The organism is Stenotrophomonas sp. STEN014 (assembly GCF_056760315.1).
The window spans coordinates 115,344-167,755 of the sequence record NZ_JBRREN010000009.1; the positions used below are offsets into that span (position 1 = coordinate 115,344).

General features: G+C 65.7%; 52 protein-coding genes and 1 pseudogene (1 of these 53 only partly in view). 22 read left to right on the forward strand and 31 right to left on the reverse strand.

The genetic code is table 11. The features are described from left to right. Both ACVOMC_RS12940 and ACVOMC_RS12945 read left to right on the forward strand, forming a co-directional pair. Nucleotides 1-27: the final stretch of a cytochrome c gene (locus ACVOMC_RS12940; RefSeq protein ID WP_481524281.1), read on the forward strand. 405 nt of this gene lie to the left of the window's left edge; the window shows 27 of its 432 coding nt (coding positions 406-432); its start codon lies beyond the left edge, outside the window; it ends in the stop codon at nucleotides 25-27. A gap of 111 nt (nucleotides 28-138) precedes the next feature. After that, complete coding sequence (locus ACVOMC_RS12945; RefSeq protein ID WP_481524282.1) at nucleotides 139-624, forward strand: glycine zipper 2TM domain-containing protein; 486 nt, start codon at nucleotides 139-141, stop codon at nucleotides 622-624. Nucleotides 625-693: 69 nt separating this feature from the next. Here ACVOMC_RS12945 and ACVOMC_RS12950 read toward each other — a convergent pair whose 3' ends face one another. Further along, on the reverse strand, nucleotides 694-903 hold the full coding sequence (locus ACVOMC_RS12950; RefSeq protein WP_054658958.1) for a cold-shock protein: 210 nt from the start codon (nucleotides 901-903) through the stop codon (nucleotides 694-696). A 232-nt stretch (nucleotides 904-1,135) separates the two neighbouring features. Between ACVOMC_RS12950 and ACVOMC_RS12955 the strand changes: the two genes are divergently transcribed. The 3 genes from ACVOMC_RS12955 to arsC all read left to right on the forward strand — a co-directional run bounded on the left by ACVOMC_RS12955 (nucleotide 1,136) and on the right by arsC (nucleotide 3,257). Then, nucleotides 1,136-1,621: a DUF456 domain-containing protein gene (locus ACVOMC_RS12955; RefSeq protein ID WP_054659173.1), complete on the forward strand. Its 486-nt coding sequence runs from the start codon at nucleotides 1,136-1,138 to the stop codon at nucleotides 1,619-1,621. 144 nt (nucleotides 1,622-1,765) lie between these two features. Then, nucleotides 1,766-2,905 (forward strand): phospholipase A, encoded by a 1,140-nt coding sequence (locus ACVOMC_RS12960; protein ID WP_083468479.1) that lies wholly within the window; start codon nucleotides 1,766-1,768, stop codon nucleotides 2,903-2,905. Between the two features lie 4 nt (nucleotides 2,906-2,909). Beyond that, nucleotides 2,910-3,257 (forward strand): arsenate reductase (glutaredoxin), encoded by a 348-nt coding sequence (gene arsC, locus ACVOMC_RS12965; RefSeq protein WP_481524283.1) that lies wholly within the window; start codon nucleotides 2,910-2,912, stop codon nucleotides 3,255-3,257. 43 nt (nucleotides 3,258-3,300) lie between these two features. Here the strand turns inward: arsC and ACVOMC_RS12970 are convergent, their stop codons facing one another. After that, on the reverse strand, nucleotides 3,301-3,834 hold the full coding sequence (locus tag ACVOMC_RS12970; RefSeq protein ID WP_481524284.1) for a DsbA family protein: 534 nt from the start codon (nucleotides 3,832-3,834) through the stop codon (nucleotides 3,301-3,303). A gap of 203 nt (nucleotides 3,835-4,037) precedes the next feature. On the opposite strand from ACVOMC_RS12970, the gene ACVOMC_RS12975 reads away from it, so the two are divergent. Further along, nucleotides 4,038-5,147 carry a sterol desaturase family protein gene (locus tag ACVOMC_RS12975; RefSeq protein WP_481524285.1) on the forward strand — a complete coding sequence of 370 codons (1,110 nt, stop codon included), beginning with the start codon at nucleotides 4,038-4,040 and terminating at the stop codon, nucleotides 5,145-5,147. Nucleotides 5,148-5,170: 23 nt separating this feature from the next. Here the strand turns inward: ACVOMC_RS12975 and ACVOMC_RS12980 are convergent, their stop codons facing one another. Both ACVOMC_RS12980 and ACVOMC_RS12985 read right to left on the reverse strand, forming a co-directional pair. Continuing rightward, nucleotides 5,171-5,806, reverse strand: a complete 636-nt coding sequence (locus ACVOMC_RS12980; protein ID WP_481524286.1) for a glutathione S-transferase family protein — start codon at nucleotides 5,804-5,806, stop codon at nucleotides 5,171-5,173. Between the two features lie 139 nt (nucleotides 5,807-5,945). Further along, nucleotides 5,946-7,463, reverse strand: coding sequence for a fumarate hydratase (locus ACVOMC_RS12985; RefSeq protein ID WP_481524287.1), 1,518 nt, complete (start codon nucleotides 7,461-7,463; stop codon nucleotides 5,946-5,948). A 238-nt stretch (nucleotides 7,464-7,701) separates the two neighbouring features. On the opposite strand from ACVOMC_RS12985, the gene ACVOMC_RS12990 reads away from it, so the two are divergent. The 4 genes from ACVOMC_RS12990 (at nucleotide 7,702) to ACVOMC_RS13005 (ending at nucleotide 11,554) form a co-directional block, all read left to right on the forward strand. Further along, the gene (locus ACVOMC_RS12990) at nucleotides 7,702-8,346 is read left to right on the forward strand and encodes a trimeric intracellular cation channel family protein (protein WP_481524288.1); all 645 of its coding nucleotides are present in this window, start codon (nucleotides 7,702-7,704) and stop codon (nucleotides 8,344-8,346) included. Nucleotides 8,347-8,416: 70 nt separating this feature from the next. Continuing rightward, nucleotides 8,417-8,746, forward strand: a complete 330-nt coding sequence (locus ACVOMC_RS12995) for a BON domain-containing protein (RefSeq protein ID WP_481524289.1) — start codon at nucleotides 8,417-8,419, stop codon at nucleotides 8,744-8,746. 81 nt (nucleotides 8,747-8,827) lie between these two features. Then, on the forward strand, nucleotides 8,828-10,687 hold the full coding sequence (locus tag ACVOMC_RS13000; protein WP_481524290.1) for an ABC transporter ATP-binding protein: 1,860 nt from the start codon (nucleotides 8,828-8,830) through the stop codon (nucleotides 10,685-10,687). An 84-nt stretch (nucleotides 10,688-10,771) separates the two neighbouring features. After that, nucleotides 10,772-11,554, forward strand: a complete 783-nt coding sequence (locus ACVOMC_RS13005) for a ferredoxin--NADP reductase (protein WP_481524291.1) — start codon at nucleotides 10,772-10,774, stop codon at nucleotides 11,552-11,554. Nucleotides 11,555-12,087: 533 nt separating this feature from the next. Here ACVOMC_RS13005 and ACVOMC_RS13010 read toward each other — a convergent pair. Next, nucleotides 12,088-12,603 carry a glutathione peroxidase gene (locus ACVOMC_RS13010; protein ID WP_481524292.1) on the reverse strand — a complete coding sequence of 172 codons (516 nt, stop codon included), beginning with the start codon at nucleotides 12,601-12,603 and terminating at the stop codon, nucleotides 12,088-12,090. A 150-nt stretch (nucleotides 12,604-12,753) separates the two neighbouring features. Here ACVOMC_RS13010 and ACVOMC_RS13015 point away from each other — a divergent pair, with 150 nt between their 5' ends. After that, on the forward strand, nucleotides 12,754-14,925 hold the full coding sequence (locus ACVOMC_RS13015; RefSeq protein ID WP_481524293.1) for a M3 family metallopeptidase: 2,172 nt from the start codon (nucleotides 12,754-12,756) through the stop codon (nucleotides 14,923-14,925). 71 nt (nucleotides 14,926-14,996) lie between these two features. Here the strand turns inward: ACVOMC_RS13015 and cfa are convergent, their stop codons facing one another. From cfa to ACVOMC_RS13030, 3 genes are read right to left on the reverse strand one after another with little or no spacing between them, the layout of a single operon-like run. Next, nucleotides 14,997-16,112, reverse strand: a complete 1,116-nt coding sequence (gene cfa, locus ACVOMC_RS13020; RefSeq protein ID WP_481524294.1) for a cyclopropane fatty acyl phospholipid synthase — start codon at nucleotides 16,110-16,112, stop codon at nucleotides 14,997-14,999. Nucleotides 16,113-16,130: 18 nt separating this feature from the next. After that, nucleotides 16,131-16,964 carry a DUF3298 and DUF4163 domain-containing protein gene (locus tag ACVOMC_RS13025; RefSeq protein ID WP_054657918.1) on the reverse strand — a complete coding sequence of 278 codons (834 nt, stop codon included), beginning with the start codon at nucleotides 16,962-16,964 and terminating at the stop codon, nucleotides 16,131-16,133. Between the two features lie 56 nt (nucleotides 16,965-17,020). Continuing rightward, the gene (locus tag ACVOMC_RS13030; RefSeq protein WP_054657916.1) at nucleotides 17,021-17,314 is read right to left on the reverse strand and encodes a GNAT family N-acetyltransferase; all 294 of its coding nucleotides are present in this window, start codon (nucleotides 17,312-17,314) and stop codon (nucleotides 17,021-17,023) included. Between the two features lie 206 nt (nucleotides 17,315-17,520). Here ACVOMC_RS13030 and ACVOMC_RS13035 point away from each other — a divergent pair, with 206 nt between their 5' ends. After that, complete coding sequence (locus ACVOMC_RS13035) at nucleotides 17,521-17,679, forward strand: hypothetical protein (protein WP_172675043.1); 159 nt, start codon at nucleotides 17,521-17,523, stop codon at nucleotides 17,677-17,679. A gap of 143 nt (nucleotides 17,680-17,822) precedes the next feature. On the opposite strand, the gene ACVOMC_RS13040 is transcribed toward ACVOMC_RS13035, so the two are convergent. Together ACVOMC_RS13040 and ACVOMC_RS13045 are read right to left on the reverse strand one after the other, a co-directional pair. Further along, nucleotides 17,823-18,440 carry a rhomboid family intramembrane serine protease gene (locus ACVOMC_RS13040; protein ID WP_089153133.1) on the reverse strand — a complete coding sequence of 206 codons (618 nt, stop codon included), beginning with the start codon at nucleotides 18,438-18,440 and terminating at the stop codon, nucleotides 17,823-17,825. Nucleotides 18,441-18,442: 2 nt separating this feature from the next. Further along, a complete protein-coding gene (locus ACVOMC_RS13045) occupies nucleotides 18,443-20,011 on the reverse strand; it encodes a POT-type proton-dependent oligopeptide transporter (protein WP_054657912.1) in 1,569 nt (522 codons plus the stop codon). Nucleotides 20,012-20,170: 159 nt separating this feature from the next. On the opposite strand from ACVOMC_RS13045, the gene ACVOMC_RS13050 reads away from it, so the two are divergent. Then, entirely contained in the window at nucleotides 20,171-21,940 is a 1,770-nt protein-coding gene (locus ACVOMC_RS13050) for a M14 family metallopeptidase (protein ID WP_481524295.1), read from the forward strand. A 64-nt stretch (nucleotides 21,941-22,004) separates the two neighbouring features. Then, nucleotides 22,005-22,817 (forward strand): endonuclease/exonuclease/phosphatase family protein, encoded by an 813-nt coding sequence (locus ACVOMC_RS13055; RefSeq protein ID WP_481524296.1) that lies wholly within the window; start codon nucleotides 22,005-22,007, stop codon nucleotides 22,815-22,817. Between the two features lie 74 nt (nucleotides 22,818-22,891). Here the strand turns inward: ACVOMC_RS13055 and ACVOMC_RS13060 are convergent, their stop codons facing one another. Further along, the gene (locus ACVOMC_RS13060; protein ID WP_054659749.1) at nucleotides 22,892-23,503 is read right to left on the reverse strand and encodes a superoxide dismutase; all 612 of its coding nucleotides are present in this window, start codon (nucleotides 23,501-23,503) and stop codon (nucleotides 22,892-22,894) included. 269 nt (nucleotides 23,504-23,772) lie between these two features. Here ACVOMC_RS13060 and ACVOMC_RS13065 point away from each other — a divergent pair, with 269 nt between their 5' ends. Then, nucleotides 23,773-24,237, forward strand: a complete 465-nt coding sequence (locus ACVOMC_RS13065) for a guanyl-specific ribonuclease (RefSeq protein WP_481524297.1) — start codon at nucleotides 23,773-23,775, stop codon at nucleotides 24,235-24,237. Next, nucleotides 24,234-24,680 carry a barstar family protein gene (locus tag ACVOMC_RS13070; RefSeq protein WP_481524298.1) on the forward strand — a complete coding sequence of 149 codons (447 nt, stop codon included), beginning with the start codon at nucleotides 24,234-24,236 and terminating at the stop codon, nucleotides 24,678-24,680. The genes ACVOMC_RS13065 and ACVOMC_RS13070 overlap by 4 nt, the downstream gene beginning before the upstream one ends. A gap of 6 nt (nucleotides 24,681-24,686) precedes the next feature. Here the strand turns inward: ACVOMC_RS13070 and ACVOMC_RS13075 are convergent, their stop codons facing one another. The 3 genes from ACVOMC_RS13075 to ACVOMC_RS13085 form a co-directional block, all read right to left on the reverse strand. Beyond that, nucleotides 24,687-25,214: an SRPBCC family protein gene (locus ACVOMC_RS13075; protein ID WP_481524299.1), complete on the reverse strand. Its 528-nt coding sequence runs from the start codon at nucleotides 25,212-25,214 to the stop codon at nucleotides 24,687-24,689. A 64-nt stretch (nucleotides 25,215-25,278) separates the two neighbouring features. Then, nucleotides 25,279-27,174, reverse strand: coding sequence for an ATP-binding cassette domain-containing protein (locus tag ACVOMC_RS13080; RefSeq protein ID WP_481524300.1), 1,896 nt, complete (start codon nucleotides 27,172-27,174; stop codon nucleotides 25,279-25,281). Between the two features lie 37 nt (nucleotides 27,175-27,211). Next, nucleotides 27,212-28,117: a LysR family transcriptional regulator gene (locus tag ACVOMC_RS13085; protein WP_481524301.1), complete on the reverse strand. Its 906-nt coding sequence runs from the start codon at nucleotides 28,115-28,117 to the stop codon at nucleotides 27,212-27,214. Nucleotides 28,118-28,214: 97 nt separating this feature from the next. Here ACVOMC_RS13085 and ACVOMC_RS13090 point away from each other — a divergent pair, with 97 nt between their 5' ends. Then, nucleotides 28,215-29,249, forward strand: coding sequence for a YeiH family protein (locus tag ACVOMC_RS13090; protein WP_481524302.1), 1,035 nt, complete (start codon nucleotides 28,215-28,217; stop codon nucleotides 29,247-29,249). Between the two features lie 46 nt (nucleotides 29,250-29,295). Next, complete coding sequence (gene dbpA / locus ACVOMC_RS13095; protein WP_057506003.1) at nucleotides 29,296-30,672, forward strand: ATP-dependent RNA helicase DbpA; 1,377 nt, start codon at nucleotides 29,296-29,298, stop codon at nucleotides 30,670-30,672. 253 nt (nucleotides 30,673-30,925) lie between these two features. Here the strand turns inward: dbpA and ACVOMC_RS13100 are convergent, their stop codons facing one another. The 7 genes from ACVOMC_RS13100 to ACVOMC_RS13130 all read right to left on the reverse strand — a co-directional run bounded on the left by ACVOMC_RS13100 (nucleotide 30,926) and on the right by ACVOMC_RS13130 (nucleotide 36,561). Then, entirely contained in the window at nucleotides 30,926-31,258 is a 333-nt protein-coding gene (locus ACVOMC_RS13100; protein ID WP_054660457.1) for a hypothetical protein, read from the reverse strand. Then, nucleotides 31,258-32,046: a thioesterase family protein gene (locus ACVOMC_RS13105; RefSeq protein WP_481524303.1), complete on the reverse strand. Its 789-nt coding sequence runs from the start codon at nucleotides 32,044-32,046 to the stop codon at nucleotides 31,258-31,260. The genes ACVOMC_RS13100 and ACVOMC_RS13105 overlap by 1 nt, the downstream gene beginning before the upstream one ends. A gap of 29 nt (nucleotides 32,047-32,075) precedes the next feature. Beyond that, on the reverse strand, nucleotides 32,076-32,606 hold the full coding sequence (locus tag ACVOMC_RS13110; RefSeq protein ID WP_054660453.1) for an adenine phosphoribosyltransferase: 531 nt from the start codon (nucleotides 32,604-32,606) through the stop codon (nucleotides 32,076-32,078). A gap of 21 nt (nucleotides 32,607-32,627) precedes the next feature. Continuing rightward, nucleotides 32,628-34,190 carry a protein adenylyltransferase SelO gene (locus ACVOMC_RS13115; RefSeq protein ID WP_481524304.1) on the reverse strand — a complete coding sequence of 521 codons (1,563 nt, stop codon included), beginning with the start codon at nucleotides 34,188-34,190 and terminating at the stop codon, nucleotides 32,628-32,630. Between the two features lie 37 nt (nucleotides 34,191-34,227). Beyond that, nucleotides 34,228-34,920 carry a glutathione S-transferase gene (locus tag ACVOMC_RS13120; protein ID WP_054659639.1) on the reverse strand — a complete coding sequence of 231 codons (693 nt, stop codon included), beginning with the start codon at nucleotides 34,918-34,920 and terminating at the stop codon, nucleotides 34,228-34,230. 140 nt (nucleotides 34,921-35,060) lie between these two features. Then, on the reverse strand, nucleotides 35,061-35,270 hold the full coding sequence (locus ACVOMC_RS13125) for a cold-shock protein (RefSeq protein ID WP_054659637.1): 210 nt from the start codon (nucleotides 35,268-35,270) through the stop codon (nucleotides 35,061-35,063). Between the two features lie 421 nt (nucleotides 35,271-35,691). After that, nucleotides 35,692-36,561, reverse strand: coding sequence for a pseudouridine synthase (locus tag ACVOMC_RS13130; RefSeq protein WP_481524305.1), 870 nt, complete (start codon nucleotides 36,559-36,561; stop codon nucleotides 35,692-35,694). A 63-nt stretch (nucleotides 36,562-36,624) separates the two neighbouring features. Between ACVOMC_RS13130 and ACVOMC_RS13135 the strand changes: the two genes are divergently transcribed. The 3 genes from ACVOMC_RS13135 to ACVOMC_RS13145 all read left to right on the forward strand — a co-directional run bounded on the left by ACVOMC_RS13135 (nucleotide 36,625) and on the right by ACVOMC_RS13145 (nucleotide 40,540). Then, nucleotides 36,625-37,173 carry a YaeQ family protein gene (locus tag ACVOMC_RS13135; RefSeq protein ID WP_481524306.1) on the forward strand — a complete coding sequence of 183 codons (549 nt, stop codon included), beginning with the start codon at nucleotides 36,625-36,627 and terminating at the stop codon, nucleotides 37,171-37,173. A gap of 13 nt (nucleotides 37,174-37,186) precedes the next feature. Then, nucleotides 37,187-38,371, forward strand: coding sequence for a BaiN/RdsA family NAD(P)/FAD-dependent oxidoreductase (locus ACVOMC_RS13140; protein WP_481524307.1), 1,185 nt, complete (start codon nucleotides 37,187-37,189; stop codon nucleotides 38,369-38,371). Between the two features lie 96 nt (nucleotides 38,372-38,467). Continuing rightward, nucleotides 38,468-40,540, forward strand: coding sequence for an EAL domain-containing response regulator (locus ACVOMC_RS13145; RefSeq protein ID WP_481524308.1), 2,073 nt, complete (start codon nucleotides 38,468-38,470; stop codon nucleotides 40,538-40,540). Between the two features lie 69 nt (nucleotides 40,541-40,609). Here ACVOMC_RS13145 and fabV read toward each other — a convergent pair whose 3' ends face one another. The 7 genes from fabV to ACVOMC_RS13180 all read right to left on the reverse strand — a co-directional run bounded on the left by fabV (nucleotide 40,610) and on the right by ACVOMC_RS13180 (nucleotide 48,195). Then, nucleotides 40,610-41,869 carry an enoyl-ACP reductase FabV gene (gene fabV / locus ACVOMC_RS13150; RefSeq protein WP_054657846.1) on the reverse strand — a complete coding sequence of 420 codons (1,260 nt, stop codon included), beginning with the start codon at nucleotides 41,867-41,869 and terminating at the stop codon, nucleotides 40,610-40,612. A 236-nt stretch (nucleotides 41,870-42,105) separates the two neighbouring features. After that, nucleotides 42,106-43,074 (reverse strand): protein translocase subunit SecF, encoded by a 969-nt coding sequence (secF, locus tag ACVOMC_RS13155; protein WP_054657844.1) that lies wholly within the window; start codon nucleotides 43,072-43,074, stop codon nucleotides 42,106-42,108. Nucleotides 43,075-43,092: 18 nt separating this feature from the next. Next, nucleotides 43,093-44,937: a protein translocase subunit SecD gene (gene secD / locus ACVOMC_RS13160; RefSeq protein ID WP_054657842.1), complete on the reverse strand. Its 1,845-nt coding sequence runs from the start codon at nucleotides 44,935-44,937 to the stop codon at nucleotides 43,093-43,095. A 57-nt stretch (nucleotides 44,938-44,994) separates the two neighbouring features. Further along, a complete protein-coding gene (gene yajC / locus ACVOMC_RS13165; RefSeq protein WP_054657840.1) occupies nucleotides 44,995-45,324 on the reverse strand; it encodes a preprotein translocase subunit YajC in 330 nt (109 codons plus the stop codon). Nucleotides 45,325-45,449: 125 nt separating this feature from the next. After that, the gene (tgt, locus tag ACVOMC_RS13170; protein ID WP_481524309.1) at nucleotides 45,450-46,589 is read right to left on the reverse strand and encodes a tRNA guanosine(34) transglycosylase Tgt; all 1,140 of its coding nucleotides are present in this window, start codon (nucleotides 46,587-46,589) and stop codon (nucleotides 45,450-45,452) included. A 66-nt stretch (nucleotides 46,590-46,655) separates the two neighbouring features. Next, entirely contained in the window at nucleotides 46,656-47,696 is a 1,041-nt protein-coding gene (gene queA / locus ACVOMC_RS13175) for a tRNA preQ1(34) S-adenosylmethionine ribosyltransferase-isomerase QueA (RefSeq protein ID WP_481524310.1), read from the reverse strand. 67 nt (nucleotides 47,697-47,763) lie between these two features. Continuing rightward, nucleotides 47,764-48,195, reverse strand: coding sequence for an Lrp/AsnC family transcriptional regulator (locus ACVOMC_RS13180; RefSeq protein WP_054657834.1), 432 nt, complete (start codon nucleotides 48,193-48,195; stop codon nucleotides 47,764-47,766). Between the two features lie 117 nt (nucleotides 48,196-48,312). Here ACVOMC_RS13180 and ACVOMC_RS13185 point away from each other — a divergent pair, with 117 nt between their 5' ends. Then, nucleotides 48,313-49,809 carry an aminotransferase class III-fold pyridoxal phosphate-dependent enzyme gene (locus ACVOMC_RS13185; RefSeq protein ID WP_481524311.1) on the forward strand — a complete coding sequence of 499 codons (1,497 nt, stop codon included), beginning with the start codon at nucleotides 48,313-48,315 and terminating at the stop codon, nucleotides 49,807-49,809. Nucleotides 49,810-49,907: 98 nt separating this feature from the next. Here the strand turns inward: ACVOMC_RS13185 and ACVOMC_RS13190 are convergent. The 3 genes and pseudogenes from ACVOMC_RS13190 to ACVOMC_RS13200 form a co-directional block, all read right to left on the reverse strand. Continuing rightward, a pseudogene (locus ACVOMC_RS13190) lies at nucleotides 49,908-50,200 on the reverse strand (hypothetical protein). A gap of 47 nt (nucleotides 50,201-50,247) precedes the next feature. Beyond that, a complete protein-coding gene (locus tag ACVOMC_RS13195; RefSeq protein WP_481524312.1) occupies nucleotides 50,248-50,736 on the reverse strand; it encodes a hypothetical protein in 489 nt (162 codons plus the stop codon). Nucleotides 50,737-51,008: 272 nt separating this feature from the next. Further along, the gene (locus tag ACVOMC_RS13200; protein WP_481524316.1) at nucleotides 51,009-52,340 is read right to left on the reverse strand and encodes a purple acid phosphatase family protein; all 1,332 of its coding nucleotides are present in this window, start codon (nucleotides 52,338-52,340) and stop codon (nucleotides 51,009-51,011) included. Between the last annotated feature and the right edge of the window lie 72 nt (nucleotides 52,341-52,412).

Here is a 52,412-nt window from a genome sequence, read left to right on the forward strand (position 1 = left end):
AAGGCCTGCCATCAGGACTTCAAGTAAGCCGCACCCAATTCACCCGTGGTTGGCGCTCCATTCACGTGCGAAACGACACGATCCGGGTGCCGGGCAAAACCACATGCCCGTAATCCCCATCTGGCAAGGAGCAACACCATGAAAATTCAATTGATCGCTGCAGGCGCCATCGCCAGTCTGGCTCTGGCCGGTTGCGCCACGTCGCCCGGCTACGGCGGCGGCTACAACAATGGCGGCAGCTACGGCAACAGCAACAATGGCTACAACCAGAACCAGTGCCGTGATTGCGGGATCGTGACCCGCATCGACACCGTGGCATCGGGCCGCACCGCACCGGCGGCGACCGGCGCGGTGCTGGGTGGCATCGTCGGCGCGGTGGCTGGCCATGAGATCTCCGATCACACGGGCGGCAGCCGCGGCAACAAGAACATCGCCGCCGTAGCCGGCGCCGCGGCCGGCGCTCTGGCCGGCAACAAGATCCAGCAGAATGTCACCGGCAATTCGTATGACATCCAGGTCCGCATGGATGACGGGCGCGTGATCGTGGTCAACCAGAAGGATCTGGGCGGCATCCGCGAGAACACCTATGTGCGCGTGGTCAACGGGCGCGTCGTACTGCGTTGATTGGCAATGCTCCACGGACAAGCAAAAAGGCCCGCTCGCGCGGGCCTTTTTACTGCCGCCAGCGGCGTATCAGACCGGCTGTACGGCGTCGGCCTGCAGGCCCTTCTGGCCCTGGACCACGGTGAAGGTGACCTGCTGACCTTCCTTCAGGCTCTTGAAGCCCTGGGTCTGGATGGCGCGGAAGTGCACAAAAACGTCTTCACCATTCTCACGACTGATGAAGCCAAAGCCTTTGGCGTCGTTGAACCACTTGACGGTACCGGTTTCGCGATCAGACATCTCGACTAACTCCCTGTAGCTCTGAGTTTGATGGATACGCCCCGCAAGGCGGCTGACTGCAAGGAGGAAGCGAGGTGCAACGATGCAGCAAATCGTTCGATCTACCCATCAGGCCACGATTCACGGTGACCTTGCCAAGCTCAGCGGCTGCAACTTAACCCGGGACAAATGAAATTGCAATCGGGTAAAAGTCACTCTGTCAACCCCCTTTTGACCCATCAGCCGGACCCCTATGGACTATTCATTCATCTTGTACGTATTGGCCGGACTGCTGGTTGTGACCGGGATCGCAGGCGTCATTCTCCCGGCGCTGCCCGGGGTGCCCTTGGTGTTCGCCGGGCTGCTGGTCGCGGCGTGGACCGACGGGTTTGACCGGGTCGGCTGGCTCCCCTTGCTGTTGCTGGGCGTCCTGACCGCGATTTCGGTGGTGATCGACGTGCTGTCCACGGTGATCGGCGCACAGCGGGTCGGAGCCAGCAAGCTGGCCCTGGTCGGATCGGCGATAGGTACCGTGGCCGGCCTGTTTTTCATGCCGATCGGCCTGTTCGTTGGACCGTTCGCCGGTGCGCTGGCCGGCGAATACATCAACGGGCGCAAGCTCGGCCAGGCCACCAAGGTCGGACTCGGCACGTGGCTGGGCATCGTGCTCGGGGTCGCGCTGAAACTTGGCCTGGCGGTAGCCATGCTCGGCGTTTTCGCCGTGGCGTGGTTCTTCTGAGCGGGCCGCCGGTGTCTCATGACTCCCCCTGCACGAGACAATCACCGACAATCCCGCCTGACCTGACCACTTGCTCCGCAGCGGACATCCTTCCATGGCCCGCATCCGAAGCAGGCTTCAACTTTCCGCGACCGGATCATGCCCATGCGCAGCCTCCCGCTTCATCTCGCCATCCTGCTCGCTCTGAGCGGACCCAGCGCCTACGCGCTGGGACAGGAATCGATCACCGATCCGGCATCGCCACAGGCCTGTTTCGCGCTGGACTCCGATGCCAGCCGGCTGGCCTGCTACGACAAGGCACTGGGACGCTCGCCGGCCGATACCCGCGCCGCCGATGCCGCCGCCGTTGCCGCACAGCAGGCACGCAAGGAAGCCAAAGCCACCGCCAAGGCCCTGGACGAGCCGCTGCCGCGACGCAACGAGCTGTTCGCACATGACGACCTGGCCGCTGCCGCGGCCAACGCCGGGCGCGGTTCGCTGTGGGACAGCCGCTGGGAACTGGCCAGGGATTCGAAGTTGGGCCGTTTCCAGCTGCGTGCCTACAAGCCGGTGTACCTGTTGCCGGCATTCTGGACCAGCAAGCCCAACGTGATGCCGCGCTCGCCCAACCCGGCCAATTCGGTGACCCAGGCCGAGGAGCTGGAAAGCACCGAGCTGAAGTTCCAGCTCAGCTTCAAGACCAAGGTGGCCGAGAACCTGTTCGGCGACAACGGCGACCTCTGGGTCGGCTACACCCAGAGCTCGCGCTGGCAGGCCTACAACAGCGAAATCTCGCGCCCGTTCCGTGAAACCAACTACGAGCCGGAAGTGATGCTGGCCTTCCGCAACGGCTATTCGCTGTTCGGCTGGAACGGCCGCATGAGCGCAGTCAGCTTCAACCACCAGTCCAACGGCCGCAGCGACCCGCTCTCGCGCAGCTGGAACCGGGTGATCCTCAACGTCGGTCTGGACCGCGAGAACTGGGCAGTGATGCTGCGCCCGTGGTACCGCATTCCGGAAGGGCGCAAGGACGACAACAACCCGGATATCGACGATTACATGGGCCGTGGCGATGCCAGCGTCATCTACAACCGCAACGGCCATGAAGTGGCCCTGACCGGTCGCCACTCGCTGCGCAGCGGCGACCGCGCGCACGGCTCGCTGCAGCTGGACTACGGCTTTCCGATCAACAACCTGCTGCGTGGTCATGTGCAGGTGTTCGACGGTTACGGCGAAAGCATGATCGACTACAACCACCGCGCGACCTATGTCGGCGTCGGTGTCTCGCTACTGGAGTGGTTCTGAGGCAATGAAAGCGACAATCTGGCACAACAACCGCTGTTCCAATTCACGTGGTGCGCTCGCGCTGCTGCAGGAGGCCGGTGTGCAGGTGGAGGTCATCCACTACCTGGATACGCCACCGCCTGCGACCGAACTGCGGACCCTGCTGGCCGAAATGGGCATGCCCGCCCGCGACCTGCTGCGCAGCAAGGAGGCCGCCTACAGCGAGCTGGGGCTGGCCGCGCAGCTGGACGACGAGGCGGCGCTGATCAACGCCATGGTCGCGCACCCGGCGCTGATCAACCGCCCGATCGTGCGCACGGCCAAAGGCACCGCACTGTGCCGCCCACCGGAAACCGTGAACGCCCTGCTCTGAGCCCCACGGGGCGACGGACCTTGGCGCTCCCGCCCCCGGCCCTCTACAACGTCTTACCACCCACGGCGAGGATCGCCTCGTACAACTCCTCAAGATGCTGTCGTGGCAAGAACGCGCGATCGTTGATGAAGAATGACGGCGTGCCGGTGACACCACTGCGCATGCCGCTGTCTATATCGGCTTGGATACGCTGTCGGTAGGCCGGATCCTCCTGCGCCGCCACCAGCCCCTCTTCGGACATTCCCAGCTCCCGGGTCAGCTCCCGATAGAATTCCTCACCCAGCTGCGGCTGGGCGCTGTAGAGCGCGTCATGCGCCTGCCAGAAGCGCCCGTATGTGCTTGCATATTCGGCCGTTACCGCCGCTGCCCAGGCCTGCGGATGCGACAGCTGCAACGGGAAGTGCCTGAAAACCACGCACAGCGAGCTGCCGAAACGCTGTTGCAGACGTTTGACCAGCGAAAACGCTTCGCCGCACGCCGTGCATTGGTAATCGCCGTATTCCACCAGCACGACCGGAGCGGCAAGGTTCCCGGCCACATGATCCTGCGCACTCGCCGGAACACCCAGCACACTCATACATGTCCTCCCCAATGATCATTGCGGACCTGCCGGCCGCGGCCAACGCGCGGGCTGCAGGAGAACCTACCCCGGCGACCGAGCTATCGGCGTGAAGCGCGGCCAACGCTCCAACTGCCACGGCACACCGTCTGGCCACCGCTCCACTTTCCCTGCGCAGATCCTGCAGGCAAAATCCCGCCACACCGACAGGAAGTCAGCGCATGCCCCGCAAGTACCGTTCGTTCTTCGCCTACACCTCGGCCCTGCTGGGCCTGTTGAGTCTGCTGGCGGTGGCCTGCTTCCACTTTCCCGAACTGCTGACCAGCCGCGAGTTCCGCGCGGTCTACAACGAGCAGTTCGCGCGCCACCTGCTGCTGGTCGGGCTGGTGGCCGCGTTCATCCTAGGCACGATGGCGATCCTGCGCGACCGCAACAAGCGCATCGCCACACTCGGCGTGGGCAGTGCCACCTTGGCCGTGCTGCTGGGCGGCACCAATGTGCAGTTCGACGCCATCGGCCAGACGCCCTACTCGCTCGGCCTGGACTGGTTCGTGCTGTCGCTGTTCTTCTCGGCGCTGGTGTTCGTGCCGCTGGAACGTTATCTGGGCAAGCGCGCCCTGTCGCCGCTGCGGCCGGGCTGGCGCACCGACGTGGCCTACTTCTTCATGAGCCACGTGCTGGTGCAGTTCATCCTGATCCTGGTCACCGCCTCGACCTCCACGGTTGCCGCACTGGCCGCCTTCCCGGCGCTGAAGAACCTGATCCAGTCACTGCCGGTGTGGGCGCAGTTCCTGATCGCCGTGTTCGTGGCCGACATGGCGCAGGCGCTGCTGCATCGGGCCTATCACAACATTCCCTGGCTGTGGCGTTTCCACGCGGTGCACCATTCCAGCCGGCACATGGACTGGCTGGCCGGCTCGCGCATCCATTTCGTCGAGATCGTGTTGACCCGCAGCGCGGTGCTGCTGCCGCTGCTGATCCTGGGCTTCTCCACGCCGGCGGTGAACGCCTACGTGATCCTGGTCGGGCTGCAGGCAGTGCTGGCGCACGCCAACCTCGGCATCCGTTTCGGCTGGCTGGAATACCTGCTGGTACTGCCGCGCTACCACCACTGGCACCACGCCCGGCAGCAGGACTATGTGGATGTGAACTACGCCATCCATCTGCCGCTGGTGGACATGCTGATGGGCACTTTCAAACTGCCGCGCGACCAGGCGCAGTGGCCGGAGGAATACGGCGTGATGAAGCTGGAAACCGTGCCCAAGGGCATCGTCAGCCAGCACCTGATGCCGTTCCAGGGAGGGCGCAGGTACCAGGACCACGTGGACTGAAAGCTGCCGCCAAGCGCCCCGGCTCAGCGCCAGTCGCTGATGCCCTCGCGCCGGTAGACCTCGGCAAACGCCGGCCGGGCTTTCATGCGCGCGGCATGCGCGGCCAGCGCCGGCCAGCGGTCACTCGGACGCGGCAGGTTGCGGCTCCAGCGCATCAGCATGGTCAGCATGAAATCCACGGCGCTGAGCCGCTCACCGAGCAGGTACGGACCGGCGCGGGTGAGCTGGTCGGCGACCTGCTGCCACGCCGCCTCCAGCTGCACGCGCGCCCGTTCCCGGACCGCCTCGCTGTGGTTTTCGCCGGCCGGTTCGTGCGGGTAGAACCAGCTGCGATACGCCGGCATCAGGGTGTACACGCAGAAGCACATCCAGCGGTAGTAATCGCCGCGCGCCGGGGTTCCCGGTGCCGGTGCCAGCCCGGCCTGCGGATGCAGATCGGCCAGATGCATCACGATGGCCGCCGACTCGGTCAGCACCTGCCCGTCGAGCAGCAACGCCGGCACGCGCCCGGCCGGATTGATCGCCAGGTACGCCGGCGACTTCTGCTCGCCACGCTCGAAGTCCAGCTGGCGCAACGCGTGGTCGATGCCCAGCTCGATCAGCAGCCAGTGCACCACCAGCGAGGCACTGCTTTGCGATCCATACAGCACGACAGACATGGCGTTCTCTGTGGCAGGCGGAACCGCATTCTATCGATACCCCCGGCGCCGGTGCCCCTGCGCCTTGAGCCTTCGCCGGAAAACAAAACGGCCCGGGCAGAACCCGGGCCGTTTCGGTCTCGTCAGCAACGCCGGCGGTTTACTCGACCACCACCGGAATCTTGCCGATGCGGGCCTGCCATTCGCGCGGGCCGGTCTTGTGCACCGACTCGCCGGTGGAGTCCACCGCCACGGTCACCGGCATGTCCTGCACGGTGAACTCGTAGATCGCTTCCATGCCGAGGTCGGCAAAACCGACCACCTTGGAGGCCTTGATCGCCTTGGACACCAGGTAGGCCGAACCGCCGACCGCCATCAGATAGGCCGACTTGTTGTCACGAATGGCCTCGATCGCGGCCGGGCCACGCTCGGCCTTGCCGACCATGCCCAGCAGGCCGGTCTGCTCCAGGATCTGGCGGGTGAACTTGTCCATGCGGGTGGCGGTGGTCGGGCCGGCCGGGCCCACCACTTCGTCACGCACCGGATCAACCGGGCCGACGTAGTAGATGAAGCGGCCCTTCAGGTCCACCGGCAGCGGCTCGCCCTTGTTGAGCATGTCGACCATGCGCTTGTGCGCGGCGTCACGGCCGGTCAGCAGCTTGCCGTTGAGCAGCAGGGTCTGGCCCGGCTTCCAGCTGGCCACTTCTTCCGGCGTGATGCTGTCCAGGTCCACGCGGGTGCCCTTGGAGGCGTCGTAGGTGATCTGCGGCCAGTCTTCCAGCGACGGCGGGTCCAGCATCACCGGGCCGCTGCCGTCCAGGGTGAAGTGGGCGTGGCGGGTGGCGGCACAGTTGGGGATCATCGCCACCGGCAGGTTAGCCGCGTGGGTCGGGAAGTCCTTGACCTTGATGTCCAGCACCGTGGTCAGGCCGCCCAGGCCCTGCGCGCCAATGCCCAGCGCGTTAACCTTCTCGTACAGTTCCAGGCGCAGCTCTTCGGCACGGTTGGACGGCCCACGGGCCTGCAGATCGGTGATGTCGATCGGCTCCATCAGCGCCTCCTTGGCCAGCAGCATCGCCTTCTCGGCGGTACCACCGATACCGATACCGAGCATGCCCGGCGGGCACCAACCGGCGCCCATGGTCGGCACGGTCTTGAGCACCCAGTCCACGATCGAGTCGGACGGATTGAGCATGGCGAACTTGCTCTTGGCCTCCGAACCACCGCCCTTGGCGGCGACGATCACGTCGACCTTGTCACCGGGCACGACCTTGATGTTGACCACACCCGGGGTGTTGTCACGGGTGTTGGTGCGCTTGCCGGCCGGGTCGGCCAGCACCGAGGCGCGCAACTTGTTGTCCGGGTAGGCGTAGGCGCGGCGGATGCCCTCGTTGGCCATGTCCTCCACGCCCATGGTGGCGTCGTCCCAGCGCACGTTCATACCGATTTCCAGGAACACGGTGACGATGCCGGTGTCCTGGCAGATCGGGCGGTGGCCCTCGGCGCACATGCGCGAGTTGATCAGGATCTGCGCGATGGCCTCTTTGGCCGCCGGCGACTCCTCGCGCTCATAGGCGGCGGCGAGGTTCTTGATGTAGTCGACCGGGTGGTAGTACGAGATGTACTGCAGTGCGTCGGCTACGGACTGGATGAAATCTTCCTGCTTGATCGATGTCACGGCGTGCTCGCTTGCTTGGGGCTGGCGGGGGGTTCCAGCCGCACATTTTACGCCCTGCCGCCGGCCCGTGCCCTCCGGGCGTCCCGCCGGCAAGGAGGCATGTGGCGGGATCGCCCCCTCCGCAACGGCTTGGGGCCGGCCGGCGTCCGGCATTGCCGCACGCCGGCGGACGGACCCGTAGTTCCGCCGTCGGACCAGATTGATGGCCGCGGCGACGGGCAGCGCCCACAATAGCCGCATGAACACGCTCGTCCTGATCCTCGACCTCATCGGCACCTTCGTCTTCGCCCTGTCCGGGGCGACGATGGGCGTACGCCGCCGCCTGGATATCTTCGGCGTGCTGGTGCTGTCCTTTGCCGCCGCACTGGCCGGCGGCATCACCCGCGACCTGCTGATCGGCGCCACCCCGGTGGCGGCCATCAGCGACTGGCGCTACCCGGCCATCACCCTGGCCGCCGGCACCGTCACCTTCTTCTGGGCGCCGATGATCGAACGCCTGCAGTTCCCGGTGCGGATGTTCGATGCGATGGGACTGGCCCTGTTCGCCGTGGCGGGCACGCAAAAAGCGTTGTCGTATGGCATCGATCCCCCAATGGCCGCCGCGCTGGGCATGCTCACCGGCATCGGTGGCGGCATCGCCCGTGACGTGCTGCTGGCCCAGGTGCCGCTGGTGTTGCAGGCCGAGCTGTATGCGGTGGCCGCGCTCGCCGGCGCGGCGGTGGTCGCCCTCGGCTACTGGCTGGAACTGGCACCGGTGCCGTGCGCCCTGGCCGGTGCCGGCCTGTGCTTCGGCCTGCGGATGATGGCCATGCATTTTGGCTGGCACCTGCCGGTAGCCCTGCAATCCTCCGATCCGCCGCCCCCGGAAGGCCCACGCCGGTAACGCGGTCACGACACGGCACGCTCACGGATGCGGGGCCATGGTGGAGCCCCCTCGCAACAGGAAGCCGCTCATGTCCGCTCCCCGCTCCGACACCCTGATTGGTGATGATGTCGTCCGCAGCCTCGGCCAGCATGGCCGTGCCTCACAGGTGCTGGTCCAGGTCCAGGACGGATGCGTCGCCCTCCGCGGCGATGTCCCCGACCACCAGACCAGACACGAGGTGGAACAGCTGGTCGGCGCGATTGACGGCGTGCGCGAGGTCCGCAGCACCTTGCATGTGGACTCCGGCGAGCACTCCTTCGGCGCGCCCGGCCAGGCCGTGCGCGACAACCCGGACGGGCAGGAGATCGGCAGGCTCGCCGGGCTTGAGCAGGAACAGGATACGGATCCGGAGCGCTGAGCCGCGCGCCGGGCTCCGCGTACCCGATCGCGCCCGGCACAATGAGATACCCCGGAGTCATTTCGCCGCCCTACGCCGCCCATGCCGCCCCCGACACCTACCGCCGCCCCGTTGAAACTGCGCGAGCGGTTCCGCGCCATGCGCAACCTGCCGCCGTTCCTGCGGATGATCTGGCAGACCAGCCCGCGCCTGACCCTGGCCAGCCTGGGGCTGCGGCTGGTGCGCTCGCTAGTGCCGGTATCGATGCTCTATGTCGGCAAACTGATCATCGATGAGGCGGTAAGGCTGGCCGGTCTGCCGGGCACGTTCCCGCCGCTGGACCAGGCGCTGGCGAGCGGTTTGCTGGGCCACCTGCTGGTATTGCTGGGCATCGAACTGGCGCTGGCGATCGGCTCGGACCTGCTCGGCCGGCTGGTGGGCTATGCCGACGGCCTGCTCTCGGAACTGTTCACCAACGCCAGCAGCATCCGCCTGATGGAGCATGCCGCCGAACTCGACCTGGAGGATTTCGAAGACCCCGACGTGCAGGACAAGCTCGACCGTGCGCGGCGCCAGACCATGGGCCGGATGAACCTGATGAGCCAGCTGTTCGGCCAGCTGCAGGACGCCATCACCGTGACCAGCCTGGCGGTCGGCCTGGTGGTCTACGCGCCATGGCTGATCGCACTGCTGGCGGTGGCGCTGATACCGGCGTTCATCGGCGAATCGCACTTCAATGCGATGGGCTATTCGCTGAACTTCCAGTGGACGCCGGAACGCCGCCAGCTGGAGTACCTGCGCCAGACCGGTGCCAGCGTGGACACGGCCAAGGAGGTGAAGATCTTCAACCTGCACCGCTTCCTGATCGAGCGCTATCGCACGCTGGCCAACAAGTTCTATCTGGCCAACCGGCGGCTGGCACGCAGACGCGCGGTCTGGGGCACGCTGCTGGCGGCGCTGGGCACGCTGGGCTACTACGCCGCCTACGGCTACATCGCCTGGCGTACCGTGCGTGGTGATTTCTCCATTGGCGATCTCACCTTTCTGGCCGGCAGCTTCCAGCGTCTGCGGCAGTTGCTGGAAGGCTTGCTGATCGGTTTCTCGCAGGTGGCCAGCCAGGCCATGTATCTGGATGACCTGTTCTCGTTCTTCGCCATCGAGCCGGAGATCCGTTCCTGTCCGGATGCGATAGCGGTGCCGCGCCCGATCCGCGAGGGCTTCGTGTTCGAGAACGTGGGCTTCCGCTATCCCGACGCCGAGCGCTGGGCGGTGCGGCATCTGGATTTCCATCTGCGCGCCGGCGAAGTGATCGCGCTGGTGGGCGAGAACGGCGCCGGCAAAACCACCCTGGTCAAGCTGCTGGCGCGGCTGTACGACCCGGACGAGGGGCGCATCCTGCTCGACGGCCGCGACCTGCGCGATTACGACCTGGACGACCTGCGCGCCAACATGGGGGTGATCTTCCAAGACTTCGTGCGCTACCACCTCAGTGCCGGCGAGAACATCGGCGTCGGCCTGGTCGAGGCGATGGATGACCAGGCGCGGATCCGCGATGCCGCGCACCGGGCACTGGCCGACGAAGTCATCGAACGTCTGCCCGCAGGCTACGCGCAACTGATCGGACGCCGTTTCAAGACCGGCGTGGACCTGTCCGGCGGCCAGTGGCAGAAGATCGCCATCGCCCGCGCCTACATGCGCGATGCACAGGTGATGATCCTCGACGAGCCGACCGCGGCACTGGATGCGCGGGCCGAGTTCGAGGTGTTCCAGCGCTTCAAGGAGCTGTCCGACAACCGCACCGCGGTGCTGATCTCCCACCGCTTTTCCAGCGTGCGCATGGCCGACCGCATCCTAGTGCTGGCCGATGGCCGGATCGAGGCCAGCGGCACCCACGCGCAGCTGATGGCCGAAGACGGCCGCTACGCCGAACTGTTTGAACTGCAGGCCGCCGGCTACCGCTGAGGCCCGCGCAGCCATGGTTAATGAGAGGCGCTCTCATTTTGCTAGAATGGGCCGGCTAACTCCGATCCAAGATAAAGAAACGGTATGTCTTCCGCTTTTGGCACCGAAACGGTGCTTGAAGTCCGTCACTGGACGGACGCCTATTTCAGCTTCTCCACCACCCGCGATGCCGGTTTCCGCTTCGAGAACGGCCAGTTCGTGATGATCGGCCTGGAAAACGAAGGCGGCCGCCCGCTGATGCGCGCCTATTCCATCGCCAGTGCGAACTGGGAAGAACAGCTGCATTTCTTCAGCATCAAGGTCCAGGACGGCCCGCTGACCTCGCGCCTGCAGCACCTCAAGCCCGGCGACAAGGTGCTGGTCGGCAAGAAGCCCACCGGCACCCTGCTGATCAGCGATCTGCACCCGGGCAAGCACCTGTACCTGCTGGGCACCGGCACCGGTCTGGCGCCATGGCTGAGCATCATCAAGGACCCGGAAACCTACGAGCGCTTCGACAAGGTGATCCTCACCCACGGCGTGCGCTTCGAGCAGGATCTGGCCTACCGCGAGTACTTCGAGAAAGGCATCTTCGAAGACGAGATCCTGGGCGATATCGTCCGTGACAAGCTGCTGTACTACCCGGCCGTGACCCGCGAACCGTTCCGCAACCATGGCCGCCTGACCGCGCTGATGGAAAGCGGCCAAATGCAGAAGACGCTGGGCCTGCCGCCGATGGACCCGGCCAACGACCGCTTCATGATCTGCGGCAGCCCGCAGATGCTGGCCGACCTGCGCAGCGTGCTCGATGTCCGTGGCTTCCAGGTGTCGCCGCGCATCGGCCAGCTGGGCCACTACGTGTTCGAGCGCGCGTTCGTCGAGAAATAACGCGCCGTCATGGCGTAACGGACACGCCAGCACCTTTTATGGTGAATAGGCAGGATCATCACGATCCGGCCTTTTTTCAGGGGTGGGTGGTCATGGGATCGAGCAGTTCCCATATCCGCTTCATCGGACAGCAGTGGGTGGCGCTGCAAATCGAGAATGCCCGGCAGGAGCCCGTCCCGGGGAAGCATTCCGAAAAAGGTCGTGGCGGCGATGCGTGAGTCGCGGGATGCCGCCATCGCGGCACACCGCAAAGCGATCCTGGCAGATGCCCGCTGCGGAAACGCGGGCAAGGCATTCACACGCTCCCCGGCCAAGCAGCTTGTCGCTGCCGAGCGTCTGCCGACGCGGCCTGCTTGTGGGGCAAGGGGGTTTCCCAGCGCTCCGAAGGGGCGACACGGCTCGCGGTCGGGGGGCCTATCCCCTTTTCTGCGTTGCCCCGCGATCCCTGGCGCGTTGCCCGTCCTATGCTTTCCTGGTCCGGTGGGGAGCAAGCGCAAGACCGGCAAAGCCACGCAGAGGGGGACTGGACGAGCTCAAGAGCAGCCGCCGCTGTGGCGGCCCCCTCTGCCGGCCAATGCCGCCCGGATATCGGCTTCGATCGATTCCGGACGGACCGTGGGCGCATAGCGCGCCCGCACCTGTCCGTCCCGGCCGATCAGGAATTTGCTGAAGTTCCACTTGATCGCGGCAATCCCCAGCGCACCGCGTTTTTCCCGCTGCAGCCAGCGCCACAGCGGATGCGCCTGGGCACCATTGACCTTTACCTTGGCCGACAGGGGAAAGCTGACACCGTAATCGAGGCTGCAAAAGCGCTGGATCTGCGCCGCATCGCCCGGCTCCTGGTGACCGAACTGGTCGCAGGGAAACCCAAGCACGACCAATCCGTGCTCGCGGTACTGGCGCCAGAGCTGCTCCAGCCCGGCGTATTGCGGGGTGAAGCCGCATTGCGAGGCCACATTCACCACCAGCAGCACCTTGCCGCGGAAGCGGGACAGATCCAACGGCTCACCGGCCAGCGTGGTGGTCTGGAAATCAAAAGCACTGGGCATGACAACTCCTGCGTCTGGAGGACAAGCCTACGCCCGACAGCGGCGAACTGCGCCGAATCTGGCCTTTTCCAGCCCCATGCCCTTTGACACCTCCCCCCGATCTCCCCCTCGGGTTACCCTCGGGGTTTCGTATTTTCCCGGAGCATCACCTTGACCACCCGCCTTGCCCTCGCCCTTGCCGCGACCCTGGGACTGGCCCTGCCGGCCTACAGCGTCAGCGCTGCCGCCGCGACCAGCCAGTCGGCCGAACAGGCCAACCCGTTCTTCGCCGAGAGCCCGCTGCCGCTGCACTACCCGCAGTTCGACAAGATCAAGGACAGCGATTTCGCCCCCGCCTTCGACGCCGGCATGGCCGCGCAGCTCAAGGAAGTGGATGCGATCGCCAACAACAAGGCCGCTCCGACCTTTGAAAACACCCTGATCGCGCTGGAGAACAGCGGCGCCATCCTCGACCGCGCCACTACCGTCTTCTTCTCGCTGATCGGTGCCGACACCAACGACACCCGCAAGAAGCTGCAGGCCGACTATTCGGCCAGGTTCGCCGCGCACAGCGATGCCATCAACCTCAATGGCAAGCTGTTCTCGCGTATCGAGACCCTCTACAAAAACCGCGCCAAACTGGGCCTGGATGCCGAAGGCGTGCGTCTGGTCGAGAAATACCATGACAACTTCGTCCGCGCCGGCGCCAAGCTGTCCGAGGCCGACAAGGCCAAGCTCAAGGCCATGAACGCCGAGCTGGCCAACCTGGGCACCAAGTTCAGCCAGAACGTGCTGGCCGAGGTCAACGCCTCGTTCATCGTGGTTGACGACGTCAAGCAGCTCGACGGCCTGTCGGCCGAGCAGATCGCCGCCGCCGCCGAAGCCGCCAAGGCCCGCAAGCTGGAGGGCAAGTACGTCATCGCCCTGCTCAACACCACCGGCCAGCCGTCGCTGACCAACCTGACCAACCGCGAACTGCGCCAGAAGATCTATGAAACCTCGATCTCGCGCGGCAGCCGCGGCGGCGAGTACGACAACACCGCGCTGGTCTCGCGCATCATGACCCTGCGCGCCGAGAAGGCCGCGCTGATGGGCTTCCCGAACTTTGCCGCGTACTCGCTGGGCAACCAGACCGCCAAGACCCCGGAAGCGGTCAACGCGATGCTGGGCCAGCTGGCCCCGGCCGCCGTGGCCAACGCCAAGCGCGAAGCCGCCGACCTGCAGGCGATGATCGACGCCGAGCAGAAGGCCGCCGGCAAGCCGACCTTCGAACTGCAGCCGTGGGACTGGGCGTTCTACAGCGAGAAGGTGCGCCAGGCCAAGTACAACTTCGACGAATCGCAGCTCAAGCCGTACTTCGAAATGACCAAGGTGCTGGAGGACGGCGTGTTCTTCGCCGCCGGCAAGGAGTTCGGACTGAGCTTCAAGCAGCGCACCGACCTGCCGGTCTACCACCCGGATGTGACCGTGTATGACGTGTTCAACGAAGACGGCAGCCAGCTGGCGATCTTCATCTTCGACCCGTATGCGCGCCAGTCCAAGCGGGGCGGCGCCTGGATGAACGCCTACGTCTCGCAGTCGGGCCTGAGTGGTGATCTGCCGGTGGTGGCCAACCACCTCAACATCCCCAAGCCGCCGGCGGGCAAGCCGACCCTGCTGACCTGGGACGAAGTGACCACCACTTTCCACGAGTTCGGCCACGCCCTGCATGGCATGTTCTCCAATGTGAAGTACCCGTACTTCGCCGGCACCGCGGTGCCGCGTGACTTTGTCGAGTTCCCCTCGCAGGTCAACGAGATGTGGTCCGACGAGCCGACCATCCTGGCCAACTACGCCAAGCACCATGAAACCGGCGCAGCCATGCCGCAGGCGTTGCTGGACAAGGTGATCGCCGCGGCCAAGTTCAACCAGGGCTTCGCCACCACCGAATACCTGGGCGCGGCGATGCTGGACCAGAGCTGGCACCAGATCGGCGTGGGTGACGTGCCGGCACCGAAGGATGTGCTCGCTTTCGAACGCGCCGCACTGGAGAAGGACGGCATCTACTACGCACCGGTCTCGCCGCGCTACCGCACCACCTACTTCAGCCACATCATGGGCGGCTATTCGGCCGGCTACTACGCCTACATCTGGTCCGAAGTGCTGGATGCCAACACCCAGAAGTGGTTCCGCGAGAATGGCGGCCTGACCCGCGCCAACGGTGACCGTTTCCGCCAGACCCTGCTGTCCAAGGGCGGCAGCGTCGATGCGATGGAACTGTTCCGCAACTTCGCCGGCCATGAGCCGCAGATCGAACCCCTGCTGGAAAAGCGTGGCCTGAGCTCGGGCACCGCGACCAACTAAGCGGCAGCGATTGTTGCAATGAAAACGCCCGGCCATGCCGGGCGTTTTCATTTGCTGACCACCTGCGGCAGTCAGCGTGGCGCGACATAGCCGCCGGGCACACCGCGCGGCGACAGCACCAGCTGCCACAACTGTGAGTGGCGGGTGCGGAAGGTCGCCATCGAGGCGGCCAGATAGAAGCGCCACATGCGCCGGAACCGCTCGTCATAACGGGGATCGAGCTGCACCCATGCCGCTTCCACGTTGTCGCGCCACGCCTGCAGGGTGCGGTCGTAATCGATACCGAAATTGTGCCAGTCCTCCAGCACGAACAGCCCCTCCATGGCCGTGCTGATCTGTGCGGCCGAGGGCAGCATCGAATTGGGGAAGATGTATTTGTCGATCCAGCGGTCGGTGCGCTCGCGACTGACGTTGGTACCGATGCTGTGCAGCAGGAACAGCCCCTGATCGCCGAGGCAGCGCCGGACCGTTTCGAAATAGCCTCGGTAGTTCTTGACGCCGACGTGCTCGAACATGCCCACCGACAGGATCGCGTCGAAGCGCTCGTCCAGCGCGCGATAGTCCTGCAGGCGGATCTCCACCGGCAGCCCGGCGCAAAGCTCGCGCGCGAAGGTGGCCTGCTCCTGCGAGATGGTGATGCCCACCCCCTCCACGCCATAACGCTCGGCCGCGTACTTGAGCGCCTCGCCCCAGCCACACCCGATATCCAGCACGCGCATCCCCGGGCGCAGCCCGAGCTTGCGGCAGATCAGGTCCAGCTTGGCTTCCTGCGCCTGGTCCAGACTGGCGACATTGCGCCAGTAGCCGCAGCTGTAGACCAGGCGCTTGCCGAGCATGGCCCGGTACAGGTCATTGCCCAGGTCATAGTGGCGCTTGCCCACTTCGTAACTGCCCTGCCCGACCTGCAGGTTGAACAGCTTGGCTTTGAGTGCGTCCCAGACCTCCCCGCTGCCGTGGACGCGCTCGTCCAGACGCGCGTCCAGCAGATGGGTCAGGAAGCCATCGAGCGAATGGGCTTCCCACCAGCCGTCCATGTAGCTCTCGCCCAGCCCCAGCGAGCCATCGGCCAGCACCCGCGCGTGGAAGCGCGGGTCAAGGATATCGATGTCCTGCGGCCGATCCCCGCCGGGAATAACGTCCGCCTCCTGCAGCAATGCCTCGACACGTCGTTGCAGCCCTGCATCCATCGCTGGCACTCCACGGTTCTACGGCTGTGCGAAAAGCCCCCGGTACTCGGCCGCCACGTGTGGCAGCAACACCGCCGCCGGCACATCCACGCTCTGGGTACCGTCCGAATACGGTCCTACCTGATACGGGGGAAACACGAAACGCAGGGCGCCGATCTTGCCGGCGCCATCGAGCACCGGCTGGAACTGGCTGAAATTGACCGCCTCAGCGCCGGTGCCGTCATCGATCATCTTGGAAAGGACACGGATCTGCCGCTGTTGCTCGTCCGGGTCCAGATCCTCGCCCGGCACGCGGGCCATGGCCTGCTCCAGCAGCTTTTCCCGACTGTACTCGCTGATCGCCTGCCACCCTTTGGCGCCGGTGATCAGCTGCTCGGCGGCAAGGGCCTGCTGCTTTTCCGGCAGCCACACGAAGCGCGCGACCAGCGGCTGGCCATGGGCGCCACCGGTATAGCTGCTGCCCTCGGCCGACACGGCCACCACCGCCGGTGTATCGACCAGCATGTCGAAGGCCAGCGACAGTTCGTACGGCGCCGTCGGCTTGTCGTTGCCCAGCGCGCCCACTGCCTTCAGCAGCTCGGCACGGGTATGCTCGGCATACTCCACCAGCGCTGCCGCCAGCCCCGGGTACTTGGCCGCGGCCGGCGGGTAGCTGATTCCGATGACATGGCTGGGGGTGTTCTCGATGACATCGCGCATCTCCACCGGGGCAGGCGCCTGCGGGGAAGCTGCATCGGCAACCTCGGCGACGGCCGTGTCGGGCGTGGCGGTGGCCGGCTCATCGTTCTTGCATCCGGCAAGTACCAGCAGCATCAACGCTGCGGCATACGTTCCCTGTCCAAACCTGTTCATCGTTTCTCTGTCCTCAAAAATGCCGCGACGTGGGGCCGGGCTCCGTGCTGTGCGGATTATCCGCGCAGGTCGGCATATTCTCCATGACGCCGCATGAAAGCCGCTGCATAGGTGCAGGCGGGGATCACCTTCCACCCCTGCGCACGGGCGTGATCCAACGCCGCCCGGGTCAGCGTCCCGGCGATACCGCGGCCACCGATCGCCTCCGGCACACCGGTATGGGTGATGACCATGCCGCCCTCCTCCAGCCGGTACTCCAGCACCGCCACGTGGCCGTCCACGAGCAGTTCGAAGCGGTGGTTGGCGGCATCCAGGACAACGTCCTGCGGGCGCGGGGAGAGATCGGACATGGGCGAGGCTCTTGAGGGCTGGCCCATTCTGCCCGGTAAAAACACCGGTGTGACGTGAAAGGCCGGGGCGGTGCGGGCGCACCGCGTCACTTTCTGCCCCAATCTTCGCAAAACGCGGGGCAACGGGGGCCATTTCGGCCCTCCAACAGTTGGCATGGCGTTTGCAGCTCTCCAGGAAACGACATACTCAACCGGAGATGCCCGCCATGTACGACCTCGACCGTTCCATCCCGGCCAACGACCACGACGCCACCCTGCTGGAAGGCCTGTTCCAACTGGCCGTCGCCGGCGAAACCGAAGGCTGGCAGTTCGACAGGATCGATACCGAAGTGTATTCGCGCCTGCTCACCACCTATAACGCCTGATCGCCCAAGGCGCTCCTGCCGCCGGAATCGCCCAGACCAGGACGACTCCACCGGCGAGAAGGCAAACAGAAAAGGCCGCCCCAGGGCGGCCTTTTCGTTTCCCTACGCCCCCGGCCATCCGGTGCGGCGACGTTTTGAGCTACTCAGCCGAAGCGCGGGTTCATCAGTTCCTGCAGGAACACCTGCAGCAGCCGCGGCTCCATGCACAGCATGAACAGCACCCCGAACGCGGCGCCGGCCAGATGCGCGCTGTGGTTGATGCGGTCACCGCCCTTCCTGTCCATCCAGAGGCTGTAGCCGACGTAGAACACGGCATAGAGGATCGCCGGCGCGGGGATGAAGAACACGAAGATCAGCGACCACGGCGAGACCAGGATGAAGGCGAACAGCACCGCCGACACCGCGCCGGACGCCCCCAGGCTCAGGTAATTCGGATTCTTCTGGTTCTTCAGGTAGCTGGGCAGGATGGAAACCACCAGCGCCAGCAGATAGAACACCAGATACACCCACCATTGCCCGGTGATCCGCAGCATCAGCCCTTCGATCATCCGGCCGAAGAAGAACAGCGTGACCATGTTGAAGATCAGATGGGCGAAATCGGCATGGATGAAGCCGTAGGTCACCAGCCGGTCGTACTGTTTGTGCCTGTCGATGGCCGGCGGCCACAGGATCAGCCGGTCGGCCAGCTTGCGGTTGGAAAACGCCATCCACGACACCAAGCCGGTGATGGCGATCAGAAGCAGGGTTATCGGTCCTTGCATGCTCATGCCGCCCGGTAGTTGTCGACCATCCTGTAACGCCGCGCGTACAGGCCGAAGGCCAGCGCCGCGATGAAGGCGAAACCGGCGAAGAAGAACATCAGGAACGCCGTCTCGCTCAACCCAGTGGTGGCGATGCGGTCGGTCACCGCCGCATTGCGCACCGCCGCGTTGGACAGCAACACCCACAGGTTGCCGATGGTGGTGGTCAGGTTCCAGAAGCTCATCACCACCCCCTTCATCGAGGCCGGCGCCTGGCTGTAGGCGAATTCCAGGCCGGTGGCCGAAACCAGTACCTCGCCGAAGGTCAGCAGCGCATACGGCAGGATCTGCCAGAAGATCGACATCGCGCTGCCGCCGTCCATCACCACTTGGATACCGCCGATCACGATCCACGCCAGGCCGCTGAAAGCGATACCGGCGGTCATCCGCCGCAGCGCGGTCGGCTCGATGCCGAAGCGGCGCAGCGCCGGATACAGCACCAGGTTGTTGAACGGGATCAGGATCATCACCAGCAGCGGGTTCAGCGCCTGCATCTGCGAGGCGGTGAACCAGCTGGGCATGCTCATCTGCTGGCCCTGCAGCACCCAGGTCGAGGCCTTCTGGTCGAACAGCGAGAAGAACGGCGTGGTCAGGGCGAAGATCACCAGCACCTTGAGCACCGAACGCACGCCCTCCACCGCCATTTCCGGATGCACGCCGCGGGCGCGCTCCAGCTGCAGCATGGTGCCGCCGCCGATACCGGCCAGCACCGCCACCAGCGCCAGACACAGGCAGATCACGATGCCCAGACTCGGCACCAGCGCGAACGACGCCGCCGCCAGCACCACGCCCAGCACCGCCACGACCAGCCCCGGGCGCCCATGGCCCGGCACCTTCGCCAGCAGCGCAGTGCGCACCACGTTTCCGAAGGAATGCGGATCCTTCGGCGGCAGCGGCACCAGCACGTACTTCTTGCGGCCCAGCCAGAACACGAAGGTCGCCACGAACATCAGGATGCCCGGGATACCGAACGCCCACTGCGGGCCGAGGTTCTTGAGCGCCAGCGGAATCAGCAGCGAGGCGAACAGCGAGCCGAAATTGATGATCCAGTAGAAGGCATCAAAGACGATCTTGGCCAGATGCTTGTTGCTCTGGTTGAACTGGTCGCCCATGAACGAGGCCACCAGCGGCTTGATGCCACCGGCGCCGAGCGCGATGAGGCCCAGCCCCACGAAGAAGCCCTGCCGGCTGTCCTCGAACAGCGCCAGACAGGCGTGGCCGGCACAGTAGATCAGGCTGAACCACAGGATGGTGTGGTACTTGCCGAAGAACTTGTCGGCCAACCAGCCACCGAGCAGCGGGAAGAAATACACGCCGATCATGAAGCTGTGCATGATGTCCTTGGCCTCGCCTGCGCGCGCCTCGGAGGTGATCTCCTGCAACAGCAGCGAGGTGATCAGGAACTGCACCAGGATGTTGCGCATCCCGTAAAAGCTGAAGCGCTCGCACGCCTCGTTGCCAATGATGTAGCCGATCTGGCGGGGCATCCGTGCCGTGGAATCAGGCATTGCTGCCTCGGTACTGGTCGTCATCTAGGGGCGATCCTGCGATACATAAGGTTGCAAGCGTAACCCAACCGGTTACCCGCGCGTCCATAGCGGAGGTGGCGCAAAGCCATCTGCCGGATGGCAGGTACACCCTGCGCGTCCGGCATGCTTTCATGCCCCTTCCATCGGCCCTGAAGCTCCATCATGCCCACTGTCTCCCGCCTGCTGCTGTCCTGCCTGTTGTTGTCCTCGCCGGCAATGGCGGCCCCTGCGACGCCGTTGAGCACGCTGGCCGAGCAGTCCGGCTTCCAGCGCACCGGCCGCTATGACGAAGTCCTGGCGCTGTGCACCGCCTTCGCAGAGCGCTATCCGCAGCAGGTACGCTGCGAGGACTTCGGCACCTCGCCCGAAGGACGGCCGATGAAGGTGCTGATCGCCTCGACCGCTGGCGCGCTGGATCCGCAAACCGCCAGCGCGCGCAAGCTGCCGGTGGTGCTGATCCAGGGCGGCATCCATGCCGGCGAAATCGATGGCAAGGACGCCGGCTTCCTCGCCCTGCGCCAGTTGCTCGACGGTGAGGCCGGCCACCACGCGCTGGACAGGGCGGTGCTGCTGTTCGTGCCGGTATTCAATGTCGATGGCCATGAGCGCTTCGGTGCCTGGAACCGGCCCAACCAGCGCGGCCCGGAGGAAATGGGCTGGCGCACCACCGCGCAGAACCTGAATCTCAACCGCGACTATGTCAAAGCCGACGCCCCGGAAATGCAGGCGATGCTGGCCCTGGTCAACCGCTGGGACCCGCTCATCTACGTGGACCTGCATGCCACCAATGGCGCCCAGTTCCAGCACGACATCTCCATCCAGGTCGAGCCGGTCCACGCCGGCGATCCGCAGTTGCGCTCTACCGGCCGTGCGTTGCGCGACGGGGTGATCGCCGATCTGGCCGCGCAGGGCGCGCTGCCGCTGCCGTACTACCCCTCGTTCGTGGTCAACGACGATCCGGCCTCGGGCTTCGAGGACGGCGTGCCGACGCCGCGCTTTTCCCATGGCTATTTCCAGCTGCGCAACCGCATCGGCGTGCTGGTGGAGACCCATTCGTGGAAGACCTACCCGGTCCGCGTCGGGCTGACCCGCAACACCATCGTCTCGGTGCTGGAACAGAGCGCCCGTCATGGCGCCGGCTGGCGTGCCGAGGCCCTGGCCGCCGACCGCCGCAGCAGCGCGCTGGCCGGCAGCGCGGTGCCATTGGCCTGGGCCACCGGCCCCGAAGCCCATCCCGTCGATTTCCTCGGCTATGCCTATACCCGCACGCCCTCGGAGGTATCCGGCGCGCTGATGACGCGCTATGACGAGACCACCCCGCAGGTCTGGCGCGTACCGATGCGCGACACGATCTCCCCGTCGGTCCAGGTGGTCGCACCACGCGGCGGCTATATCGTGCCGGCCGCCCATGCCGAGGCCGTAGGCGCCAAGCTGCGCCAGCACGGCATCGATTTCCGCACGGTCGCCTCCAGCAAGGAACATCCGCTGCAGACCTTCCGCGCCGGAAAATCGACCCCGGCCGCACAACCGGTGGAAGGTCACCAGCGGCTGCAGGTCAGCGGACAGTGGCAGGAGGAAAAACGCAGCGTGCCGGCCGGCTCGCTGTTCGTGCCGATCGCCCAGCCCAGGGCGCGCCTGGCGATGACGCTGCTCGAACCGCAGGCGCCGGACTCGCTGCTGCAATGGGGCTGGTTCAACAACCAGTTCGAGCGCAAGGAATACATGGAGGACTATGTCGCCGAACAGGTCGCCCGGCAGATGCTCGACGCCGATCCGGAACTGCGCAGCGAGTTCGAGCGCCGCCTGCGCGACGAGCCGGCGTTCGCCGCCGATCCCGCCGCGCGACTGGACTTCTTCTACCGCCGCCACAGCGCCTGGGATGAGCGTTACCAGCTCTATCCGGTGATGCGCAGCGAGGTCAGCGCGTTCTGAGGCCTGCACAGCCCGTCCACGCCGGTGCACGTTAGGATGAAATACGCTCGAATGAATCTGTGCAATGGTGCGCTGGGGCTATCTCGGATTGCTTGTCCTGTCTTTCGCTGGCGCGGCCGAACCGACCGCGCCAGCGCTGAAAGTGGCCACTCTGCGCCTGCCTTCCGAGGCGATGCAGTGGACGGAACAGCGCGAGCGGATTGTCGCGCTGCTTCAGGAACTGCACCCGGATGTGATCGCCGTGCAGCAGGTGCGGCAGTCGCCTGACGTCCCCAATCCCGCCTGCTGGCTGGCCAGCCGCCTGCAATACAACTGCGACTTCATCACCGCCGATCCGCCAAGCCAGCCGCTGCGCCAGGGCAATGTGCTGCTCAGTCGCGACAGCGTGGTCGAAGATGGCATCACCCTGCTGCATGGGGCCAACCAGTTCAGCGCCGCCGGCATGCAACGCCTGCAGCGCGGGTCGAACACGGTGAACGTCTATCTGGTACGGATCCGGCCCGAAAACGACGACGCCAGCGCGCGCGAGCACCAGGCTGCGGACCTGCGCACCTGGATCGCGGCTACCGGTGACGGGTATCCATCGCTGGTGGTCGGCGACTTCTCGGCCTCCACCGGTGAGCTGGTCGAGCAATTGCCCGGGTTCCAGCCCGCACGCAAGAATCCGGCCGCACGCCGCAGCGAGGCGATCCCCGGTGCGCCATCCGGCCACGGCATGGATGTGCTCTACCAGGTGCGACGGTTCGCGGATGTGGCCCAGCAGATGGTGCGGCTGACTTCCGGGGAGGATGGCCCCGCCAACCCGCGGCCGCTGGGGCTGATGGTCACCGTCCGGCTGATCGAGCCTGACGACGCCGCTACACAGGACCCTCCCTGAAACGGAAACGGCCGGGCATCACTGCCCGGCCGTTCTGCTCCGCGCGCCGTCGATCACGACGGCGCCGATCGCCCTCAGGCCATCGCAGCGGCGTAACGGCGCTCCACTTCCTGCCAGTTGATCAGGCTGTAGAAGGTTTCAATGAACTCGGCGCGGCGGTTCTGGAACTTCAGGTAGTAGGCGTGTTCCCACACGTCGATGGTCAGCACCGGGGTACGGCCTTCCATCAGCGGGCTTTCCTGGTTGCCGGTCTTCTCGATGACCAGCTTCTTGTCCGCGGTGACACTCAGCCACGCCCAGCCCGAGCCGAACTGGGTCAGCGCGGCCTTGGTGAAATCTTCCTTGAACTTGGCAAAGCCGCCCAGCTGCTCGTCGATCGCCTTGGCCAGCTCGCCCCCCGGGGTGCCGCCGGCGTTCGGGGCGATCACGTCCCAGAACAGCGCGTGGTTGCCGTGGCCGCCGCCCTGGTTGCGCACGCCCTGCTGCAGGTTTTCCGGCAGGGTCTTGACCTTGCGCAGCAGCTCGTCGATCGGCAGGTCCGCGTACTCGGTGCCTTCCAGCAGCGCGTTGAGGTTGTTGACGTAGGTCTGGTGGTGCTTGGAGTGGTGAATCTCCACGGTGGCCGCATCCATGTACGGTTCCAGCGCGTCGTAGGCGTAAGGCAGCTTGGGCAGGGTAAAGGCCATCAGGAATCTCCTTGGGTATGTGCCTGGGGTCTGTGCCCGGCGATGCCGGGCGATGCAGATGCAAGGTCAATGGTAGGCAGGTAGCGGCAACTTACCAAGACCGGTGTAAAGGAAGCTTTGTCCTGTTGCAGCATTCCGACCGATAGGGAACACCTGCACTGCCGTTGTTATTCCCAGGTGAAAGCATGCCGCCGCAGCTTCCGTTCAAAAAAAGCCCGCGCCACACGTGATAATCGAAGCCCTTCGCAGCAACCTGATCCGTCCCGCCGATGCGTAAGCCCGTTCTTCTGTTCGTCGCCCTGTCCCTGCTGGTCGCCGGCCTGTGGGGCATGCACGAAGTGCAGCGTCCGGCGCCGCCGCAGTTCGCCCCTTCACTGAGCAATCCCGCCACAGCTACCGGCGGCGACAGCGGGGAACAGCAAGCCCCGCGCGCGCGCGACGCCTTGCCCGCCTTCCTGCCTTCCGAAGCGCACGCCACCATCGCGCTGATCCAGCGCGGCGGTCCGTATCCACACCGGCAGGACGGCAGCGTGTTCGGCAACCGGGAACAGCGCCTGCCGCAGCGGCCGCGCGGCTATTACCGCGAATACACCGTGGACACGCCCGGCCTGCAGCACCGCGGCGCCAGGCGGATCGTCACCGGCGGCGACCCGCCCGAGGCCTGGTATTACACCGATGACCACTACGACAGTTTCCGCAGCTTTGAAGTCCCCGCCCCCCGGAGTGCGCCATGAGTGACAGCGGTTTCGACATGGGGCTGGACGATGCCAGCCAGGCCGGCGTGTTTGGCGTGGGCGACGGCGATCTGGGCGGATTGGCTGCCGCCGCGCGCGATGCCGGGCTGCGCGTATGCCGGATCGATCTGCAAGCCTGTACCGACAAGCGCACGCTGCTGATGCGCATCGGCACGCAACTGGACTTCCCGACCGGCTGGAGCCGCAACTGGGATGCGCTGTCCGATGCGTTGCGCGACCTGTCCTGGCTGCCGGGCAACGGCTACGCGCTGCTCTTCAACGATGCCGAGGACCTGCGTCAAGCCGGCAGCGGGGATTTCGACACGCTGCTGGACGTGCTCTCCGAAGCCTCGGCCAGCTGGGCCGAGGACAACATTCCGTTCTGGGCGTTTCTGGAACTGGCCGATGGCGGCGCAGCATCCACGGAACCCACCGCCGACTGAGCCGGCTCAGTGCGGTTGCTGCAGCCAGTTGGCCAGACCGGCCAGCTGCTGCGCCTGCACCGTATCCACGACGGGCGCGAGTTTCGCCAGGTCATCCGGGGTATAGCCGCCGGCACGGTAACGCCAGCTCACCCGGGTCGCCGCGCCCTCGGCCTGCAGCGTCCATTCGGCCACGCCATGCAGGCCCATGGCCTGCATCGGCCCCAGACCGCCACTCATGCGCAGGGTCTTGCCCGGGTCGACGAACACCACCTGCAGATGCTGCGCCTGCCGGCCGCCGGCGATTTCGCAGAAGCAGCCGCCGGCGCGCGGGTCGATCGTCAGGGTGGAGGCCGCACCCCACCAGCTGTGGTCCTTGGGCCACCAGTGGTCGATCTGCGCGGTCATCGCCTGCCATACCTGCGCCGGCGATGCCTGGATCAGCACCTGGTTCTCGACCGTGAAACCCGTCGGCGTGCTGTCTTTGACCGCCGCCTGCGCCGAGCCGATCAGGCCCGTCACCATCAGTGCAATACCGGTTGCCGCATAGCGCATGCCCGCGCCCACCTGTAAGGGAAGGCGCCAGCATGCGCGACCGAGGCGAACCCCGGCAAGCAGCTCAGCTGTCCAGTTCCTGCCAGCGCGCGTAGGACGCGTCCAGCTCGGCCTGCACCTTGGACAGCTGCTGCGTATGTGCGGTCACCTCGGCACTGGAACGGGTATAGAACGCCGGATCGTTCATCGCACCGGTCAGGCCTTCCACGTCCATTTCCAGCTGCTCGATCCTGGCCGGCAGCTGCTCCAGCTCGCGCGCATCCTTGAAGCTGAGCTTGCGTTTGGCCGGGGCCGGCGTTTCGGCGGCGACGGGCGCAGCGACCACCGCCGGTGCCGCGGTCGCCGAGGCCTTGGCCACCGCCATCGCACTGGGCGGCGGGGCCGGACGCTGGCGCACCCAGTCGCTGTAACCGCCGACGTATTCGCCGATCACACCATCGCCTTCCATCACCATCGTGGAAGTCACCACGTTGTCGATGAAATCACGGTCGTGGCTGACCAGCAGCAGCGTGCCGGTGTAGTCGCCCAGCAGCTCTTCCAGCAGCTCCAGGGTTTCCACGTCCAGATCGTTGGTCGGTTCGTCCATCACCAGCAGGTTGGACGGCTGCGCGAACAGCTTGGCCAGCAGCAGCCGGTTGCGTTCGCCCCCGGACAGGCGGGTGATCGGCGCACGCGCACGTTCCGGGGTGAACAGGAAATCCTGCAGATAGGCATGAACGTGCTTGCGCTTGCCGTTGAACTCGACGAAATCGGTGCCTTCGGCCACGTTCTCGATCGCGCTCCAGTCCTCGCGCAAGGTGGCGCGGTACTGGTCGAAATAGGCGATCTGCAGATTGGTACCCGGGCGGATCTCGCCCTGCTGCGGCTGCAGTTCGCCCAGCAGCAGCTTCAGCAGCGTGGTCTTGCCGCTGCCGTTGGGGCCGATCAAGCCGATCCGGTCGCCACGCAGGATCACCGTGGAGAAATCGCGCACCATGGTGCGGCTGCCGAAGGCGAAGGACACATCCTTGGCCTCCATCACCTTCTTGCCGGAGTTCTCGGCCTGTGCGGCCTCCATGCGGACGTTGCCGCCCAGCTCGCGCCGCACGCTGCGCTCGTTGCGCATCGCCTTCAGCCGCCGCACGCGGCCTTCATCACGGGTACGACGGGCCTTGATGCCCTGGCGGATCCACACTTCCTCCTGTGCCAGCAGCTTGTCGAAGCGGGCGTTCTCGGCCGCCTGCGCGTTGAGCCGCTCCTCGCGACGACGCTCGTAGTTGGCCCAGTCGCCGGGCCAGCTGGTGACCTGGCCGCGGTCGATCTCGACGATGCGGGTGGCCAACGCGCGCAGGAAGCGGCGGTCATGGGTGACGAACAGCACGCTGCCGCTCCAGCCCTTGAGGAACATTTCCAGCCAGTCGATGGCTTCAATGTCCAGGTGGTTGGTCGGCTCGTCCAGCAACAGCAAGTCCGGGGAAGACACCAGCGCACGCGCCAGCAGCACGCGGCGCTTCATGCCTCCGGACAGCCGCGCGAATTCGGCGTCGCCGTCCAGATCCAGCTTGGTCAGGGTTTCGGCCACGCGCTGGTCCAGCCCCCAGCCGTCGGCGGCATCGATCTTGGCCTGCACATCGCCCATGGCCTCGCCGTCGAACACCTCGGCATGGCTCAGGCGGTGGAACTCGGCCAGCCAGTGTCCCAACTCACCCAGGCCATCGGCGACCACGTCGAACACACTGCCGGCCGCGCCATGCGGCACTTCCTGCTCCAGTCGCGTGATGCGTACGCCCTGTTGCACGCGCACCTCGCCGTCGTCGGGCTTGATCTCGCCGGCAATCAATTTCATCAATGTGGATTTGCCGGCGCCGTTGCGGCCGATCAGGGCGATACGCTCACCCGGCTCGATCGACAATTCGACTTTTTCCAGCAACAACGGGCCGCCGACGCTGTAGTCGACGTTCTGCAAAGTAATCAAAGGCATGCGCGTATTGTAAGGCCAGTGCCGGGGTTGCAGGCGGTCAGCTGTCGCTGAACACGTCATCCGGCAGGGCCAGCAACCTGCGCAGGCTGTCCGGCACACGCTTGCCGGGGTGCCGTACCGCCCACAGCTGGCGGGTCAGCGGCGGCAATGGCGTAGCCAGCACCTGCAGCTTGCCCAGCGCGACCAGGTCGGCCACGGTGTGCCGCGACAGGCAGGCCAGCCCCAGTCCGGCGACCGCGCCCTGCTTGATGGCCTCGGTCCCGCCCAGCTGCAGCACGTCGGCAAACCCATGCAGATAGGGCAACAAGGCCTGCTCGGCGGCCTCCCGGGTGCCCGAGCCGGGCTCGCGCATCAGCCAGGTGGCCTGGCGCAGCGCGACCTCCCCGGCCCCCTGCGCCCATTCCGCGGCCTGCGGGTGCCGCGGGCCGTAGACAATCACCAGCTCATCCTCACGCCAGCGCACCAGCTCCAGCCCCGGCTCATGGCAGGGCCCCTCGATCAGGCCGATGTCCACCTGCAGCTGCTGCACGGCCGCGGCCACCTCGCGTGTGTTGCCGATGCTCAGATCGACATGGGCCTGCTCATTGGCATCCTGCAGATCGGCGATCAGCCCCGGCATGAGGTAGTTGCCGATCGTGGTGCTGGCCCCCAGCCGCCAGCGTACCGGCGCTCCGGCTTCACGGCCGGCGCGGAAGCGCCGTTCGATATCGGCCACCGCGGCCAGCACGGCATGCGCCTGCGGCAGCAGCGCCCGGCCATGGCCGTTGAGCACCAGCCGGCGGCCGATCCGGTCGAACAATGCCAGCCCCAGCAGGCTCTCCAGCTCACTCAAGGCGGCACTCACGGCGGATTGCGACAGGCCGATGCTCTCCCCGGCGGCCGTGGTGGTGCCGTTCTCGGCGATGGCGGTGAAGATCTGCAGCTGGCGCAGTGAGAGATGCATGAATCACCCGAAAATCAGGTCGATATTACAAATATAATCCGTTTTACGGATTGGTTTCATTGGATCAAGATGAGCCATCTCCTGATAACCGACCGTTATGAACACTCCCGCCTCTTCACGTATCCCCGGCTTGGTACTGACAGCGGCCGTGGCCGCGTTGTCGATCTGGCTGGGCACATTGCCGTGGATACAGAGCCACGGCATCAGCGCCCTGACCCTGGCCATCGTGATCGGCATCGTGCTGGGCAACTCGATCTACGGTCGCATCGCGCCGCGTACCGCCACTGGCGTGGGCTTTTCCAAGTCCACCCTGCTGCGCGCCGGCATCATCCTCTACGGCCTGCGCCTGACCTTGCAGGACATCGGCCAGGTCGGTACCGCCGGCGTACTGATCGATGCGCTGGTGCTGTGCTCGACCTTCGCCCTGGCCTGGTGGCTGGGTACCCGAGTGCTGGGCATGGACCGCAACCAGGCGCTGCTGATCGGCGCCGGCAGCTCGATCTGCGGTGCGGCGGCGGTGATGGCGGCCGAGCCGGTGGTCAAAGGCCGCGCCGAGCAGGTCGCCGTGGCGGTGGCCACGGTGGTGGTGTTCGGCACCGTGGCGATGTTCCTGTACCCGGCGATCTACCAGTGGGGCCTGGGCGCGGGCTGGATGCCGCTGGATGAAACCGGTTTCGGCATCTTCACCGGCTCCACCGTGCATGAAGTGGCGCAGGTGGTGGCGGCCGGCCGCGCGATCAGCCCCGAGGCTGGCGATGCCGCGGTTATCGCCAAGATGGTGCGGGTGATGATGCTGGCGCCGTTCCTGGTTGGCCTGTCGGCGCTGCTGGCCCGTGGCAAGGGCGCCGCCAAGGGGCAGCGTTCGAAGATCGCCATCCCCTGGTTCGCCTTCGGCTTCGTCGGCATGGTCGCGTTCAACTCGCTGCAGCTGCTACCCGCACCGCTGGTCGGCCTGCTGGTCGAACTGGACACCGCGCTGCTGGCGATGGCGATGGCCGCGCTGGGCCTGACCACCCACGTTTCGGCCCTGCGCCAGGCCGGCGCCAAGCCGATGCTGCTGGCCGCGCTGCTGTTTGTCTGGCTGCTGGCCGGCGGCATGGCGATCAACCTGGGTATCGGTGCCCTGCTCTGAATGCACGGCGGCAGGCACGGTCATGCGGCATCTGCGAAAATGCGGCATGACCGACTTCTCCTCCCTGCCGCTGTCCCCGGCACTCGCACCCGGCATCGACGCGCTGGGCTACACCACGATGACCCCGGTACAGGCGCAGAGCCTGCCGCCGATCCTGGAAGGCCGCGATGTGATCGCCCAGGCCCCGACCGGCAGCGGCAAGACCGCCGCCTTTGGTCTGGGCCTGCTGCACCGGCTCGATCCGGCCACCCTGCGGGTGCAGGCGCTGGTGCTGTGCCCGACCCGCGAACTGGCCGACCAGGTCGGCAAGCAGCTGCGCAAGCTGGCCACCGGCATTCCCAACCTCAAGCTGCTGGTGCTGACCGGCGGCATGCCGCTGGCACCGCAGCTGGCCTCGCTGGAAGTCCATCACCCGCATGTGGTGGTCGGTACGCCCGGACGCATCCAGGAGCTGGCCCGCAAGCGCGCGCTGAACCTGGGCCAGGTGCGCTGCTTCGTGCTGGATGAGGCCGATCGCATGCTGGACATGGGCTTTGAGGAGCCGATCCGCGAGATCGCCGGGCGCACCCACAAGGAACGCCAGAGCCTGCTGTTCTCGGCCACGTTCCCCGAATCGATCCGCGAGCTGGCCCGGGCGCTGCTCAACGAGCCGGTCGAGGTCACCATCGACGGCCAGACCGAGGCGCCGTCCATCCACCAGCTGTTCTTCGAAACCGAGCTGTCCAGCAAGCAGAAGGCGCTGGCCGGCCTGCTGCTCAAGTACACGCCCGAATCGGCGGTGGTGTTCTGCAACACCCGCAAGGACGTGGACGAGGTAGCCAACTCGCTGCGCCAGTTCGGCTTCTCCGCGCTCGCGCTGCATGGCGACATGGAACAGCGTGACCGCGACGAAGTGCTGCTGCAGTTCTCCAACCGCAGCTGCAACGTACTCGTCGCCAGCGATGTGGCCGCCCGCGGACTGGACGTGGAAGACCTGGCAGCCGTGGTCAACTACGAGCTGCCGACCGATATCGACACCTACCAGCACCGCGTCGGCCGTACCGGTCGCGCCGGTCGCAGCGGGCTTGCGCTAAGCCTGGTCACCGGCCGCGAGCGCAGCCGCGCCGACGCGCTGGAAACGGCGCAGGGCAATGCGCTGAACTGGCAGAAGACACCCCTGGCCACCGCCCGCCCGGCACAGCTGCCGCAGGCGGCGATGACCACGCTGCGCATCGACGGCGGCAAGACCGACAAGCTGCGCGCCGGTGACATCCTGGGTGCGCTGACCGGGGAGGCCGGGCTGTCAGCCAGGGCGATCGGAAAGATCGACATTTTCGCCACACGATCCTACGTCGCCATCACCCGCGAGCAGGCCAACAACGCCGTAGCGCGGCTGGAAGCCGGCAAGATCAAAGGCAAGCGTTTCCGCGTACGCAAGATGTAAACAGGCACCGGGGCGTCCGGGCGCGCACGTCTGTTCCCGGCCCGACACCCGCTCTTCCAGCATTGCCGGGTGATACACATGCCACGGAATTTCCGTGGCATGTGGTGTGTACGGTTTGCAGCAGATTCGCCCACCCTTGGCGCCGCCGCACCCGGCAGGGGTATTGGCCGTCAAGGCATCGGCCCGATGTTGCCGGCATTTGTATCGAGCGCACTGACCGCTGGCGACGTCCAGCACAGGTGCCGAACCTGCTTCAGGCATCGGACACGCGAGTCGTCGTCCGAAACGCCGCCGCAACGACCGCCACGCTGGCCGCCAGAAACAGCACCTGCGCCGCCCCCTCGCCCATGCCACGGTGGATCAGCAGCAGGTACATACCGATGCAACTGGCCTGCGCAAATAACGGCCAGGCGACGCGGCGCAGCACACGCCCTGCCAGTATCGCGCTGAGCAGCCAGCCACAGGCAAACGCCAGCGGGTCCAACGGCGGAGCGAATTCATACCTGTTGCAGACGGCGAACCACGCACTCCAGCCAAGCAGCGCCAGCAGCAACGCCAGTCCACCCGACACCCGCGCGGCGCGCATCAGGCAAACACCGCCACACTCTGCCGGCCACGCATCACCACCCGCCCCTGTTCATCCCAGACCTGCATGTCCTGCGACGAGTAACCCTCGCGCGCATGCTGGCTGAAGGAGCGCAGCAGGAACCATTCGCCCTGTGGCGCCGGATCCAGGAGTTCGGCATTCCAGGTGATCGAGCTGATCGGCGCGGCGACGGTGAAGCCGGTGAACGCGGCCGGCGGCATCGCATCGCCCATCGCAATCAGCGCCAAGGCAGGGTCGACCCCGGTGGCATCGCGATGGCGGACCCAGGTCAGCAACTCCGGAATTTCCGCGCCCGATACCGGCATGGCGCCTCCGGCAGGACGCATCTGGAAGTTCCGGGTAAACGCTGGCGCGAACGGCATCGCCGCCATATCCAAATCGCGGTACGCACCAGGCCCCCGGGCCGGCAGCTCGCCACCGAAATCATGCGCAATCGCGCTTTCGCGGGCGCGGCCGAACACCAGCGACAAGCGTGCCGCCAGGGCCTCGTCCTCGTCCGCGTACACATCCACCCCGACATTCACCACCGACCTGCCCTCACGCAGCACCGTCGGCATGAAGCGCAGCAGGCCAGCGGCCGGACCGATGAAGGTCACCTGCATCGAGCGCAACAGCGGCAACGCGCCGGCGTGGCGTTGCATCGCCGCCGCGACACCCAACGCGCTGACAATGCCGCCGTAGGCGGTACGTCCCTGGCGCCAACTGTCGGGGAGCAGCAGCCCTTCTTCTACGTCAAAGCAAGACAGCAGCTCACGCAAGGTCGGCATCGGGAACTCCGCAGACAGGGACAAGGTGTTCAGTAGACCAGCGTAGCGGTCAGCGGCAAACCGTCAGGCCAGCGCTGACGGCCGCCCAGGCCGTCCAGCTCCACCAGTACCGCGCCACCGACAACCTGGGCCTCGAGCAGGGCCGCCAGCTGCAAGGCGGCAAACAAGGTGCCCCCGGTAGCCAGCACGTCGTCCACCAGCAGCACCCGCGCGCCCGGCGGCGTGGCGCCGACGCTGACCTCGATGCGATCGGTGCCGTATTCCAGCGCGTATTCCTGCTTCAACGTCGCACCCGGCAGCTTGCCGGGCTTGCGCACCGGCACAAAGCCCACCCCAAGCTCCAGGGCCAGCGCGGTGCCGAGAATGAAACCGCGCGCCTCCACACCCAGCACCGCATGCAGACCGGCGTCACGCCACGGCGCGGCCATGGCCTGGACGGCCGCACGCAAGCAGGCACCATCACCCAGCAACGGGAGGATGTCCTTGAACAGGATGCCCGGCTTGGGGAAATCGGCGACGTCGCGGATCGCGCGACTCCATTCGGGATAGGCAGAGGTCATAACAATCCAGGGAAAAGGGGTTCAGGAACTGCAGGAGAGCATCGAGCAACCGGCGCGTTCGCGCGCCCATTCCGGGCGCCGGCGGGCATAGGCCTCGCGACCGGGCTGCTCGTCATAAGGATGCCGCATCACTTCCAGCAGCTCCGTGATACCGGCCAGATCGCCCTGTTCGGCAAGGTCGATGGCCTCCTGCGCCAGCCAGTTGCGCAGCACATAGCGCGGATTGGCCGACTGCATCAGGCGGCGACGCTCGGCCATCGGCGGGCCGCCGGCCAGCACCCGCTGGCCATGCCGGCGCAGCCAGTCCTCCAATGCGGGCAGCACATGCGCGCGCGCCTGGGACGAATAGAACGCCTCCTCCAGCGGCGCCAGCGCAGGGGCGGCCGGATCCACCTCCGCCAGCGCCCGGAACGCCAGCGTCATGTCCATCTGCCCGGCATGCAGCAACTGGCGGAACTGCGCCATCAGCAGCTCGTCGCCATCGCGGAACTCCCCCAGCCCCAGCTTGGCGACCAGATGCGCCCGCTCTTCGGCCGCATAACGCTCACCGAAGGCATCCAGCCCCGCCTGCAACGGCGCCACCTCATCAAACAGTGGCCCCAGCGCCTGCGCCAGCCGCACCAGATTCCAGTACGCCACCTGCATCTGCGTGCCGAAACGGTAGCGGCGGCCCTGCGCATCGGTGGTATTGGGCGTCCAGTCAGGGTCGTAGTCCTCCACCCAGCCGTAAGGGCCGTAGTCCAGAGTCAGACCAAGGATGGACATGTTGTCGGTGTTCATCACCCCGTGCACGAAGCCGACCCGCAGCCAGTGCGCGACCATCACCGCGGTGCGCGTGCACACCTGCATGAACCAATCCGCGTAACGCGGCTGACCGGTGCCGCTCAGCTCGGGAAAATCACGGGCAATGCAGAAATCGGCCAATTGCCGCAGCAACGCCGTATCGCCACGCGAGGCCGGCAGCTCGAACGTCCCGAAACGGACGAACGACGGCGCCACCCGGCAGACCACCGCCCCCGGCTCAGGGCGCGGATGACCGTCGTAGAACATGTCGCGCACCACCGGCTCACCGGTCGCCACCAGGCTCAACGCCCGGGTGGTCGGCACCCCCAGATGATGCATGGCCTCCGAACACAGGAACTCGCGGACCGAGGAGCGCAGCACCGCACGACCATCGGCGCCGCGCGAATACGGCGTCGGTCCGGCGCCCTTGAGCTGCAGCTCCCAGCGCCGTCCATCGGCCACCAGCTCGCCCAGCGAAATCGCCCGCCCGTCGCCCAGCTGGCCGGCCCAGTTGCCGAACTGGTGCCCGCCATAGTTCGCCGCCCAAGGCTGCATGCCCTCATACAGTGCGTTGCCGGCAAACACCTCGGCGAACGCCTGGCTGCCGACCTCGGCCGTATCAAAGCCAAGCAATCCCACCACCTCGGCCGAACACGCCAGCAACTGCGGCGCGGCGACCGGGGTCGGCATGACCCGCGACCAGGCCGCTCCCTGTACTTCGCGGCGGCGCGATCCGGCCTCACTGTCGCCGGGAAGCTCGCGCAGGAAGCGGTTGTCAAAGTGCAGGGAGTGGGTGCTCATCGTCTGCAGATGGGGGCGCCACCCGCTGGCTGCAACCTCAGCGGCGGCCAGCGGCCAGATCCAGCCTGCCGCCACGCTCCGCCGCCCGCCGGTAGGCCGGACGCTGTGCGATGCGGGCCAGAAAATCCTGCAATCGCGGATAGGCCTGCAATCCTCCACTACGCGAGGCCGCAGCCTGGATCGGAAAGCTCATCTGGATATCGGCGGCGGTGAACCGCTCGCCGGCAAACCAGCTGGATTGCCCCAGCTCCCGCTCCATCCAATCCAGATGCAACTTGAGCTGCGGGCCAACATACGTCTTCATCACCCGGGCGGCGATGGCACGCGCAACCGGTCGGGCGAAAAACGGCATCGGTGCTTTGCGCAGGCGGGCGAACACCAGGCTCATCAGCAACGGCGGCATCGCCGAACCCTCGGCGTAATGCAACCAGTAGCGATAACGCAGCCGCTCCGGCGCCTGCGCGGGGAAAGGGGCCGGTGACAGCTGCCGGTCCGCGTCGTAACGATCAGCCAGATATTCCAGAATCGCGCCGGACTCGGCCAGGATCAGCGCATCGTCCTGCAGCACCGGCGACTTGCCCAGCGGATGGACATCCCACAACGCCTGCGGCGCCAGCCATGTCTGCGGATCGCGCGCATAGCGCAGCAGCTCGTACGGCAGCCCCAGCTCTTCAAGCATCCACAGCACGCGCAGCGAACGCGAATTCTCCAGATGATGGACCGTGATCATCAGCCATTCCGCAGATTCAAAGCCGCATCCTAACGAGCCCGGCGCAGCGAGAGTGTCACGGCCAACACGCAGACAAAAGAAAACGCCGGAAGCTTGCGCTTCCGGCGTTTTTGGCTACCTTGCGGTGGCTGGCGTCTGAATTAGACGGCCTGCACCTGGTCAGCCTGCATACCCTTCTGGCCCTGCACGGCGACGAAAGTCACCTTCTGGCCTTCCTGCAGCGACTTGAAGCCGTTGCCCTGGATGGCGCGGAAATGCACGAACAGGTCCGGGCCGCTTTCCGGGGTGATGAAGCCGAAGCCCTTGGCGTCGTTGAACCACTTGACGGTGCCGGTCTGACGATCAGACATATACTAACTCCTGAAACATAAGTTGAAATAATCGCAGCCACCGGGTATCGGGGCCGAGACTGAGTTGCAGGCGTTTGGTAAAGCGGATCGATGAGCGGATCGTTGTAGATCAACTGCATCAGGCCACGATTCACGGTGACCCTTGCAAGCACAGTGGGGCAAACGATACGCGGCTTTTCGCCAAAAAGCGACAAAAACCGTATTCAGGTAATCCGATGGATTCAGGCCCCAAAATATACCGAATGAATTCATAAACTTACCCGCAAAAAACGCACTTCCCTGCGTCTGCAACGCGAAAAATTATAGCCAGACTGCGTGGGATCACGACCTCGGAGCGTCCGGTGGAGTCACCCAATACGTCCAACGCCGCCACTCGGAGCACACCAATGATCCAGGCGACCAGACGCCCGGCCACCGCCGATCAGCCCAGCGTGCGCTCACTGCAAAATTCGCGACGCCTGCCACTGAGTGGATCCACAAACGCCAGACACCGCGCCAGCAGCTGCAACGGCGCGCGGTAGTCATCAACGGCCCGCGCGACCAGCTGCGGGTAGATGTCATCTCCCAGAATCGGTGCCCCCAGCGCGGCCATATGCACGCGCAGCTGGTGCTTGCGACCGGTAACCGGCTCAAGGGCATAGCGCCAGACGGCTCCGGTGCGCTCAATCACCGAGATCCGGCTCAGCGAATTCGGCTCGCCCGCGCACTCGGCCATGCGAAAGAACGGCTCACCACGCTCGATACGGCTGGCGCGCTCCAATGGAAACCGCGCCTGAGGCAGTGCCAGCGCCCGCGCCTCGTAGCCTTTGTCGATACGGCGATCAAGGAACAGCCGCTGATAGGCCGCGCGGCTGCGCCTGTTGCAGGAAAACAGCACCAACCCGGCAGTTCCGCGATCGATCCGGTGCAGTGGCACGAGATCACGGTTGCCGGTTGCCGCGACCAGCCGGGTCAGCAACGTTTCACGGACATACTGCCCGGCTGGCATGACCGGCAGGAAATGCGGTTTGTCAGCGACCAGCAGATCCTCGTCCTGATACAGCACCTGCTCGACGAACGGAATCCGGGGCTCTTCGGACACTTCGCGGAAATACTGGATTTCCAGCCCTGCCCGCCACGGCTGCTGCGGCATCAACGGCACGCCACCGGCGCTCAGCACCCTGCCCCGTGCAAAGCGGTCCAGCCACTGCGCGCGGGAAACCTGCGGGAAACGCGCGCACAGCCCGTCCAGCAGGCAGGTCCAGGAACCGGGCGCCAGTTGCAGGCGGCTGGGCAGATCGGGATCAGGCACAGGCGTACAGGTCGGGAAGGGGGCCAGGCATTATCATGGCCGGTCTTCTTTCCCGGTATTCCCATGGCCCTCACCGCCACCATCCGCAAGGCCGAGCTGCAGATCAGCGACATGGATCGCGGCTACTACGCGACCCACAACCTGACCCTGGCCCAGCATCCGTCCGAAACCGACGAGCGCCTGATGGTGCGCCTGCTCGCCTTCGCCCTGAACGCCCAGGACCGGCTGGAATTCGGCAAGGGCCTGAGCACCGAGGACGAGCCGGACCTGTGGCAGCTCGATTACACCGGCGCCATCGAACAGTGGATCGACCTGGGCCATCCGGACGAATCGCGCATCCGCAAGGCCTGCAACCGCAGCGGTCGCGTGCAGGTGGTCAACTACGGCGGCCATGCCTCCGACATCTGGTGGCAGAAGCAGGGCAAGCACCTGGTGCGTTTCGACAACCTTTCCGTACTGGATTTGCCGGCCGTTTTCGTCGAGCAGTGGGGACAGCAGATCCAGCGGGCCATGCGCTGGAACGTGCTGATCCAGGATGGTGAAGTACAGCTGCTCAACGACCAGACACAGCTGGATGTGATCCCGGTCGGGCGCAAGCGCCCGGCAGAGTGAGATCGGCGTGGCGATGAACACAATCCGCTGCGACGTCCTGGTGATCGGCGCGGGTGCTGCGGGCTTGATGTGCGCCCTCACCGCGGGTCAACGCGGCCGACTTGTGCAGGTGATCGACCATGCCAACAAGGTTGGCAAGAAGATCCTGATGTCCGGGGGCGGACGCTGCAACTTCACCAATACCGGCACCACCGCAGGCAACTTCCTGTCGGCCAATCCGCATTTCTGCAAATCCGCACTGGCCCGCTACACCCCGGCCGATTTCATCGAGATGGTCGAGCGACACCGCATCGCCTACCACGAGAAGGAGCTGGGCCAGCTGTTCTGCGACATTTCCTCCAAGCAGATCGTCAGGATGCTGCTGGACGAATGCGACGCGGCCGGCGTGCAGATCCGTACCGACTGCGGCGTGCAGGACATTGAACGCGGCAGCGACGGCTTTCGCGTGCAGACCGCCCAGGGACTGTTCCACTGCGCCTCGCTGGTGATCGCCACCGGTGGCCTGTCGATTCCCAGCATGGGCGCCAGCGGCTTCGGCTACGAAGTCGCGCGGCGTTTCGGCCACGAAGTGCTGCCCACGCGCGCCGGCCTGGTGCCGCTCACGCTCAGCGGCAGGCACCAGGAGCGCTTTGCCGAGCTCAGCGGCGTGGGGCTGCCGATCGAGGCGCGCTGCAACGGGCAGCGCTTCCGCAACTTCATGCTGCTGACCCATCGCGGCGTGAGTGGTCCGGCGATCCTGCAGATCTCCTCGTTCTGGCAACCGGGCGATGACCTGCGCCTGGATCTGCTGCCGGACCGCGATGCCGAACAGTGGCTGCGCGAGATGAAGCGGGAGCGCGGCGCCGCTGAACTGCGCACCGTGCTGTCGGAGGTGATCCCGCGCCGGCTGGCACTGCGCCTGTGCGAGCACTGGCTTGCCGACAAACCGGTACGGCAGCTGGACGAGCGCGAGATCAAGGCCACCGCCGCCCTGCTCGCCGATTTCCCGCTGGTGGCCAGTGGCACCGAAGGCTACCGCACCGCCGAAGTCACGCTCGGTGGCGTGGATACCCGGAAGGTTTCCTCGTCCACGATGGAGTCGCAACTGGTTCCGGGCCTGCACTTCATTGGCGAGGTGCTGGATGTGACCGGCTGGCTGGGCGGCTACAACTTCCAGTGGGCCTGGGCGTCGGGCGCGGCGGCCGGCAATGCGGTGTGAATGCAAGCCCGGCGGAATTGCGTCACAGGCAAGCGTTCTGCGCATAGACGCCATGCCACCCATCGTGTATTAAAACCGGTCTGAGGGGAGTACTGAATGCAGAACAGCAAAGACATCACCTTGCGCCTGTTGATCGTCGATGACAGCGCCGAGAATGCCGAAGCGATCGTCAGCACTTTGCGCAACAGCGGCATCGCCGTGCGCCCTTCCAGGCCACAGAATCCGGAAGAGCTTTCGCAGGCATTGGGCAGCCAGCCGATCGACCTGGTGCTGGCCGCCCCCTCGCACAACATCCCGCAGCTGCTGCTGACCCAGCAGATCGCGGCCAGCGGCAAGGACATTCCGATGATCCTGCTGGCCGACCGGATCGAGGAGAACGTGCTGGTCGAGGCGGTCGCCAACGGCATCCGTGCCATTGCCCTGCGCCAGCGCCCGGAGCACCTGCTCTCGGTGATCGGCAACGAATGGACCGACCTTCAGGCCCGCCGCGGACTGCGCCGGATCGAAGCACAGATGCGCGAGACCGAGCGCCGCTGCGATGCACTGATCTCCTCCTCGCGCGATCCGATCGCCTACATCCATGAAGGCATGCACATCCGTGCCAATGACGCCTATCTGGATATGTTCGGTTACGAGACCTTCGACGATGTCGAGGGCATTTCGCTGCTGGACATGGTCGCGCCGCAGCACGTGGAGGACTTCAAGCAGCTGCTCAAGTCGCTGAGCAAGGGCGAGCCCCCACCGCCGCAGTACGAGATCCACGCCCGCAACCAGGACGGGGAAACATTCCCGGCGACCATGGAATTCAGTCCGGCCACCTACGAGGGCGAGAGCTGCTTCCAGGTGGTATTCCGCCGCCGCGAGGAATTCGATCCCGAACTGGCCCGTGAAGTGGAGGCGCTTCGCCAGCGTGACCAGGTCACCGGGCTGCTCAACCGCCCCACCTTCATGGTGCATCTGGAAAACGCGGTGGCGCAGGTCAGCCGCAGCGATGGCCAGTATGGCTTCCTGCTGATCGAGCCGGATCACTACGCGCGGCTGCTGCCCGACATCGGCCTGGATTCGGCCGACGCGCTGATTGCCGCACTCGGCCAGAATCTCGCGGACGTGGCGGGCCAGGACGCCCAGTTGGCCCGCTTTGGCGAGCACAACTTCGCGCTGCTGACCCCGGGCGACTATGCCAACACCACCCGCGTCGCCGAGCGGGTGCGCGATGCTTTCGCCTCGCATGTATTCAGCATCGGCGAGCGCTCGGCCACGGTGTCGGTCAGCGTTGGCGGCGTGCAGGTCGGCGAGAAGATCGCCAGCGTCGGTCAGGTGCTGGCCCGCGCCACCGACTGCACCCGCGCCGCCATCGAGCTGGGCGGCAATACCGTCAAGGTATTCGACCCCGGCGCGATGGACCGGGTTGAGGAAGAACGCATCCAGCGCTGGGTACAGCGCATGCGCGATGCGCTGGCCGGCGACGGCTTCCAGCTGCGTTACCGGCCGGTGCTGAATCTACTTGGCGAGCCGATCCAGCTGTATGACACCTCGCTGCAGCTGGAAAACAACGGCGAACTGGTCAGTCCGATCACCTTCCTGCCGATCGCGCAGGAGCACGAGCTGATGGCACCGATCAACCGGTGGGTGGTCAGCCAGGCGATCCGAGCACTGGGCGAGCGGAAGCGCGCCGGTCATCGCACCCATCTGATGGTACGCATCACGCCCGAATCGTTCAGCGACCCGCAGCTGATCGCAACGATCCGCGACGCCCTCCAGGCCGAAGGTGTCAGTGGCGAGCAGCTGTGGTTGCAGATTCCCGAAGCGAAGGTGTTCACCCACCTGCGCAACGCCCAGCAGTTCCTGGCCGATGTCTCGGCATTGGGCTGCAAGGTGGGCCTGGAGCAGTTCGGCTCGGGGCTCGATTCGTTCCAGCTGCTGGCCCACTTCCAGCCGGCGTTCCTCAAACTGGACGCGGACTTCACCGCAGACCCGGTACAGGCCAAGGAACAGTTGCCCAAGACCCAGGAAATCACCAGCAAGGCGCAATCGGCCAACATCCTCACCATCGCCGAGTTCATTTCCGACGCGGCCACGATGAGTCTGTTGTTCAGTGCCGGCCTGGACTATGTGCAGGGCGACTTCGTCGGCCCCGCCGGCGCGCAGATGGACTTCGAGTTCAACTGAGTCCGGCAAGGAGTCCACAAAAAAAGCCGCGCAGTGCGCGGCTTTTTCCTTTCGACGCCAGCTGTTCAATCAGACTTCGACCAGCCCCGGAATCACCACGTCCGGATTCACGTCGGCGTCGTAATCCACGCCTTCGATGCCGAATCCGAACAGGCGCAGGAAGTCGGTCTTGTAGCCGGCCAGGTCGCTGATCTCATACAGGTTCTCGTTGGTCACCTGCGGCCACAGCGCCAGCACCTTACCCTGCACTTCCGGCGCCATTTCCTTGTAGTCGGCGCGCAGGCGGCCTTCGCCATCGACCAGCTCCACGGTGCGGCCCTTGCCGTCCACCAGCTGCGGGCGGATGTGATCTGCGGCGTTGGCACCGCCCTGCGGACCGTTGTAGAGGATGTCGTACAGGGTATCGAGCTGCTCGATGCAGCCTTCATGGGTCCCTTCTTCCTTCATCACCTTGAACAGCAGCGACAGGTACAGCGGCATGGTCGGGATCGCCGAGCTGGCCTGGGTCACCACCGCCTTGAGTACCGACACGCGCGCATCGCCGCCGATACCCTGCAGCTTGCCGCGGATGTCCTTGACCTTGGCATCCAGATCCTTCTTGGCTGCGCCGATCGAACCGTTCCAATAGATGGCCTGGGTGATCTCTTCGCCGACATAGGTGAAGGCGGTGGTGGTGGCGCCCGGCGCCAGCACACCGGCTTCCAGCAGCGCATCGATCCACATCTGCCAGTCTTCGCCGCCCATCACCTGCACGGTCCCGGCGATCTCCTCGGCGGTGGCCGGCTGCAGCGTGGTTTCGGTCAGCACTTCCTTGTCGGTATCCAGCCCCTTCAGCGTGATCGGCTCGCCGATCGGCTTGAGCGTGGAGCTGATCACCTCGCCGGTCTTCGGGTGCTTGCGGCGCGGCGATGCCAGGCTGTAGACCACCTGATCCACCTGGCCCAGATCGGCCTTGATGATCTCGATGACCTTGGCCTTGACCTCGTCGGAGAACGCATCGCCATTGACGCTGCGTGCATACAGGCCAGCCTGGTGCGCGTACTTCTCGAATGCGGCCGAGTTGTACCAGCCCGCCGTGCCGGGCTTGCTCTCCGTGCCGGCACGCTCGAAGAACACGCCCAGCGTCGCCGCATCGCTGCCGAAGGCCGCCTTGATACGCGCCGCCAGCCCGTATCCAGTCGAGGCACCGATCACCAGCACCTTCTTCGGACCGTGGGCCAGCTTGGGCTGCGCCTTGATGTACTCGATCTGCTCCTTGACCGCCGCATCGCAACCAGTCGGATGGGTGGTGACGCAGATGAAGCCGCGCACACGCGGTTTGATGACCATGAAAACCTCGATTGGGTAAGCAGAAAAACAGCCCTCGGCTGCGAAACCGGCCCTTCCACAACATGGTCGAAAGGCAGCGGATTCAGCAGGCGGGCACTGAACCGGGAGGATCGTAGTGCGCGGCCGCAGTGAACACAACCGACGCCACCGCATGGAAAAGCGGCTTGAGCACGGGCATGACGCAAAAAGAAAAGCCGCGCGGACGCGCGGCTTTTCCAGACAACCGTAGCGGTCAATCAAGGACGACGTGCCAGCTCTTCCTCGTCCTTGGCCTTGGGCAGCAGATCCTGCTTGCTGACCTTGAACGGACCGATGCTCAACAGCGGCACCGCCACGATGATCGAGGACACCACCACGATCACCGCACCGGCCATGTGCGTCTCGGCCAGGCCTTCCATCGACTCGCCGCCGTAGATATACAGCGCCAGTGCCGACAGGAAGAACATCACCGCGGTGATGATCGTGCGCGACAGGGTCTGGTTGATCGAGCGGTTGAGCACTTCCAGCGGCTCCACACGCAGGCTGCGGAAGTTTTCACGTACGCGGTCGAACACCACGATGATGTCGTTGATGGCAAAACCCATCACCGACAGCATGCCGGCCAGCACCGTGAGATCGAACTCGCGGCCCATCAGCGACATGTAGGCGATCGTCAGGATCAGATCGAAGAACGCGGTGATGCTGGCCACCATCGCGAACTTCCATTCAAAGCGCGCGGCGATGTAGATCAGGAAGCCGATCACCATGAACAGCGTCGCGTAGATACCGTTCATCGCCAGGTCCTTGCCCACCTGCGGACCGACGAACTCGCCCGGCTGGACCGTGGCCGGATTGCCGGCCGTGGTGATGGCCGCCTGGACACGCTGGGCCACCTTCTGCGCGGCATCAGCGGCGTTGTTGTGCTCACCATCCGGGGGCAGACGGATCATCACATCGTTGCCGCTGCCCACGCTCTGCACCTGGGCGTTTTCGATTCCGGCGTTGGCCAGCTTTTCGCGGACCTGATCGACGTTGATCGAATTCTCGAAATGCGTGCGCACCACGGTACCGCCGGTGAACTCCAGCGCGTAGTTGAATCCCTTGAAGCCGATGACGGCAAAGGAAACCAGCAGCAACACCACCATCAACGCAAGCACGGGCTTGCGATGACGCATGAAGTCGATATTGGTGTCGTTCGGGATGATATGAAGTGGAAACAGTTTCATTTGAGGGTCTCTTCCCGATCAGATAGCCACGGACTGCAGCTTCTTGCGGCGTCCGTAGATCAGCACCGCCAATGCGCGCGACACCGTGATGGCGGTGAACATCGAGGCGAAAATACCGATGATCATGGTCAGCGCGAAGCCCTTCAGCGGGCCGGTACCGAACGCGTACAGGGCCACACCGACGATCAGTCCGGTCAGGTTGGCGTCGAGGATGGTGCCCGAGGCCTTCTCGTAACCGGCAGCGATGGCGGCCTTGGCCGGCATGCCCAGTCGCAACTCCTCACGGATTCGCTCGTTGATCAGCACGTTCGCATCGACCGACAGACCCACCGACAGCGCCAGACCGGCAAAACCGGGCAGCGTCATGGTGGCGCCGAACATCGACATCACCGCGACCACGATCAGCAGGTTGAACAGCAGCGCTACCGAGGTGATCAAGCCGAACATGCGGTAGTAGATGGAGAAGAACACCAAGGTGAACATGAAGGAGAAGACCACGGCCTTGACGCCGCTGGCCACGTTCTCCGCACCCAGGCTCGGGCCGATCACGTATTCCTCGACGAAGTCCATCGGCGCAGCCAGCGAGCCGGCGCGCAGCAGCTTGGCCAGGTTGTCGGCCTCGGCCTTCTCCAAACCGGTGGTCTGGAAATTCTTGCCGAACACGCCATTGACGTTTGCCACCGAGATCACCTCTTCCTTGACCCGGAAGCTGCGCTGCTCCTCGCCATTGACCAGGGTCACTTGCGGAATCCGCTCGGTGTACACCACGGCCATCGGCTTGCCGACGTTGGCACTGGTGAAGTCGAACATGCGTTGGCCACCGACACTGTTCAGCGTCACGCTCACTGCCGGCAGGCCGTTCTGGTCGGTCGCCACGTCGGCCTTGACCATCTGGTCGCCGGTGACGATGGTGCGCTTGTTCAACAGCACCGGGTTGCCGCCACGGTCGCGATAGAGCTTGGCTTCCGGCGGAATCCGGCCTGTGGTGACAGCGTCCTGCGCATTGCCGTCCACAACCGCGCGGTATTCCAGCGTCGCGGTGGCGCCGATCATGCGCTTGGCCTCGGCGGTGTCCTGCACACCAGGCAGCTCGACCACGATGCGGTCTTCGCCCTGGCGCTGGATGATCGGTTCGGCCACGCCCAGCTCGTTGACGCGGTTGCGCAGCGTGGTCAGGTTCTGCTCGATGGCGCCGGAGGTGATCTGGGCCATTTCGCTCTGCGGCACGTTAACGGCGATGCGATCACCGCTGACCGCGTAGGTGAAGGTCGGCTGCGACTTGGCCAGTGCCGCACGCGCCTTGTCCGCATCGGCGGCGTTGGCCAGCACCACCTGGATGCTGTTTTCACCGCGCCGCTCGACCGAGCGGTAGGTGATGCGGCTGTCACGCAGCGTGGTGCGCACATCTTCTGCGAACGCCTCGAACCGCTTGTCCACCGCCGCCTGCTGATCCACCTGCAGCGCGAAGTGCACGCCGCCGACCAGGTCCAGACCCAGCACCATCGGCTTACCGCCAAGGTTGGCCAGCCAGTCCGGCACGGTCGAGGCCAGGTTCAACGCGACGGTGTAGTTGTCACCGGCGGTGTCACGCAGCACCTCGTTGGCACGCGATTGTGCTTCCAATGAAGGCAGGCGGACGATCAGGTTGTTCTCGCCCTCCTCCTCCACCGATTTGGCCTGCACGCCTGCCTCTTCCAGCGCGGCAGTGACACGACCCTTGAGGGTGTCGTCGATCTGTCCACCCCGATTGGCGGTGATCTGGACGGAGGGATCCTTCTGGTAGATGTTCGGCAACGCGTACAGCGTGCTGACAGCCAGAACGATCAGAATCAGGAAGTACTTCCAGCGTGGAAATTCAAGCATTGCAGGATCCTGCGCGACGCCTTCCCGGCGTCGCGACGTGACGGAAAGGGATCAGCCTCAGGCCGCGGACTTCAGCGTGCCCTTGGGCAGGACGTTGCCGATAGCGGCCTTCTGCACGCGGATGCGGACGTTGTCGGCCACTTCGATGGTGACGAAGTTGTCGCCGATGTCGGTGACCACGCCGGCAATGCCGCCAGAGGTCAGCACTTCATCACCCTTGCTGATTTTTTCCAGCATCGCCTTGTGTTCTTTCTGGCGTTTCATCTGCGGGCGGATCATCAGGAAGTACATCACCGCGATCAGGGCGATCGGCAGCAGGAACGTGCCCATGCCCGGAGCGGCCGGAGCGGCCTGGGCGACGGGGAGCAGGATAGCCATCAGATTCATGTATTGGTCCTTGGTGTTGGGTGGCGTGGCCCGGCGGTGAAACCGGTGGCGCCACCACGAAACTGGGTCAGCCGTGAAGTATGCCACGAGCCCGGAACCCCGTCCCGGGCCCGCTTGCGCTACCGCTACTCCCCCGACAGCGCCGGGACGGCGAGGCCTCGGGCTGCATAGAAAGACTCGCGGAACGCCATAAAGGTTCCCGCCTCGATCGCCGCACGCATGTCGGCCATGAGTTTTTCGTAATAGAACAGGTTGTGGATCGTGCCCAGCATCGGCGCCAGCATCTCGTTGCAGCGGTCCAGGTGGCGCAGGTAGGAACGGGTGTAACCGCTGGTGCAGGCATGGCAGCCGCAGCCGGGTTCGATCACGTCCATGTCGCGCTCGTAGCGGGCGTTACGGATGCGGACCGTGCCGAACGAGGTGAAATAGTGGCCGTTGCGGGCGTTGCGGGTGGGCATCACGCAATCGAACATGTCCACGCCACGGGCCACGCCTTCGACCAGGTCTTCCGGGCGGCCGACCCCCATCAGGTAGCGCGGACGATCGGCCGGCAGGATCGGATGCATGTGGTCGAGCATCGCATTGCGCTCGTGCTCGGGCTCGCCCACCGCCAGGCCACCGATGGCATAGCCGTCGAAGCCGATCTGCTGCAAGCCCTCGGCCGAGCGGCTGCGCAGGTCGGTATGCACCCCGCCCTGGACGATGCCGAACAGCGCCGCATCGTTGCCCAGCGTGTCGTGCGCGTTGCGGCTGCGCTGGGCCCAGCGCAGGCTCAGCTCCATCGACTTGCGCGCCACCTCTTCGGTGGCCGGGTACGGCGTGCACTCGTCGAAGATCATGACCACGTCCGAATCGAGCACCTTCTGGATCTTCATGCTCTCCTCCGGCCCGAGGAACACGCGCGCGCCATCGGTGGGCGAGGCGAAGGTCACGCCCTCTTCGGTGATCTTGCGGCGATGGGCCAGCGAAAACACCTGGAATCCGCCCGAGTCGGTCAGGATCGGCCCGCTCCACTGGCAGAATCCGTGCAGGCCGCCGTGATCGGCGATCACCTCCAGCCCCGGACGCAGGTACAGATGGAAGGTGTTGCCGAGGATGATCTCGGCGCCGAGCGCCCGCACCTGCTCGGGCAGGATGCCCTTGACCGAGCCATAGGTGCCCACCGGCATGAACGCCGGCGTTTCAACGGTGCCACGCGGGAAGGACAGCTGGCCACGGCGGGCACGGCCATCGGAGGTCTGGAGCTTGAACTGCAATCTGGACATGGAATCTATCTGTCGGTCGTGCGGGCATTGTCGCGGATTGGGCGCCGCGGCGCAGGGCCTGGCGGATCAGGCGTCGTCGTGCGCAGCCGGGAACAGCAGCATCGCATCGCCATAGCTGAAGAAGCGGTACTGCTGCGCGATGGCATGGGCGTAGGCCTCGAACACCCGCTCCCTGCCGGCAAAGGCGCTGATCATCATCAGCAGCGTGCTTTCAGGCAGGTGGAAATTGGTGACCATCGCATCGACGCTGCGGATGCGGTAACCCGGGGTGATGAAGATCTGGGTTTCGCCGGCGAACGGATACAGCTCGCCGTCCCGCATCGCGCTTTCCAGCGCGCGCACCACCGTGGTGCCGACCCCGATCACCCGGCCGCCGGCGGCGCGGGTGCGGCGCACCTGCTCCACCAGCTCGGCGCCGACATTCAGCCACTCCCGGTGCATCACATGGTGGCTCAGGTCATCCACCCGCACCGGTTGGAAGGTGCCTGCGCCCACGTGCAGGGTGACATGGCCGAACTGCACGCCACGCTCGCGCAACTGCGCCAGCAAAGGCTCATCGAAGTGCAGGCCGGCGGTGGGTGCGGCCACGGCCCCCACCTGCCGGGCGAACACGGTCTGGTAGCGCTCGCGGTCATCCACACCGGGCTCGCGGTGGATGTACGGTGGAAGCGGCAGCCGGCCTTCGTGCACCAGCCAGGATTCCAGCGGCTCGGGAATCTCGAAGCGCAGCACATAGAACTCGCCATCGCGCCCGAGCACCTCGGCCTCGCCGCCGGCATCGAGCTGGATGCGGCTGCCCGGCTTGGGCGACTTGCTGGCACCGATCTGGGCGCGGGCCTGCTGCTCGCCAAGCAGCCGCTCGATCAGGATCTCGACCCGGCCTCCGGTGGCCTTCTGCCCGAACAGGCGCGCCGGGATCACCCGGGTGTCGTTGAACACCAGCAGATCGCCCGGCTGCAACAGCTGCGGCAGATCGCGCACATGCCGGTCATCGAACGCGGCTGGCGCCGGCGGTACCAGCAGCAGACGGCTGGCCGAACGCTCGGCCAGGGGAGCCTGGGCGATCAGCGCCTCGGGCAGGTCATAGTGGAAATCGGACTTCTTCAAGGCCGGAACATCGTACGGGGAGCCGGCTATTGTAGTCCTGCCAACGGGCGATGCCCGGTCGGCGCGATCAGCGCTCGAACTTGGTGGACAGGATAATGGCGCTGTTGGTGCGTTCCACCCCGTCGATGGCGCCGATGGCGTCGGTCACGACATCCATCTCGCCTACCCCGCCGACCACCACCATCGCGATCAGGTCGTGGTTGCCGCTGACCGAATGCAGGGTGCGCACTTCCGGCAGTTCGCGCAGCGCCTTGACCACTACCGGCATCTTCCGTGGCGACACGGTAATCAGCACGTGGGCGCGGACCTGGCCCTGCTCGTAGTCCTCATGGGTGCGTACGGTATAGCCGGCGATCACCCCCTGCTGCTCGAGCCGGTCGATACGGCTTTGCACGGTAGTGCGTGAAAGGCCCAGCCGGCGGGCGATCTGCGCGGTGGAGGCGCGCGCATCCTCGCGCAGCACGGACAACAGCCGCTCATCGGCCGGGGATATATTCACATTGCCCACCAGTTTCGTCGATTCGACGAAATTACCCGAAAAACCGTCGAGATCACAGCTGCCATATGTCCAGAATCTCCAGATAATGGGTATATACAAAACTTTGTGGAGATGAGCATGACCGTACTCGGCCCCCTTGCGCCGCTTCGCGCGCACGCCGGCACCCGCCTGACCTCGGGCTTGGACGATGCCAGCATCGAACGCCTGGCCGCTGCCCATCCCGACCTGACCGGCGCCATCCATGCCGCCGCCACCGAATACGCCCGGATCAAGAAGGACGCCGCCGATCTGCTGGATCTGGACGAAAAGGACCAGATCGCGGCGATGCAGGCCGGTTTCGTCAACTTCTATGCCGATGACGCGGTAGTGCCGTATATCGCGCTGGCCGCCTGCGGCCCGTGGGTGGTCTCGCTCAAGGGGGCGGTGCTGTACGACGCCGGCGGCTACGGCATGCTCGGTTTCGGCCATACCCCGGCCGACATCATGGCGGCCGCAGCCAAGCCGCAGGTGATGGCCAACATCATGACCCCGAGCCTTTCCCAGCGCCGTTTCGTGCAAGCCATGCGCAAGGAGATCGGCCACAGCCGCGACGGCTGTCCGTTCTCGCACTTCATGTGCCTCAATTCGGGCTCCGAAGCGGTAGGCCTAGCCGCCCGTATCGCCGATATCAACGCCAAGCTGCAGACCGATCCGGGCGCCCGCCACGCCGGCGCCACCATCAAGCGCGTGGTGATCAAGGGCAGCTTCCATGGCCGCACCGACCGTCCGGCGCTGTATTCGGACTCCAGCCGCAAGGCCTATGACCAGCACCTGGCCAGCTACCGTGGCGAGACCAGCGTCATCACCATCGCCCCGTATGACGAGGCGGCGCTGCGCAAGGTCTTCGCCGATGCCCAGGCCAACCAGTGGTTCATCGAAGCGGTGTTCCTGGAGCCGGTGATGGGCGAAGGCGACCCGGGCCGCGCGGTACCGGCCCGTTTCTACAAGCTGGCCCGCGAACTCACCCGCGAACACGGCAGCCTGCTGCTGATCGACTCCATCCAGGCCGCATTGCGCGCCCACGGCACCCTGTCGTTCGTCGACTATCCGGGTTACGAGACCTTGGACCCGCCGGACATGGAAACCTATTCCAAGGCCCTGAACGGCGCGCAGTTCCCGTTGTCGGTGCTGGCGGTGACGGAGCATGCCGCCGGTCTGTACCGCAAGGGTGTGTACGGCAACACCATGACCACCAACCCGCGGGCGCTGGACGTGGCCTGTGCCACCCTGGCCCGCCTGTCGCCGGAAGTGCGGCAGAACATCCGTGTGCGCGGCGAGCAGGCAGTGCAGAAGCTGGAAGCACTCAAGGCCAAGCTCGGCGGCCTGATCACCAAGGTCCAGGGCACCGGACTGCTGTTCTCCTGCGAGCTGGCCCCGCAGTTCAAGTGCTACGGCGCCAACTCCACCGAGGAATGGCTGCGCATGCACGGCGTCAACGTGATCCACGGCGGCGAGAACTCGCTGCGCTTCACCCCGCACTTCGACATGGACGAGGCCGAGCTGGACCTACTGGTCGACATGGTCGGCCGTGCACTGCTCGAAGGCCCGCGCCGCGCGCAGGCCGACGCCGCCTGATCCACCACCTCGCGTGCAACAGGAACGGCGGCCAGTGGCCGCCGTTCTCCGTTCTGCCTAGACCATGCAGCCAAGCGGCCTTGAAGTGCAATGCACTGCTAGGCCTGCGGTCCGATGTGCTTCTCGTACCAGTCCCGATAAGGCGTGTTCTTGACCAGGTGACGGTTGAAGTCCTGGGCACCATCCTCCCACCAGACAGGCCCCCGCTCCCCAGCGCGATTTTTGCAGCGTTGACCGAACTACGTGCTGCCGAAAGTGCAGCAGGATCGCCCGCCACCAATGCGACTTTCACTTGCCGGCGTGCGGCCATCAGCGTACTGACGAGGACCTCGTGTTCCCGTGGCGAAAGACGGGGATTCGCGACCCGCCAGAGACGGCCGCGAACCACCATGTATCGACCGTCAGGTGTCCGTGGATGCTCCACCCCGCCCGGGCCACTCAATAACCGATGACGCGATACGGCACCACCGGCACGAACTGCACTTCCTTGCAGCCGTCATAGCGGCTGCAGCTGCCGAAATAGCCCGGGCCCCAGTAACGCTGGCGGGCGTCGCGGTTGTACGGGCTGTTGTAGAAATCCGGCCGATAGAGATGGCCCGAGCCGTAGTAACGGAACGGCGTGACCAGCTCGGACACCGGCGCGCGGGACGCCTGCGCCACCGGCGGAGAACCGTCGTCGGCGACATAGCCGAATTCGTTGTCGTAACGGACCAGCCGGTAATAGACGGTTTCCCCGTCCTGCTGGCGGCTGCGCAGACGTTCCAGGCTGCCATCGCCGGCATCGGCATAAGCCTGCCCGCCTTCAAACACCACCTCGCTGGGATTGACGATCTCCTCTTCCAGCGGCGGTGCCGCGTCCACGCCCCAGGCCAGCGCGCCCAGCAGCAATGCCGCCCCGGCCGTGATCCACCCCTTGTCTGCACGCATATCGATCCTCCGTGATACTTGCCCGGTGCGTCGGCACCGGGCCGATGATGACGCGGTCGCCCCTGCACAGGGCGACCGTCAATGGCGCGTCCCGGCAGCGGCCGCGGCGTTCGAACCACCGCCGCCAGGCTGCCTCCGCCGGCTCTCCGGCACGACGCAGGGGCAGAGTATAGACACAGGCCCGGGGGTCCGTCCCGGCCGTGCGTGGCAGATCTCCGTGGCAACGCTGGCGGCGTGCAAGCCGCCCATCTGCGCCGCCACGGAGGGGCGGATCACTCCCAGCAGCGATCGCTCCGGCCCTTGGGCGACACCGCGCGCGGGCAATCGCGCGGCGCGATGCGGCCTTCGGTGATTTCACCCAGACGCTTGGCGCCGCCTTTGTCCCGCAGGATCTCGAACGCGTCGTACAGACGTCCGGTGGCCGTGTAGGCACGGTAGTGCAGACGCGCGCCGTCCACCCGCAACACCTGGAACAGCTGGGTGTCCTCTGCCGTGGGTTTCATCGTGCCACGTGCCTGCGGCGACAGCCGGTACTGCTTGGGCCCTGCCACCGAGGAGATGTACTGCGGCAAAGCGCCACTGTCGTCGCCACGCCTGCCATAGGTGTGGTCATGTCCCTGCAGCACCAGATCGACCTTGTGCCGCTGCAGGACCGGGCGGATCTGCGTGGCCAGCACCGAGGTGTCCCGCTCCGCCCGCAACGGATACAGCGGCTGGTGCACCACCACGATGTTCCATGGCTGCGTGCTGCTGCCCAGCACGTCTTCCAGCCAATCGGCCTGCATCTTGGCCGTCCCCAGATCCAGCGCCGAGGTACCGTCGAGTATCGCCACGCGGATGCCCTGGTAATCGAACCAGTAGGTGGTGCTGGCTGCACCGGGCGCACCGTTGCCCGGCAAGGCAAAGCTCAGCGGCCAATGTCTGCCGAGTACGCGACGCTCCTGCGGGGTGTCCTCGAACTCCTCGAAATATTCGTGGTTGCCCGCCGCGGGCGCCACCGCCATGCCCGGCAACAGCCAGCCACCGGCGGCAAACCATTCGCCCCACTCGTTGTCGTCCTCGCCATCACCCCCACTGACCAGATCGCCGGCGAACAAGGCAAGGCGCGCATCGGGAGCGGTCTGCCAGCCCTGCCGGATAACCCGGCTGACATGGCTGAGGTTCTTGTTCTGGGTATCGCCGAAGTACAGCAGCGTCAGCGGCTGACCCGCCGCGCCAGCGGTACGGAAGTGATGCCAAGCGCTCCACGTGTCCTGTCCCTGCACCCGGTAGGCGTAGAGCGTGTCCGGCAACAGCCCCTGGACGTCGACCCGGTGGTGTTGCGACACGCCGTTCTCGCTTTGCAACAGGCCGCTGCGTGCCGCAAGCGCACGCACCTGCCCCAGGTCCGGTGAATCCCCGGCAAGCGCGAGCTCCAGCTGTGGCGCGGCCGACAGCGGCGAGGTCCGCCACGCCACCGCGAAACCCTGCGCGGCATCCTGCGCCGGCGAGGCGACGATGCGATCGGGGAAACCCGTGGCCGCGTAGTGCCTGCTGCCCGCCGGTACCTGCGTGTTCGGCTCCGCGGCCCGGGCGGGCCCCCCCGCACCGGCCCCCGCCCACATTGCGGGCGGCCGCCGCCCCGCCCGCCAGCCCCCCGGGCTGACCAGGGGGCGGAGTGCCGGCGCGGCCCGGCG

Coding starts and splice junctions, on each gene's coding strand:
- ACVOMC_RS13010 (WP_481524292.1), bottom strand. CDS start 12,603: ATGCCCAGTGCTTTTGATTTCCAGACCACCACGCTGGCCGGTGAGCCG.
- ACVOMC_RS13025 (WP_054657918.1), bottom strand. CDS start 16,964: ATGAACAGGTTTGGACAGGGAACGTATGCCGCAGCGTTGATGCTGCTG.
- ACVOMC_RS13105 (WP_481524303.1), bottom strand. CDS start 32,046: ATGCCGACCTTGCGTGAGCTGCTGTCTTGCTTTGACGTAGAAGAAGGG.
- dbpA (WP_057506003.1), top strand. CDS start 29,296: ATGACCGACTTCTCCTCCCTGCCGCTGTCCCCGGCACTCGCACCCGGC.
- ACVOMC_RS13140 (WP_481524307.1), top strand. CDS start 37,187: ATGAACACAATCCGCTGCGACGTCCTGGTGATCGGCGCGGGTGCTGCG.
- cfa (WP_481524294.1), bottom strand. CDS start 16,112: ATGGATGCAGGGCTGCAACGACGTGTCGAGGCATTGCTGCAGGAGGCG.
- ACVOMC_RS13040 (WP_089153133.1), bottom strand. CDS start 18,440: ATGCAAGGACCGATAACCCTGCTTCTGATCGCCATCACCGGCTTGGTG.
- ACVOMC_RS13085 (WP_481524301.1), bottom strand. CDS start 28,117: ATGCATCTCTCACTGCGCCAGCTGCAGATCTTCACCGCCATCGCCGAG.
- ACVOMC_RS12970 (WP_481524284.1), bottom strand. CDS start 3,834: ATGAGTGTGCTGGGTGTTCCGGCGAGTGCGCAGGATCATGTGGCCGGG.
- ACVOMC_RS13145 (WP_481524308.1), top strand. CDS start 38,468: ATGCAGAACAGCAAAGACATCACCTTGCGCCTGTTGATCGTCGATGAC.
- fabV (WP_054657846.1), bottom strand. CDS start 41,869: ATGGTCATCAAACCGCGTGTGCGCGGCTTCATCTGCGTCACCACCCAT.
- secD (WP_054657842.1), bottom strand. CDS start 44,937: ATGCTTGAATTTCCACGCTGGAAGTACTTCCTGATTCTGATCGTTCTG.
- ACVOMC_RS12955 (WP_054659173.1), top strand. CDS start 1,136: ATGGACTATTCATTCATCTTGTACGTATTGGCCGGACTGCTGGTTGTG.
- ACVOMC_RS12975 (WP_481524285.1), top strand. CDS start 4,038: ATGCCCCGCAAGTACCGTTCGTTCTTCGCCTACACCTCGGCCCTGCTG.
- ACVOMC_RS13200 (WP_481524316.1), bottom strand. CDS start 52,340: ATGTGGGCGGGGGCCGGTGCGGGGGGGCCCGCCCGGGCCGCGGAGCCG.
- ACVOMC_RS12980 (WP_481524286.1), bottom strand. CDS start 5,806: ATGTCTGTCGTGCTGTATGGATCGCAAAGCAGTGCCTCGCTGGTGGTG.
- ACVOMC_RS13035 (WP_172675043.1), top strand. CDS start 17,521: ATGTACGACCTCGACCGTTCCATCCCGGCCAACGACCACGACGCCACC.
- ACVOMC_RS13195 (WP_481524312.1), bottom strand. CDS start 50,736: ATGCGTGCAGACAAGGGGTGGATCACGGCCGGGGCGGCATTGCTGCTG.
- arsC (WP_481524283.1), top strand. CDS start 2,910: ATGAAAGCGACAATCTGGCACAACAACCGCTGTTCCAATTCACGTGGT.
- ACVOMC_RS13090 (WP_481524302.1), top strand. CDS start 28,215: ATGAACACTCCCGCCTCTTCACGTATCCCCGGCTTGGTACTGACAGCG.
- ACVOMC_RS13070 (WP_481524298.1), top strand. CDS start 24,234: ATGAGTGACAGCGGTTTCGACATGGGGCTGGACGATGCCAGCCAGGCC.
- yajC (WP_054657840.1), bottom strand. CDS start 45,324: ATGAATCTGATGGCTATCCTGCTCCCCGTCGCCCAGGCCGCTCCGGCC.
- ACVOMC_RS13120 (WP_054659639.1), bottom strand. CDS start 34,920: ATGATCACGGTCCATCATCTGGAGAATTCGCGTTCGCTGCGCGTGCTG.
- ACVOMC_RS12950 (WP_054658958.1), bottom strand. CDS start 903: ATGTCTGATCGCGAAACCGGTACCGTCAAGTGGTTCAACGACGCCAAA.
- ACVOMC_RS13115 (WP_481524304.1), bottom strand. CDS start 34,190: ATGAGCACCCACTCCCTGCACTTTGACAACCGCTTCCTGCGCGAGCTT.
- ACVOMC_RS13135 (WP_481524306.1), top strand. CDS start 36,625: ATGGCCCTCACCGCCACCATCCGCAAGGCCGAGCTGCAGATCAGCGAC.
- ACVOMC_RS12945 (WP_481524282.1), top strand. CDS start 139: ATGAAAATTCAATTGATCGCTGCAGGCGCCATCGCCAGTCTGGCTCTG.
- tgt (WP_481524309.1), bottom strand. CDS start 46,589: ATGTCCAGATTGCAGTTCAAGCTCCAGACCTCCGATGGCCGTGCCCGC.
- ACVOMC_RS13075 (WP_481524299.1), bottom strand. CDS start 25,214: ATGCGCTATGCGGCAACCGGTATTGCACTGATGGTGACGGGCCTGATC.
- ACVOMC_RS12960 (WP_083468479.1), top strand. CDS start 1,766: ATGCGCAGCCTCCCGCTTCATCTCGCCATCCTGCTCGCTCTGAGCGGA.
- ACVOMC_RS13110 (WP_054660453.1), bottom strand. CDS start 32,606: ATGACCTCTGCCTATCCCGAATGGAGTCGCGCGATCCGCGACGTCGCC.
- ACVOMC_RS13100 (WP_054660457.1), bottom strand. CDS start 31,258: ATGCGCGCCGCGCGGGTGTCGGGTGGACTGGCGTTGCTGCTGGCGCTG.
- ACVOMC_RS13125 (WP_054659637.1), bottom strand. CDS start 35,270: ATGTCTGATCGTCAGACCGGCACCGTCAAGTGGTTCAACGACGCCAAG.
- ACVOMC_RS13030 (WP_054657916.1), bottom strand. CDS start 17,314: ATGTCCGATCTCTCCCCGCGCCCGCAGGACGTTGTCCTGGATGCCGCC.
- ACVOMC_RS13000 (WP_481524290.1), top strand. CDS start 8,828: ATGCCGCCCCCGACACCTACCGCCGCCCCGTTGAAACTGCGCGAGCGG.
- ACVOMC_RS13060 (WP_054659749.1), bottom strand. CDS start 23,503: ATGGCCTTTACCCTGCCCAAGCTGCCTTACGCCTACGACGCGCTGGAA.
- ACVOMC_RS13005 (WP_481524291.1), top strand. CDS start 10,772: ATGTCTTCCGCTTTTGGCACCGAAACGGTGCTTGAAGTCCGTCACTGG.
- ACVOMC_RS12995 (WP_481524289.1), top strand. CDS start 8,417: ATGTCCGCTCCCCGCTCCGACACCCTGATTGGTGATGATGTCGTCCGC.
- ACVOMC_RS13055 (WP_481524296.1), top strand. CDS start 22,005: ATGGTGCGCTGGGGCTATCTCGGATTGCTTGTCCTGTCTTTCGCTGGC.
- ACVOMC_RS12990 (WP_481524288.1), top strand. CDS start 7,702: ATGAACACGCTCGTCCTGATCCTCGACCTCATCGGCACCTTCGTCTTC.
- secF (WP_054657844.1), bottom strand. CDS start 43,074: ATGAAACTGTTTCCACTTCATATCATCCCGAACGACACCAATATCGAC.
- ACVOMC_RS13080 (WP_481524300.1), bottom strand. CDS start 27,174: ATGCCTTTGATTACTTTGCAGAACGTCGACTACAGCGTCGGCGGCCCG.
- ACVOMC_RS13185 (WP_481524311.1), top strand. CDS start 48,313: ATGACCGTACTCGGCCCCCTTGCGCCGCTTCGCGCGCACGCCGGCACC.
- ACVOMC_RS13065 (WP_481524297.1), top strand. CDS start 23,773: ATGCGTAAGCCCGTTCTTCTGTTCGTCGCCCTGTCCCTGCTGGTCGCC.
- ACVOMC_RS13050 (WP_481524295.1), top strand. CDS start 20,171: ATGCCCACTGTCTCCCGCCTGCTGCTGTCCTGCCTGTTGTTGTCCTCG.
- ACVOMC_RS13045 (WP_054657912.1), bottom strand. CDS start 20,011: ATGACGACCAGTACCGAGGCAGCAATGCCTGATTCCACGGCACGGATG.